Source organism: Exiguobacterium sp. KRL4, from assembly GCF_001870785.1.
Lineage (GTDB): Bacteria > Bacillota > Bacilli > Exiguobacteriales > Exiguobacteriaceae > Exiguobacterium_A.
Genome location: NZ_MOLV01000002.1, coordinates 1 through 57,671 on the forward strand (window position 1 = coordinate 1; position 57,671 = coordinate 57,671).

Annotated in this window: 59 protein-coding genes and 1 pseudogene (1 of these 60 running past the window's edge); 40 read left to right on the top strand and 20 right to left on the bottom strand. The window is 47.5% G+C overall.

The features are described 5' to 3' along the window. Both BLD48_RS01310 and BLD48_RS01315 read right to left on the bottom strand, forming a co-directional pair. Positions 1-277 (bottom strand): annotated as a pseudogene (locus BLD48_RS01310) (hypothetical protein); the annotation flags it as partial. 392 nt (positions 278-669) lie between these two features. Further along, the gene (locus tag BLD48_RS01315; protein ID WP_071498634.1) at positions 670-1,482 is read right to left on the bottom strand and encodes an SDR family NAD(P)-dependent oxidoreductase; all 813 of its coding nucleotides are present in this window, start codon (positions 1,480-1,482) and stop codon (positions 670-672) included. Positions 1,483-1,638: 156 nt separating this feature from the next. Here BLD48_RS01315 and BLD48_RS01320 point away from each other — a divergent pair, with 156 nt between their 5' ends. Continuing rightward, positions 1,639-3,099 (top strand): MDR family MFS transporter, encoded by a 1,461-nt coding sequence (locus tag BLD48_RS01320; protein ID WP_071498635.1) that lies wholly within the window; start codon positions 1,639-1,641, stop codon positions 3,097-3,099. Between the two features lie 54 nt (positions 3,100-3,153). On the opposite strand, the gene BLD48_RS01325 is transcribed toward BLD48_RS01320, so the two are convergent. Then, positions 3,154-4,026 carry a DMT family transporter gene (locus BLD48_RS01325; protein WP_236629900.1) on the bottom strand — a complete coding sequence of 291 codons (873 nt, stop codon included), beginning with the start codon at positions 4,024-4,026 and terminating at the stop codon, positions 3,154-3,156. 64 nt (positions 4,027-4,090) lie between these two features. On the opposite strand from BLD48_RS01325, the gene BLD48_RS01330 reads away from it, so the two are divergent. The 5 genes from BLD48_RS01330 (at position 4,091) to BLD48_RS01350 (ending at position 11,388) form a co-directional block, all read left to right on the top strand. Beyond that, a complete protein-coding gene (locus BLD48_RS01330) occupies positions 4,091-6,208 on the top strand; it encodes a DNA topoisomerase III (RefSeq protein ID WP_071498637.1) in 2,118 nt (705 codons plus the stop codon). Continuing rightward, positions 6,208-6,624, top strand: a complete 417-nt coding sequence (locus BLD48_RS01335) for a hypothetical protein (protein ID WP_071498638.1) — start codon at positions 6,208-6,210, stop codon at positions 6,622-6,624. The genes BLD48_RS01330 and BLD48_RS01335 overlap by 1 nt, the downstream gene beginning before the upstream one ends. 70 nt (positions 6,625-6,694) lie before the next feature. Continuing rightward, entirely contained in the window at positions 6,695-7,240 is a 546-nt protein-coding gene (locus BLD48_RS01340; protein WP_071498639.1) for a hypothetical protein, read from the top strand. 234 nt (positions 7,241-7,474) lie between these two features. After that, complete coding sequence (locus BLD48_RS01345; protein ID WP_071498640.1) at positions 7,475-10,060, top strand: HAMP domain-containing sensor histidine kinase; 2,586 nt, start codon at positions 7,475-7,477, stop codon at positions 10,058-10,060. Positions 10,061-10,251: 191 nt separating this feature from the next. After that, positions 10,252-11,388 carry an MFS transporter gene (locus BLD48_RS01350; protein ID WP_236629901.1) on the top strand — a complete coding sequence of 379 codons (1,137 nt, stop codon included), beginning with the start codon at positions 10,252-10,254 and terminating at the stop codon, positions 11,386-11,388. A gap of 352 nt (positions 11,389-11,740) precedes the next feature. On the opposite strand, the gene BLD48_RS01355 is transcribed toward BLD48_RS01350, so the two are convergent. The 9 genes from BLD48_RS01355 to BLD48_RS01395 form a co-directional block, all read right to left on the bottom strand. Beyond that, the gene (locus BLD48_RS01355; protein ID WP_071498641.1) at positions 11,741-12,919 is read right to left on the bottom strand and encodes an MFS transporter; all 1,179 of its coding nucleotides are present in this window, start codon (positions 12,917-12,919) and stop codon (positions 11,741-11,743) included. A gap of 142 nt (positions 12,920-13,061) precedes the next feature. Beyond that, positions 13,062-14,192 carry an ABC transporter permease gene (locus tag BLD48_RS01360; protein WP_071498642.1) on the bottom strand — a complete coding sequence of 377 codons (1,131 nt, stop codon included), beginning with the start codon at positions 14,190-14,192 and terminating at the stop codon, positions 13,062-13,064. After that, a complete protein-coding gene (locus BLD48_RS01365) occupies positions 14,192-14,893 on the bottom strand; it encodes an ABC transporter ATP-binding protein (protein WP_071498643.1) in 702 nt (233 codons plus the stop codon). Before BLD48_RS01365 ends, BLD48_RS01360 begins: the two co-directional genes overlap by 1 nt. A gap of 15 nt (positions 14,894-14,908) precedes the next feature. Beyond that, positions 14,909-15,505: an MFS transporter gene (locus BLD48_RS01370; RefSeq protein ID WP_071498644.1), complete on the bottom strand. Its 597-nt coding sequence runs from the start codon at positions 15,503-15,505 to the stop codon at positions 14,909-14,911. 10 nt (positions 15,506-15,515) lie between these two features. Then, positions 15,516-16,943 (bottom strand): FAD-binding oxidoreductase, encoded by a 1,428-nt coding sequence (locus BLD48_RS01375; RefSeq protein ID WP_071498645.1) that lies wholly within the window; start codon positions 16,941-16,943, stop codon positions 15,516-15,518. An 8-nt stretch (positions 16,944-16,951) separates the two neighbouring features. Then, entirely contained in the window at positions 16,952-17,563 is a 612-nt protein-coding gene (locus BLD48_RS01380) for an ABC transporter permease subunit (RefSeq protein ID WP_236629902.1), read from the bottom strand. Positions 17,564-17,577: 14 nt separating this feature from the next. After that, on the bottom strand, positions 17,578-18,453 hold the full coding sequence (locus BLD48_RS16150) for an ABC transporter permease subunit (RefSeq protein ID WP_236629903.1): 876 nt from the start codon (positions 18,451-18,453) through the stop codon (positions 17,578-17,580). 23 nt (positions 18,454-18,476) lie between these two features. After that, positions 18,477-19,625, bottom strand: coding sequence for a DUF58 domain-containing protein (locus BLD48_RS01390; RefSeq protein ID WP_236629904.1), 1,149 nt, complete (start codon positions 19,623-19,625; stop codon positions 18,477-18,479). Then, positions 19,549-20,472 (bottom strand): AAA family ATPase, encoded by a 924-nt coding sequence (locus BLD48_RS01395; protein ID WP_071498647.1) that lies wholly within the window; start codon positions 20,470-20,472, stop codon positions 19,549-19,551. The genes BLD48_RS01390 and BLD48_RS01395 overlap by 77 nt, the downstream gene beginning before the upstream one ends. A 223-nt stretch (positions 20,473-20,695) precedes the next feature. Here BLD48_RS01395 and BLD48_RS01400 point away from each other — a divergent pair, with 223 nt between their 5' ends. Next, the gene (locus BLD48_RS01400) at positions 20,696-21,310 is read left to right on the top strand and encodes an NAD(P)-dependent oxidoreductase (protein ID WP_071498648.1); all 615 of its coding nucleotides are present in this window, start codon (positions 20,696-20,698) and stop codon (positions 21,308-21,310) included. A 63-nt stretch (positions 21,311-21,373) separates the two neighbouring features. Here the strand turns inward: BLD48_RS01400 and amyS are convergent, their stop codons facing one another. Beyond that, positions 21,374-22,915 carry an alpha-amylase gene (gene amyS, locus BLD48_RS01405; protein ID WP_071498649.1) on the bottom strand — a complete coding sequence of 514 codons (1,542 nt, stop codon included), beginning with the start codon at positions 22,913-22,915 and terminating at the stop codon, positions 21,374-21,376. A gap of 333 nt (positions 22,916-23,248) precedes the next feature. Here amyS and BLD48_RS01410 point away from each other — a divergent pair, with 333 nt between their 5' ends. Continuing rightward, positions 23,249-24,070: an endonuclease I family protein gene (locus tag BLD48_RS01410; protein WP_071498650.1), complete on the top strand. Its 822-nt coding sequence runs from the start codon at positions 23,249-23,251 to the stop codon at positions 24,068-24,070. Positions 24,071-24,257: 187 nt separating this feature from the next. Further along, positions 24,258-24,842, top strand: a complete 585-nt coding sequence (locus tag BLD48_RS01415) for a YdcF family protein (protein ID WP_071498651.1) — start codon at positions 24,258-24,260, stop codon at positions 24,840-24,842. 37 nt (positions 24,843-24,879) lie between these two features. Here BLD48_RS01415 and BLD48_RS01420 read toward each other — a convergent pair whose 3' ends face one another. Both BLD48_RS01420 and ytzI read right to left on the bottom strand, forming a co-directional pair. Then, positions 24,880-25,407 carry a hypothetical protein gene (locus BLD48_RS01420; RefSeq protein WP_071498652.1) on the bottom strand — a complete coding sequence of 176 codons (528 nt, stop codon included), beginning with the start codon at positions 25,405-25,407 and terminating at the stop codon, positions 24,880-24,882. A gap of 133 nt (positions 25,408-25,540) precedes the next feature. Next, on the bottom strand, positions 25,541-25,711 hold the full coding sequence (gene ytzI, locus BLD48_RS16155; protein WP_014969957.1) for a YtzI protein: 171 nt from the start codon (positions 25,709-25,711) through the stop codon (positions 25,541-25,543). Between the two features lie 125 nt (positions 25,712-25,836). Here ytzI and BLD48_RS01425 point away from each other — a divergent pair, with 125 nt between their 5' ends. Continuing rightward, on the top strand, positions 25,837-26,940 hold the full coding sequence (locus BLD48_RS01425) for a PP2C family protein-serine/threonine phosphatase (protein ID WP_071498653.1): 1,104 nt from the start codon (positions 25,837-25,839) through the stop codon (positions 26,938-26,940). Positions 26,941-27,050: 110 nt separating this feature from the next. On the opposite strand, the gene BLD48_RS01430 is transcribed toward BLD48_RS01425, so the two are convergent. Beyond that, the gene (locus BLD48_RS01430; protein WP_026828838.1) at positions 27,051-27,986 is read right to left on the bottom strand and encodes a magnesium transporter CorA family protein; all 936 of its coding nucleotides are present in this window, start codon (positions 27,984-27,986) and stop codon (positions 27,051-27,053) included. A 120-nt stretch (positions 27,987-28,106) separates the two neighbouring features. Between BLD48_RS01430 and BLD48_RS01435 the strand changes: the two genes are divergently transcribed. Continuing rightward, positions 28,107-28,472, top strand: a complete 366-nt coding sequence (locus tag BLD48_RS01435; RefSeq protein ID WP_071498654.1) for an Hpt domain-containing protein — start codon at positions 28,107-28,109, stop codon at positions 28,470-28,472. Positions 28,473-28,582: 110 nt separating this feature from the next. Here BLD48_RS01435 and BLD48_RS01440 read toward each other — a convergent pair whose 3' ends face one another. Further along, on the bottom strand, positions 28,583-29,461 hold the full coding sequence (locus BLD48_RS01440) for a chemotaxis protein CheV (RefSeq protein ID WP_071498655.1): 879 nt from the start codon (positions 29,459-29,461) through the stop codon (positions 28,583-28,585). Positions 29,462-29,676: 215 nt separating this feature from the next. Here BLD48_RS01440 and BLD48_RS01445 point away from each other — a divergent pair, with 215 nt between their 5' ends. From BLD48_RS01445 to BLD48_RS01495, 11 genes are all read left to right on the top strand, one after another. After that, positions 29,677-31,116, top strand: a complete 1,440-nt coding sequence (locus BLD48_RS01445; RefSeq protein ID WP_071498656.1) for an NADP-dependent glyceraldehyde-3-phosphate dehydrogenase — start codon at positions 29,677-29,679, stop codon at positions 31,114-31,116. A 238-nt stretch (positions 31,117-31,354) separates the two neighbouring features. Beyond that, positions 31,355-32,329, top strand: coding sequence for an MBL fold metallo-hydrolase (locus tag BLD48_RS01450; RefSeq protein WP_071498657.1), 975 nt, complete (start codon positions 31,355-31,357; stop codon positions 32,327-32,329). Further along, positions 32,326-33,084 (top strand): SDR family NAD(P)-dependent oxidoreductase, encoded by a 759-nt coding sequence (locus tag BLD48_RS01455; RefSeq protein ID WP_071498658.1) that lies wholly within the window; start codon positions 32,326-32,328, stop codon positions 33,082-33,084. Before BLD48_RS01450 ends, BLD48_RS01455 begins: the two co-directional genes overlap by 4 nt. A gap of 15 nt (positions 33,085-33,099) precedes the next feature. Beyond that, positions 33,100-34,293 (top strand): ABC transporter substrate-binding protein, encoded by a 1,194-nt coding sequence (locus BLD48_RS01460; protein WP_071498659.1) that lies wholly within the window; start codon positions 33,100-33,102, stop codon positions 34,291-34,293. Next, positions 34,280-35,044, top strand: a complete 765-nt coding sequence (locus BLD48_RS01465) for an ABC transporter permease family protein (RefSeq protein WP_071498660.1) — start codon at positions 34,280-34,282, stop codon at positions 35,042-35,044. The genes BLD48_RS01460 and BLD48_RS01465 overlap by 14 nt, the downstream gene beginning before the upstream one ends. Continuing rightward, entirely contained in the window at positions 35,041-35,787 is a 747-nt protein-coding gene (locus BLD48_RS01470) for an ABC transporter permease subunit (RefSeq protein WP_071498745.1), read from the top strand. The genes BLD48_RS01465 and BLD48_RS01470 overlap by 4 nt, the downstream gene beginning before the upstream one ends. Next, on the top strand, positions 35,759-36,649 hold the full coding sequence (locus BLD48_RS01475; protein WP_071498661.1) for an ABC transporter ATP-binding protein: 891 nt from the start codon (positions 35,759-35,761) through the stop codon (positions 36,647-36,649). Before BLD48_RS01470 ends, BLD48_RS01475 begins: the two co-directional genes overlap by 29 nt. A 1-nt stretch (position 36,650) precedes the next feature. Next, positions 36,651-37,232, top strand: coding sequence for a CDP-alcohol phosphatidyltransferase family protein (locus BLD48_RS01480; RefSeq protein ID WP_071498662.1), 582 nt, complete (start codon positions 36,651-36,653; stop codon positions 37,230-37,232). Continuing rightward, positions 37,229-37,822, top strand: coding sequence for an NUDIX hydrolase (locus BLD48_RS01485; protein WP_071498663.1), 594 nt, complete (start codon positions 37,229-37,231; stop codon positions 37,820-37,822). The genes BLD48_RS01480 and BLD48_RS01485 overlap by 4 nt, the downstream gene beginning before the upstream one ends. A 135-nt stretch (positions 37,823-37,957) precedes the next feature. Continuing rightward, entirely contained in the window at positions 37,958-38,494 is a 537-nt protein-coding gene (locus BLD48_RS01490) for a PadR family transcriptional regulator (RefSeq protein WP_071498664.1), read from the top strand. Between the two features lie 133 nt (positions 38,495-38,627). Continuing rightward, on the top strand, positions 38,628-39,251 hold the full coding sequence (locus BLD48_RS01495) for a hypothetical protein (protein ID WP_071498665.1): 624 nt from the start codon (positions 38,628-38,630) through the stop codon (positions 39,249-39,251). An 81-nt stretch (positions 39,252-39,332) separates the two neighbouring features. Here the strand turns inward: BLD48_RS01495 and BLD48_RS01500 are convergent, their stop codons facing one another. Both BLD48_RS01500 and BLD48_RS01505 read right to left on the bottom strand, forming a co-directional pair. After that, the gene (locus tag BLD48_RS01500; protein WP_071498666.1) at positions 39,333-39,989 is read right to left on the bottom strand and encodes a type 1 glutamine amidotransferase domain-containing protein; all 657 of its coding nucleotides are present in this window, start codon (positions 39,987-39,989) and stop codon (positions 39,333-39,335) included. Positions 39,990-40,057: 68 nt separating this feature from the next. Continuing rightward, a complete protein-coding gene (locus BLD48_RS01505; protein ID WP_071498667.1) occupies positions 40,058-40,912 on the bottom strand; it encodes an aldo/keto reductase in 855 nt (284 codons plus the stop codon). Positions 40,913-41,097: 185 nt separating this feature from the next. Between BLD48_RS01505 and BLD48_RS01510 the strand changes: the two genes are divergently transcribed. From BLD48_RS01510 to BLD48_RS01555, 10 genes are all read left to right on the top strand, one after another. Then, positions 41,098-41,634 (top strand): NUDIX hydrolase, encoded by a 537-nt coding sequence (locus BLD48_RS01510; RefSeq protein WP_071498668.1) that lies wholly within the window; start codon positions 41,098-41,100, stop codon positions 41,632-41,634. 96 nt (positions 41,635-41,730) lie between these two features. Continuing rightward, positions 41,731-42,213, top strand: a complete 483-nt coding sequence (gene fur, locus BLD48_RS01515) for a ferric iron uptake transcriptional regulator (protein ID WP_014969978.1) — start codon at positions 41,731-41,733, stop codon at positions 42,211-42,213. Between the two features lie 125 nt (positions 42,214-42,338). After that, positions 42,339-43,223, top strand: a complete 885-nt coding sequence (gene xerD / locus BLD48_RS01520) for a site-specific tyrosine recombinase XerD (protein ID WP_071498669.1) — start codon at positions 42,339-42,341, stop codon at positions 43,221-43,223. 123 nt (positions 43,224-43,346) lie between these two features. Next, a complete protein-coding gene (gene deoB / locus BLD48_RS01525; protein ID WP_071498670.1) occupies positions 43,347-44,519 on the top strand; it encodes a phosphopentomutase in 1,173 nt (390 codons plus the stop codon). Positions 44,520-44,538: 19 nt separating this feature from the next. After that, positions 44,539-45,351: a purine-nucleoside phosphorylase gene (locus BLD48_RS01530; RefSeq protein ID WP_071498671.1), complete on the top strand. Its 813-nt coding sequence runs from the start codon at positions 44,539-44,541 to the stop codon at positions 45,349-45,351. 30 nt (positions 45,352-45,381) lie between these two features. Further along, positions 45,382-46,683 (top strand): pyrimidine-nucleoside phosphorylase, encoded by a 1,302-nt coding sequence (locus BLD48_RS01535; RefSeq protein WP_071498672.1) that lies wholly within the window; start codon positions 45,382-45,384, stop codon positions 46,681-46,683. A gap of 86 nt (positions 46,684-46,769) precedes the next feature. Beyond that, a complete protein-coding gene (locus BLD48_RS01540) occupies positions 46,770-47,774 on the top strand; it encodes a S66 family peptidase (protein ID WP_071498673.1) in 1,005 nt (334 codons plus the stop codon). A gap of 107 nt (positions 47,775-47,881) precedes the next feature. Further along, the gene (locus BLD48_RS01545; RefSeq protein WP_014969984.1) at positions 47,882-48,319 is read left to right on the top strand and encodes a peptidylprolyl isomerase; all 438 of its coding nucleotides are present in this window, start codon (positions 47,882-47,884) and stop codon (positions 48,317-48,319) included. Between the two features lie 97 nt (positions 48,320-48,416). Further along, positions 48,417-48,950, top strand: coding sequence for a type 1 glutamine amidotransferase domain-containing protein (locus BLD48_RS01550; protein ID WP_071498674.1), 534 nt, complete (start codon positions 48,417-48,419; stop codon positions 48,948-48,950). Positions 48,951-49,233: 283 nt separating this feature from the next. Next, a complete protein-coding gene (locus BLD48_RS01555; protein WP_071498675.1) occupies positions 49,234-49,581 on the top strand; it encodes a GNAT family N-acetyltransferase in 348 nt (115 codons plus the stop codon). Between the two features lie 32 nt (positions 49,582-49,613). On the opposite strand, the gene BLD48_RS01560 is transcribed toward BLD48_RS01555, so the two are convergent. Next, a complete protein-coding gene (locus tag BLD48_RS01560) occupies positions 49,614-50,078 on the bottom strand; it encodes a DUF309 domain-containing protein (RefSeq protein ID WP_071498676.1) in 465 nt (154 codons plus the stop codon). Between the two features lie 94 nt (positions 50,079-50,172). Here BLD48_RS01560 and BLD48_RS01565 point away from each other — a divergent pair, with 94 nt between their 5' ends. From BLD48_RS01565 to BLD48_RS01600, 8 genes are all read left to right on the top strand, one after another. After that, the gene (locus BLD48_RS01565; protein WP_071498677.1) at positions 50,173-50,928 is read left to right on the top strand and encodes a segregation/condensation protein A; all 756 of its coding nucleotides are present in this window, start codon (positions 50,173-50,175) and stop codon (positions 50,926-50,928) included. Further along, complete coding sequence (gene scpB, locus BLD48_RS01570) at positions 50,918-51,490, top strand: SMC-Scp complex subunit ScpB (RefSeq protein WP_014969989.1); 573 nt, start codon at positions 50,918-50,920, stop codon at positions 51,488-51,490. Before BLD48_RS01565 ends, scpB begins: the two co-directional genes overlap by 11 nt. Next, a complete protein-coding gene (locus BLD48_RS01575; protein WP_014969990.1) occupies positions 51,490-52,251 on the top strand; it encodes a pseudouridine synthase in 762 nt (253 codons plus the stop codon). The genes scpB and BLD48_RS01575 overlap by 1 nt, the downstream gene beginning before the upstream one ends. Positions 52,252-52,377: 126 nt before the next feature. Further along, the gene (locus tag BLD48_RS01580; protein ID WP_014969991.1) at positions 52,378-52,968 is read left to right on the top strand and encodes a redoxin domain-containing protein; all 591 of its coding nucleotides are present in this window, start codon (positions 52,378-52,380) and stop codon (positions 52,966-52,968) included. A 21-nt stretch (positions 52,969-52,989) separates the two neighbouring features. Continuing rightward, on the top strand, positions 52,990-54,531 hold the full coding sequence (gene resB / locus BLD48_RS01585) for a cytochrome c biogenesis protein ResB (RefSeq protein ID WP_236629905.1): 1,542 nt from the start codon (positions 52,990-52,992) through the stop codon (positions 54,529-54,531). Next, on the top strand, positions 54,528-55,694 hold the full coding sequence (gene ccsB / locus BLD48_RS01590; RefSeq protein ID WP_026831112.1) for a c-type cytochrome biogenesis protein CcsB: 1,167 nt from the start codon (positions 54,528-54,530) through the stop codon (positions 55,692-55,694). Before resB ends, ccsB begins: the two co-directional genes overlap by 4 nt. Positions 55,695-55,880: 186 nt before the next feature. Then, on the top strand, positions 55,881-56,597 hold the full coding sequence (locus tag BLD48_RS01595; protein ID WP_014969994.1) for a response regulator transcription factor: 717 nt from the start codon (positions 55,881-55,883) through the stop codon (positions 56,595-56,597). Positions 56,598-56,599: 2 nt separating this feature from the next. Beyond that, positions 56,600-57,671 carry the 5' portion of an ATP-binding protein gene (locus tag BLD48_RS01600; RefSeq protein WP_071498746.1) on the top strand. 656 nt of this gene lie beyond the right edge of the window, so 1,072 of the gene's 1,728 nt are visible here — the first part of the coding sequence; its start codon is at positions 56,600-56,602; its stop codon lies beyond the right edge, outside the window.

Consider the following 57,671-nt stretch of genomic DNA (forward strand, 5'->3'; position numbering starts at 1 on the left):
GTTGAAGAAATAATACGGCAGCTTTGGTAAATTTTTTGTCGATTGCGGCACGACTAATCTCGATGTCTTGATTCACGGCGCACTTCGTGCTCAATTCTTGAAGACTAGAGTCTATCAGATTTCCATGAATCCCGAAGAGTAAAGATAAAAAGTCATTGGCATCGAATTTTCGTTTCCGCTGTACAAAACCTGTCTCCTTCGCCATCTGATCGATTTTAGCCGGCTCTAGAAACGTAAATAATTGGTCGAGGAAATCGAATTTCGCTCGGGCTAACATATAAAAAAACTCCTCTCGTAGGCGGTAATATTCCTTACCATTTTTCGAGAGAAGTTAGTCATTTTCTTAAGTTGACATCTATGGGAAGGTAAGCCGCGGCAGCCCACATTCCATACGGTCATGCCGGGTCTTACCTATTCCTGCCGGAAGCGCCAATCGCGCTTCCTTTCCCCATAGGAGTGGAGGATGAACGTTTCCGTCCTCCATCAATCAAATGGCCGATGATTCCACCTTTTCACGGGATCATCGGCCATTTCTATGCAAATTCTTATTGTTCGCGAAGGAAAAGGGAGGTGGATTTCCGGTGTTTGATCCGGAAATCCACCTCCCTTCATTCATTTTAATCGAGAGACGTCCTCACTTTTGAGTCAGCCCCGTTTTTTGAGTAGGTGTCAGCTTGAAAAAGCGGCTTCTTCTTCCGGCGTTTCTTGTTGTTGCTGATCCGGATTTTGAATTCGCCCGGTCACTTCCGTCAATAGGCGACGGGGGAGGAATTTAGCGAATGTAACCATCGCCCGGTTACTCGCTCCAGGTACGACCACACGTTTCCCTTTGAGGGTGCCGCGGTAGCCGGCGAAGGCAACAAGATGCGACGGCATACTTTTGAACGGTAACGTAATCTGGGCGCGATCAAAGAAGTTCGTATCGGTTGGTCCGGGGCAGAGACATGTGACCGTGACACCAGAACCATCCAGTTCCGAAGCAAGCGCTTCTGAAAATGACAAGACATAGGCTTTTGTCGCGTAATAGACACTCATGTAAGGACCTGGCATGAAGGCAGCGACAGAAGCGACGTTCAAGATGCGACCAAACCCACGATCAATCATGCCCGGGACTAACCGCTTCGTCAGTTCCGTCAAGGCGACGACGTTGACGTGAATCGAATTGATGTCTTCCGATGGATCAATTTCCGCAAAACGACCTGACGTCGCAAATCCAGCATTGTTGAATAATAAATCAATTGTCAGTTCATGTTCTTCCAGGTAACTGAGGACTCGTGAGACACTGTCCGGTTGTGAGAGATCTGCCGCAAACGTATACGCTTTGATTTGATAGCGTTTTTCAAGGACATGTTTTAATTCTGTTAATTTTTTTTCGTTTCGGGCGATCAAGACACAATCAAAACCATCGCGTGCCGCCAAGACCGCCAAGTCAAGACCGATTCCACCTGAAGCACCTGTAATCAAAGCTGTTTTTCGTAACATATTAAATCCTCCATTCGATTGATAACTGATTCTCTAATCTGTATCTTTCCCTATTGTTCCCTTGATTCCTGCTCGATAAGCATCTCCTTTTGGAAGTCATGTCATTCACTGTATGATAAGGTCAGTGAAACAATCACAGAAAGTGAGGGGAACAGCTTGAGAAAAAATGTCACGATTGCCTTATTATTAGCTACGTTTTTAGCAGCCATTGAAGGAACGATCGTCGCGACGGCGACACCTGTCATGGCAAGTGAACTAAATGGAGCAAAACTCGTCAGTTGGATTTTCGCCGGATTTTTACTGTTCATGGCGGTCTCGACCCCGATTTATGGGAAGATGGCCGATTTATACGGCAGAAAACGAGTCTTGCTGTTTGGAATTGGCGTTTTTACAGTCGCATCGCTCGCGTGTGGTCTGGCCCAGACGATGGAAACCTTGATTCTATTCCGCGCCGCGCAAGGGATCGGAGCCGGTGCTGTCTTGCCGATTGCGATGACGATCATCGGAGATTTGTATACATACGAAGAACGGGGGAAAATCCAAGGAATCTTAAGTGCGGTTTGGGGAATTTCCGGTGTCGCAGGTCCACTGGTCGGTGGTTTTTTAGTCGAGACATTATCCTGGCGCTATATTTTTTTACTGAACGTGCCGTTCGCCCTGATTTCATTTGTCATGATTGTGGTCTTTTATAAAGAAACGGTCACGGAAACGTCGCGAAAGATCGATTATCGGGGAGCCGTCTTGTTTGCGACCGGTATGAGTGCCCTGTTGTATGGATTATTATCCGGTAGTGAATCGGAAAACTTTTTCCGCCCCCTCATTTTAATCAGTTTTGCCGTAAGTGCCGGACTTCTATTTTGGTTTTACCGGGTTGAAAAAAAGGCGACGGATCCCTTGCTGCCACCAGCCGTCATTCGCCATCCGGTGATTCTGGTCATCAATTTGGCAGTGTTCTTTTCCGCTTGGGTTCTCGTATCGATGTCAGCGTACATTCCGATTTTTGCTCAAGGGGTGTTAGGAAAAAGTCCAACCGAAGCAGGATTCATGTTGATGCCGTTATCCTTATTCTGGACGATTACGGCCATCATCGGCGGACGGACGATTGGGATCGCCTCACCACGTTACCGGACGATGACCGGAATGGGCTTGTTGGTCATCGGGATGCTGATTCTAATCTCAATCAGTCGAGAGTCGAGTGATGTGTTCATTTATCTGGCAGTTTCCCTGATCGGCATTGGATTTGGTTTGGCACAACCGGTCTTCATGGTCGTCTTGCAGACATCAGTCGATTGGTCACTTCGCGGATCTGCGACTGCCGTCAACTCCTTTTTGAGTACGACGGGTCAAACCCTTGGCGTTGCCTTGTTTGGTACGTTGTTTAACCTCTCGATCATCCAGGCTTTTTCCGATTCACCACTCTTGGCAGGATATGCAATCGATCCCTTTTTCCAGTCCGGAACAGCGGGTAAGTACGGAACGGATGTTCAGGTGGCAGCAGAACAGGCGTTAGCAAACGGATTACACCTCGTGTTCATCGGAGGACTCGTCTGCGCGGTTCTTGCCTTTTTGATGACGTTCCGGCTGCCGAAAGTGCGTCCGGAAGATCCGACCAATTAAAAACACCAACGAGATGTCCTTTTTTAAAAGGGCGTCTCGCTGGCGTGAGTCTGTTCATTCAGAAGTCGTGGCAGCGTTTTGTTTGGCAAATTGTTCGCGGATGTCTTGTTCATTTCGACGGAGGAATAACCCGATGCCAATCAGTAATAAAGAAGCACCGGTGATTTGGACCCAGGTCAACGATTCTTGGAACAGGAAATACCCGAAAATCATCCCCCAGACGGCTTCACCGAGAATCGTGATGCTGACGATGCTGGCACTGACCCGTGATAACGCCCAGTTGAACAGGTTATGGCCAAGTAACGTCGGAAAGACGGCCAGCAAAATATAAATACGCCAATCGATTTGGAACGCAGCGACCAAATTGACGGATTGAATGAGCGAGAACAGTAACAGGACGACTGAAGCGACGGCGTAGACACCAAACGAATATGTATTGGTCGAGACACTTGTCCGGACGTGTTGTCCAAGCAACCAGTAACCGGCGACAAGGATCGTCGCAAGTAACGCCAGTCCATCTCCAATCAAGGCCCGAGGACCAACTGCGATATCACCATAGGCGACAAGTCCACCACCTAGTAGGGCGACACCTACAAAAAATAGAGCCTTCCGCGAAGGATGTTGTTTGAAGAAAATCGCGTTGCCGATTAAGACAAAAATCGGGCTGGCGGTCACGAAGAGCGTCGAGCTGGCAACTGTCGTATAATCAAGGGACAGAAACCAGAGCCAAAAGTGACCCGCTAAGAGAATTCCGCTTAAAATCATATGCCGGATCGTCGTTGAACTGAGGCTCAGTAATTCTTTTAAGTGGATCAACGGTAACAGGAGTAATGTCGAAAACAACATCCTGAAAAAAGCGACGGCTTCAATCGGCGTTTCGGCCCACTTGACGAAAATGGCCGATGTTGAGATAAAAAAGAGTGCCATGAATAAAGTGAAATAGGGCATGAGAACCTCCACGTGTCTGAAGTAAGGGAATGAGGGTGAAACCATGCAATTAATCATTGCGGAAAAACCAAAACAAGCTGAAAAACTCGCAGTACCATATCCATCCGTCAAACGGGACGGATACATCGAAATCAAGCCGTGCGAACGTTTTCCGGCGGGGGCAAAACTCGCATATGCCGTCGGACACTTGTGCGAATTACAAGAGCCGGCGCATTATGACGCCAAATGGAAACGGTGGAACTACGATCATCTCCCGATCATTCCGGAACGGTTTGATTACCGGTTGTCCCGTGGAAAAAGTAAGGCGTTTCAAGTCATCAAAAAATTACTGAATGAACGAACGACAACTTCCATCATTATAGCATCGGATGCCGAACGAGAGGGAGAGGCAATTGTCCGATTGATTCTCCGGCTTGCGAATAACGCCAAACCGATTCAACGCCTTTGGATTTCCAGTCTGACACCGCAAGCCGTCGATCATGGTTTTGCGAATTTACTAGACGGAAAAGAAACAGAAAACTTATTCCATGAAGCGATGAGCCGTGCCTGTGCCGACTGGTTGATCGGGATGAATGCGTCGCGTGCCTATACGACGCTTCTGAAGAAAAAAGGGATTGCCGATGTTTTTTCTTTAGGACGCGTCCAGACGCCGACCTTAGCATTGATCGTCGAGCGGGAAAAACAGATTGAAAGCTTCCGACCGGAAACCTTTTTTGAAGTCGAAGCGGATTTCACGCGTTACAAAGGGAAGTACATCAATGTTAAAAAGCAGACAAAGATTACAGACCGCGAGTTGGCAGAGAACATCGTAGCACGGACAAAGGGAACGGCAGTCGTCGCGACGATTGATAAAACGGAACAAGTGGAAAAACCGCCGTTTTGGTTCAGTTTATCGCTGTTGCAAACAGAAGCCAGCCGACGTTTTGGCTTAGGAGCGAAAGAGACACTCGATATCGCACAAAAACTCTATATTCGAGGGTGGATCAGCTATCCGCGAACCGATTCATCATTTGTCTCAAAAGACGAAGCGAGTCAATTTAAGGCGATTTTAAAACGCCTGCTCAAGCAACCGGAATATACAGAATTGACGGATATCGTGACGCAAAACATCGTGAACAACAAACGGTATGTCAATTCAGCGAAGGTCAGTGATCACTACGCAATCATCCCGACGGAAGAAGCGGGCGCAGTTGCCAAGTTATCGGGACGTGATGCACAAGTCTATGACTTGATTGTCCGGCGATTTTTAGCAGCATTTGCACCAGATGCCCGTTCTGAGAAAACGGAGATCATCACGGAACGGGAACAGGACCGGTTCATCACAAAAGGCAGCCGGTCGCTTGAACTCGGATTCAAACAAGTCTTGAAAATCGAAGCAAAAGAGCTGGATTTACCGTCAGTCGAAATCGGGCAACAGATGCCGATCAAAAGTGCCAAACTGTTAGAAAAACAAACGGAACCACCAAAACGCTACACGGAAGGAACGTTGATTCTTGGCATGAAGACGGCCGGGAAAGTTCTCGAAAACGAACTCCAAGCCATCATGAAGGAAATCGAAGGACTCGGAACGGAAGCGACACGAGCTGGCATCATTGATGGATTGAAGCGCCGCGATTACATTCAGGTCAAGAAAAAAGAAATCCATCCGACGGCAAAAGGACGGGTTTTGATTGAAGCCGTCAGCGGAAGTATCCTTGCGTCCCCGGAGATGACGGCAAAATGGGAAAGTCGACTCGACCAAATCGGCAAAGGCGAGGCCTCCGCCGCCCAGTTCGTCGAACAAGCGAAAAAATTATCGCAACACCTGGTCCAAGACGCGAAAACACGTGTCGAGCAGCTCGAAGTCGACCCGAGTCAAGTCCCAGCCAAACGCGCACGGGGCGCGACGAATCGTCCGGTCGGCATCTGTCCCGTCTGTCAGGCGGAACTGCTTGATCGTGGGAAATTTTACGGCTGTAGTGCCTATCAGAAAAACAACTGTGGATTTACGTTACCGAAGACGATTCTTGGGGCTCGTCTGACACAAACAGAATTAAAAAAGGTATTGGCCAATGAGAAAACAAAACCACTTGAGATGAAAAAGAACGGACGGACGTTCCGAGCGATGTTATATCTGGAACAGAATCAGCTGAAGTTCGAGTTCGTGAAGGGAGAAGCTTAATGTATTACGATTTGATGGAAAATAAAACGTTTATCCCGATGTTTGAACGCTTTTTGAAGGAAGGGACACGACTGACCGTCTGGTTTCCGAACGACGTGACGGTCGGACCGGCGGATGAGTTGATCGGAGAAGCCGAAGAATTGTTTGGGGTGACGGCGGAAGTCATCGATGATCCGCAATCGTATGGAAAAACGTTGTTATTACCTTACTTGACGGAAGGTGAGACACGAGATGATGATTTTGTGCGCTATGAAACAGTTATGACGGAAGAAGTCAAAGCCATTTTACGGGAGCTGACGTTGCCGATGATGACTGAAGGTGATTTTGCCGTTCTCTATTCCTATCAGATTGATATGCCGAATGGTTCGTTGTTTGTCGAAGATTGGTTTAATGCGGAAGTTTCATTGGAAAACTGACAATAAACGGGAACCTGAGCTGTTTGATTTGCGTAAGTAAGTTAATCAAATCAAACAGGAGGGAACTCGAATGAGGGAATTTGGAATCCATACACTTGCATCATTAACAACTGAAATCGACGACATGACCTTCGAAGAAGGCGGAGATAGTTTTTTTACCGGAATGCCGGTTTTCATGGTTATCTTCTTTGTTCTTATTATTTCTGTCATTGTCATTTCACTGATTTCAGCCGCCTCTAAAGGGATTTCGACGAACGGAATCACCCAAAAACTCCGACATCATGCATCACAGCTCGTGACACCATCTGAATCAGGAGCACAAGACTACTTGACATACATGCGCTCCTTGTCGGTGTTTCCGATCGATAAGACGAATTTGGAGCCGGTTCGACTGGCGAAAGGAATTTTGGCACTGATTCAACAGACGGATCTAATCGAAGAAATAACAAAACAAGACATTCTGGCGCAATATACACGGCTAGGTCTGCTTGAAGGCGATCCATTAGCAGATGAGCAGACGGTCCGTCGTCATTCGAGCGTACACCACGATCAGCATCAGATACATATGAATCAGCATCACACGGATCATCCAAATTCCAATCATTCGAATTTTTAAATCGTAGTCCACTCCGTTCATCGGAGTGGGCTTTCTATATGAAATCCACTCATTAGAGAAACAAAACACCGCTTTTCTGACATCTGTTTGTAACATACAACCGTTTAGATTAAAGTTAGATTAAAAGCGGTCTTTTTTGAGCATATTTAGTGGAATTCAATAAAAAAGCTTTAAAATAGAGTATTAGAAACGAAAAAATTGTGTGTTAAGGACACGATAGAGGGGGATCAATAGATGAAATCATGGCTTAATCGTACGATTGGACGCCAAATTATGTTCGCCTTCTATATGATTATTCTGACACTCGTGCTGACCTCAGCCGGAGTTTATTTTTATACGAAAAACCAAGTGCAGAATTCGCGTCAGGAACTGTTGACGTTGAACGATCATCGAACACGAGCGACGAACTTATATGAATCCTGGCAGATTCTCCAATATGAAATGCGTGGATTCGTTCTGTTAGGTGATGAGGCGATGCTTAAAGAAATCGAACGAAAAAAAGACGCCATCAATCGCCAGACGACATGGTTCGAGAAAAATGCGCGTTTTAAGGAAGAAGAACAATATGCGACGGATGCGCGAGCACTTTATAGTGCTTACACGGAACGCGTCATGCCTAGCCTGACGAATTATGTCGCGGCTAAAAAAGACGGTGACATCACAGAACCGTTCTTACAGATGGCGACGCTTGGAAAAGTCACACAAGCCCCAATGCTTGATCCGGACCGGAAGTTCAACATCCAAACGAAAAGTGCAACGGATATGAGCTCGAGCATCGTTGATATGGAAACGGTCTTTACGGAGTATCGTAACTCGCTGAATCAGCAAGAGTTGGCGGCACAAGAAAAACTGGGGAAACAAGTGAATGCTTCACAAATTCTTGGATTCATCAATTTAGCTGTTCTTGTCCTCATCATTGCGTTACTAGTTCGTCCGTTTGTTGCGAGACTGACCCGTCAATTACGTCAGTTGAATCGAGAGAGTAGCCGCTTGGCACAAGGCGAAGATGCGACGCCGATTGAAGTCTTGCATGCAGAAGATGAGATTGGTGAACTGACGACGACCTTTAACCAAATGGCGTCGGCGATTTCCGCACAGAAGATGCAACTCGTCTCAAGTAATGACGAACTGCAAAGCCAACAAGAAGAACTGGTCGCACAACAAGAAGAATTGCAAACCCAACAAGAAGAACTGGAAGAAGCTCTCGATATCACGTTACGAAATGAAACGCATTTACGTTACCGGAACGAATTGACGGAAACCCTCGCGTCACGCGAGACATTGACGGCCTATCCGGCCATCATCGAGAAGTTGATCACGATCACGGATGCCGAGTTAGGGGCAATCGTCTTCCTCGAAGAAGACCGCTATACGGATATCGTCTCTTACGGGATGACCGTCGATCAGGAACGTAAACTCTTGACGTCCTCGATGTCTTTGCTCGAGCGGGCACGGATGCATAAGCGGGCTGTCCGATCGACGAAACAGGTCACAAGTAATCATCCGCTGCCGTATCCGTACAGCATGTATGAAACGGTGGTTCCGGTCATGGACCCGGCAACGAATACGATGATTGCGAGTATCTATCTCGTTCGTTATCGTGATCAATTTAATGATGACCAGACCGACGAAATCTGGTCGTTCTCGCGTCAATTGGCATTATCCTTATTACGGATGCGTGTCTTTGACGAAATCGAACGTGAACGTGAGAAAACCTCGAAGCTGTTGCACTCGATCCGTGAAGCGGTCATTTATATCGAAGGCGGAAAAATCTTTGCCAATAAACCGTTGTTGGCGTTGTTCCACCACCCGGCACATGATCAGTTCAACGACGACGGTTTGATGACGCTTGATGTCAAAATCGAAGAGTTGGCCGTCCAAGTCGACCAACATGAAGCGTTTTTGGATTATATGGATCGTGTGTGCAGTCATGAGATACCGACTGAAGGATTGTCGTTATCACTCAATAAAGAAGAACGGTTCGTCCAGGTCTATGCGGAAGGCATTCATTACGGTGGTCGATTCCGCGGAACGATGCTCGTCTTACGGGATGTGACGATAGAGACGGGAATCGATCGGATGAAGTCAGAATTCGTATCGACGGTCTCCCATGAACTGCGGACACCACTCGCCTCGATCTTTGGCTACACGGAATTGATGCTTGCGAAAGATTTGCCGGCGGATCGACAACAACGTTACTTGACGACGATTCATACCGAGACACAACGTCTGACGAGTCTCGTTAATGATTTCCTCGACGTTCAGCGGATGGAATCGAGCCAACAGCAGTATCATTTCAAGGCGCTTGACCTTGCGACCTTGATTCAGGAAGTGGCTGAATTCCAAGCCGGTTCAGCGACGCATCACGAGTTGAGTCTCGAGACGGGCGATGCACCGGTGCGACGGGTCGAAGCGGACGAAGCGAAGATGCGACAACTGTTTGGAAATCTAATCAACAACGCCATCAAGTATTCACCGGATGGCGGACAAGTTGAGTTAAGACTTGAAGAATTAGACGATCGGTTACGCATTACGGTTACGGACGAAGGTATCGGCATTCCGCGTCAAGCGTTACCGGAACTGTTCGGCAAGTTTTACCGGGTCGATAATTCCGACAGCCGGAAAATCGGCGGGACTGGTCTTGGCTTGGCGATTTGTCAAGAAATCGTCCGGGCGCATGAAGGGTTGATTCACGTGGAATCGACGGAAGGAACGGGTTCGGTCTTTACTGTCGAACTGCCATTCGTTCAAGAAGATGTATTGCTTCAAGAAATCATTGAGGCACCAACCGCTTCCGACAGCCATCTTCGTAAACGATAAATAGTGTTCCAAGTGTTGATGCGTACAGCAAAGACAGTGGGTTCCCCGGAACCCGCTGTCTTTTGTTTTGGACAACGAAAGTGGATTGTAACGCGATTGAAACGGGAAAATGATTCATAAGAACTCACTTACTCTGATCAGAAAAGGGGCTGTTTTCGATGAACCTTGTCCGTCCTCCTTGTTAAGTCGGGTTGCGTCGGAATATCCGGATTCTTTACCTGATTCGTTTTGCGACAGCTTGTATTCCGGCCTATGTCATCGAGCGATTGTTTTGGGAGCAACGCGGGATGACGATTCAAGATGTCATCTATGCGGAAATCGTCTTTGCGTTGACGCTGGTCGTGTTGGAAATTCCGTTTGGTCTGATGGTCGACCGGTTTGGTCGTAAGATGGGGATGATCATCGGCACATCGTTTGAGTGCCTCTCGTTTCTTGTTCTGCTTCATGCCTTTAGTCTGTCGTCCTTTTTATTCGCGATGGTACTTGCGGGAATCGGAACAGCTGCCATCAGCGGGACGGAAGACGCGTTGTTGTACGAGTCGATGCAACAGACCGGAGCAGGCGATCGGTTCGAGCAGACGGTCGGGCAAATGAACGCGGTTGGTCTCGGGACGGCAGGCGGGGCCGCTCTGATGGGGGCGTGGCTCGCGCAATCGTTTGATTTGATTACCCATTATTATATTTCCTTCTGTTTTTTAGTCTGTGCGGTGTTGGCGAGTTGTCTTTTGTCGGACACACACAGTGCACGGCCATCGACCGAACGAACGAATGATAGTGGATGGAACCGTCTATTGAAAATCCCGTCGTTTCTCCGCATCGTCTCGTTCACAGTCATGTTTGGTACGACGATCACCTTTTTGGATGAGTTTTGGCAACTGTATGTCCGGGATCAGGGGATTGCAGTTTCATGGTTTGGTATCATTCTGATCAGCTTAATGATGGCTCAGGGTATCGGTAATCTGTTGCCGAAACCAACACGTCCGTCTACCGTTCTTTGTTATCTGTTACTGCTGTATATGAGTGGAATCATTCTGCTCGCCGTAATGGACGGCAGCTGGTCGGTGTTGGTGCTAATCGGTATTTTTTTGATATATGGGTGGTCGGAGCCTGTTTTGACGACGTTGTTGCAGGACTGTTTGCCGGATGAACGTCGGGCGACCGGAAGTTCGGCGGTCTCGTTCGCCGAGAGTCTCGCGACGATGGCGGTGGGCCTCGGTTTCGGTCACATCAGCCAGGCGATCGGATTAAACGGGGCGTATTTTTACCTCGGTCTGACCGGTCTGTTGCTGGGACTTGGAATGATGTTTGTCTTGCGGATAAGGGGTTGATAATCCAATTCGGATTTTAGAAGGCTTACTTTTTCCTGAAAGAGTTGCGTGTAGCGAGTAATTCTTGTTGAACAAAATGGGGCTGATTCAAAAAAGTATTACTCGTCTTTTCACGCCCTTTCCTCAGGCGAGACACAAGCCAGTTTTCCTGCCTCATTCAGGCAGAAAATCGGGTCTTGTTTGTCTCTGACAGCGCAAAATGCGCTTTTTCCTGTAGGAGTTGCGTGAAGCGAGTAATTCTTTTTTTACGAGATGAGGGTGGCAGACTTATAATCTGCCACCCTCAATCTGTATAGAGATTGACTTTTAAGTCAGCCCAATTTTCATGGATCGTATTCAAAACATGGATTAATTACGAAACGTGGCGTTCCGCGGAGGCGGGGACGCACTGTTGAAGCCGCCGTGCCGCAGGAAGCATTAACAGCGCGATGACGGCGGCAAGCCAGTACACGATTTCGATGTTCAAGCGGTCCGCAAGCAGACCAAACAGTAAACTGCCGAGACAAAAACTGAGGGTATAGACGGTTTGCTGCATGCTGTACACATAAGGTAACCGGGCGATGGGTGTAGCTTCCTGCAACCGCGTGTTCATGTCAATGGCCCGTAATTGACTGGCTGCTCCTTGTACGATACAGGCAACGATGGCAAACACGACATGCGGTGCCGAAGCGAAGAGGATCGTCGCACCAATCGATAACACGACACTGCTCAGCAACAAAGGTGTCCGCTTCATGCGACGGAGCATATAGTAACTGCCGCCGATCATGCTGAGCAGGTAAAAGGCATTGAGAATGCCCCACCAGCTGCCGGATAATGCGAGATGCGTATCGATATAAACAAGAAACAACGCTGAGATCCAGGCGGTGCTCGCAAACGCATCGATGCCAAGTAACGTCGTATTGAGACGGGCAGCCGGATGCGTGCGGGTATATCGAAAACTGGATTGGAATGTCGGCGATTCGTCCGAATCTTCGACCGGATCAGCCAGTTGACGCACTTGACGATGAAACAACGTTGTCCAAAGGGTCGCTCCGATAAACAAGCCGAAGGAAATCATCAAAACAAGATGCGGCGAACCAACACTGACGAAAATGGCTCCAAGCGGCCACATCACGAGTTGGACGACTTGATTGGTTCCTTGGACCAAACTGTTTGCTTTTTGTAAATCATCGGTGATCCGAGGCAGGAAGGCACTCTCGATGGGACGTGCAAAACCATCGAGGAACGCAATCCAAACGACGCACACGAGAAGAGAAGCAAGGGGAAGATCGAGAAAAACGATCAGTCCCAGTGTGACGGTTTTAATAAGTTGGCTAAACAACAGCAAGGATGCATGTCGAAAACGTCGTGCAAGAGAAGCAAAGAAAAATCCGCTCATGGTCATGCCTGCTGTCACGGCAATCGGAAACAAGGCAGCTGTACTGGCTTGACCCGTTTGTTGGTAAAGGGTAGCGATGAGCGCGACGATGTAGAGCGCATCTCCCGCATTCGCTACCCACTGGCTGACCAGTAAAGTTGTAAATCGGTTCATCTAAAAAACCTCCACATCGTTCGTATTTAGTTGGTGGATGGATCAATAGATGGATTTACATCGGTCGCCCTCATTTTGTTTTTTTTTGATTGTATAAGGAAGATAATGGATTGTCAACGTTATCATTGATGCTATCGGGGTTTTAGACCGGTCGTTGTTTTTTCAACGCCCGCATATTGAGCAAAACGAACAAAGTCATGAAACCAGTCAAAACGATTAAATCAATCCAAATATCCGTGAAACCAGCGCCTCGGATCATGATGTTTTGCAAGGCGTCTGCGGCGTAGGTCAACGGCATCAAACGATTGATGACTTCCACCCAAGTCGGAGCATCGGTCAAATCAAAAAGTCCACTGAAAAAAATCTGCGGAACGATGGCGAGCGGGATGAACTGAATCAGTTGAAATTCCGTCCGGGAAAAACTCGACAACAGTAAACCGAGTGATAAGGCAACGCTGGCCGTCAAAAGATTTACGAACAAGAGCAGGAAATAGTTTCCTTCCTGCGTCACGTTCAGAACGTTGACGATAAACAATTGAATGAGGATCGTCTGAATGGTCACGAACAAGAAAAATCCGACGAAATAACCGAAGACGATGCTCGACCGTTTAAGGGGAGTCGCAAGCGTTCGTTCAAGTGTTCCGCTGGAGCGTTCCCGCAAAAAGCTGACACCGGCAATGATAAAGACAAACAAGAAGATGAAGAATCCCATCAAGGCGGGCGCGATTTGATCAAACAATTCCGCATCCGGACTACCGTACAAAAACTGGATGTCCGGTTTAGCGGTCGGAGGCACGACAGGGGACGGAGCGTCGAACGTCTGGTTCGTCAACTCGGTGAGTCGCTGTTGCAACTGCTTGACGGTCTCCGAAAGTTTTGTGTTCGTCGCGGTTGCCTGTTGTCCCTGAATCGTGATCAACGTCTCTTGAATGACTTGGAGTGCCGCGGCATTTTTCGAGACATCGCCACCTTCTATCAAAATCTCCGGTTGACCATTCTGATAGGTGATCAAGGCTTCAATCCGTTGATCATTGATCGCGTCCATGCCTTCGGCTTCCGTTTTAAAAGACTGTGTCTCGGTTTTGGAAGCTAATGTGTCTGCAAAGGCAGACGGTACATCAACCGTTCCGATTGTCACGTCGTCGGAACTCGATCCGAGAATCGTCGACAGTAAAAAGAGGACGAACAACGGAGCAAGGAACATCATCGCAATCGTTCGTTTGTCCCGAAAAATTTGGGAGATGACACGTTCAGCTACCGTCAGAATTTGCATCATACTCGCTCCTTTTGAATGAAAGCTTCATCGATGGAACCAAAACGTTGAATCAAGTCATCGGGGGTCCCGGCTTCGATTAGACGACCATGTTGGATCAATAATAACCGATCGCAACGCTCCGCTTCATCCATGACATGTGTCGTGACGAGTACCGTTACACCGGACTGGCGCAGTTGTTCAAACTCATGCCAAAATGTTTTCTTAAGCGCGGGATCAATCCCGACCGTCGGTTCATCGAGCAACAGAAGACTCGGTTCGTGGATCAAGGCGATGGCCAGACTGAGCCGCCGTTTCATTCCACCGGAAAATTGATGGATCGGACGATCGGCATCTTTCTTCAAATCGACGAATTCAAGGACGGTTTCGATGCGCGCTCGAAGACGTGCTTTTTTTAAACCGTATAGTTTTCCGAAATACCGCAGATTTCCGCGCGCCGTTAAGTCTTCGTAAAGCGCATCCGACTGCGCCATGTAGCCGATATTCTCCGCTTGGGCGAGCGAGGGTTGTTTTGTGCCGAGAACCATGATCGTCCCGGTCGTTGGTTGTTGCAGACCAATCAACGACTTGATTAAAGTCGTTTTTCCGGAACCGCTCGGACCAATTAAACCGACAATTTCACCTTGACCAATTGAAAACTGGACATCGCTCAAAACCGTGCGTTTCCCGAACGTTTGGGAGTAATGGGTTACGTCAATCATACGATCACATCCCTTCTACTTCTTTATACCCGCTTCGACACCCGATGATGAATCTTCCGCATGTTTTTTTCCTGAACGTGGACGGTCCCACAGTAAACGCAACGTTACATAAAAATAGACGGCAGAGATGATGTAAAACAGACTGCCGATCGTTAAAAAATCAATCAGATAACCGGCAGCGATGATTCCAAGTGCCGACCATAAGGATGTCTTGAAATGATAGCGGCCGATTGTCCGGCCAATCGTCATCAAGGCAAGTTCCTGCCGGGCCAGGATTGTTTTTTCCGTGTTCTTTTGCAGCGCACCAAGTATCCCCATGATGATTTGAATCAGGTAGACGTGGCTGATGGACGTCACAATCGGTACGTACAATAAAACCAGTGCCATGCCAAACGTGTGGGTGACAAGCAACGACCGGTCTCCGAACCGGTCACTCAGACGACCGATTCCGAGGTAAGCGAACGCTGAAGTCAGTGTGAAGAGACCGTAGGCAAGACCAAACTGAGCATAGGAATCGCCAATTTGCCGGACAAGCAATAAATAAAACGGAAAAATGATACTGCTGCTCATTAAAATCATGCTTTGAATACGAACAAAAAGTGAATAGTTCATCATCGTCTCCTTACTTAAAATAGTCGAGATAAAATTGGTTCATGAAAAGGCCATCAGGATCCTGCTGTTGTTTGGCTTCTTTAAAAGTAGCAGCATTCGGATACGCGTCATGGAACTGCTTGCGTGTTGCGAACGGATAGTACGGCAGGTAGTAACTGCCCTGATGTGCGAGTGTCGCATCAATCAACTTTTGGACAATCCGTTTCGTTTCGTTGATCGATACCGGATCCGTTTCCGTATTGATCAGCCAGACGAGGGCAAACATATCCTGTTTCGCATAGGACAAGGCAGCTGTTTCATCCTGCTCAACATACCGGATCGTGATATTCAAGACATTCAGTTCCTCGGCTGTCAAAATCGACCGCAATTGATCGATGTAGGAAACAAACGAATCAACCGGCACGAAGTATTCCTGGAGTAATTCGGTTCGACCCGGACTCGTATATTCCATAAACGCACTGTCGGAACGCATGACATTGTTACGGGATTCGAACGTTCCGCTCTGCTTCAGGAAATACGATTTTTGAAATGACCAGAGCTGATTTTTTCCGAAGTCGCTGTACCGGGAGATGCCGAGTAAAGCTTTCGGCAAAGCGATGATGGTTTCTTGCTTGAGCGGTTCCTCTTCAATCGGAGTTGTCCGCTCTGTTTTACGATAGTTCGTGACATACATGTCTTTGAAAAATCCGTCCGGCGCGACAGAAATACGTCCGATGTGCATACGGACGTCATCGTCACCGAGGACATGTTGCCGGAAATAAGCCGGATAATCCTGATAATTCAAGGCGACCGTCTGCTCGGCGTACCATTCATCGTTTGTCAGTTTCAAAGTAACGTCCAAAATGATACCGAAGAGACCATATCCGCCGGGGACCAGGCGGAATAAATCCGCATGTTGCGTCCGGCTGACGTTGACGACGGAACCATCCGCTTGCAACAGCCGAAACGAATCGACCGTATCAAGCAGGGAACCGTAACGGATATCCCGGCCGTGGACATTGACGCTGAGTGCGCCGCCGACTGTAAAGATATTTTGCGATTGCATGACTTGAATCGCCAGTCCATCCGGCTGAATCCGGTCTTGAATTTCAGCCCAGGTGATGCCGCTTTGGACGGTGATCCGTTTCGTTCCGGGAGTATAATCTAGAATCTGATCGTACTTGGTCATATCAAGGACTGTCGTGTCCGGCAGGTATGTCTGCCCGCCTTGACTGTGTTGCATACCGGCAATCGACACCGTCTCCTGGCGTTGTTTTGCTTGCTCAATCCAGGACTTCAGGTCATCCGTCGAAGTTGCCGACCGAATCTGTTTGACACGGGTCGGGAGTAAGTTTGACTGATCGGAACTGGTCAGGACAGGGTGTTGATAAGACCAAATGGAAAAATTAAAAACCGCCATATAAAGAACAATGACGGCACCAATGATTATTCGCTTCATACATCCTCCTAGGATTTGATTGAAATGTCGACCGGATCAAACGGGTGAGACAAATGGGCTGTCGCTGCTTCCGCTTCAGCGAGGGATGGAGTTGAACTACTTATTTGTTGGCGGCGCAAGCGGTAAGCACGCTCGAGGCGGCTGGTCAGTAAATTGGCAAAGAACACGAGCAAAGCTAAAGCAATCGCCGGAACTAAAAACAGATGGTTGATCCACGAAACGGCTGAGAATTGCAGGAAATAGTAGCCGAACTGGGACTCCCATTCAAAAATGATTGGGGCCGCGCCACCTTCGAATAAGACGAGTGTTCCGCCAAAAAACAAGCCGAACAACGAGAGGTGGATCAGGACCATTAAGGTCTGAACGAACTGTTGCATGAAGACAATCGTTAACGTCGGCAACAGATGCGGCCAAATATGTACCCGAAACTGATGTCCAGGACGTCCGCCGAGTGTGCGGGCGACAAGCATAAATTCTTGTGCAAGCAACTGCCGGGTCTCACCGATTAAGTACAGAACGAGTGCCGGTAAACCGAGTACCGTCAAGACACTGACTTCGAGGAAAACACGCGAGAACGCGGACGGAATCGAGGCGGAATCAATAAATAGGAAAGCCGGCATTGAACTACCTCCACCTACGCTTCGCTAAGAGGTGGAGGATGCCATAGCATAATTGCACTATGGCTTCGCCCTGAACGTTTAGAAGTGGGAGTATTCTCGTCTAATTTTGATAAAACAAGCAGTATCGAAAAATCCTGATTGATTAAGATAAAACGAAACAGTCCCTGGACGTTAAAAGTATACTCGATGACGACCAGACTCGAAAGAATCGTAATGATGTTTGTCCGGAAAAACAGATAAAAACGATAAAACAGATTCGGCATCAAATGTTGCCAAAACAGACGGGATGATTGGATGCCCTTGGCACGGGCCAGCTCCAGGTAGCTAGCGCTCTGTTCTTCCTGAATCCGGCCGGTCAACCATTTGATGAAGAAAAAGACGGTCGTCAAGGATAATGTCAAAATCGGCAGGAACCGGATCGAATCGCTAAATCCCCCAGCAACCTCGATTTGATCAAATCCGGTCGTCTTGAATAAAATGACGATGATGAATTGTGAAAAAATGATCCAAAATAAATCAGGAATCATTTCCAGGAGTCGGGCAGTTTGCGTCAAGACGGAACGGATTTTTGCTCCGGCCCGGTAAAATAAAAACGCATAAAGTAAAGCCGCAATCGATGAACAAAGCAGAGCGCTGCTGAAGATGACGAGCGTCTCCTGAATGAACGGCTGAAGATCCGGAAGTAACAGTCTGTTTTCTCCGGCCGTTGCATTGTAATACGTTAATGGATGTGAAGACGTCAACAGACTGAGCTGTTGTTGCACTGCGTTGAAATACTTCGGGAAATCCGGTCGCATCTGAACAATCAGATGTGGTAAAGCACTGATGACGACCAGAACAAAGAAGGCGAACACGAGTTGAGTGGTTTTACGGATGAGAAATGACGGCATATTGTCCCTCCTGCAAGTACGGTTTAACCGATAGCTTGAATATGATCATTACCAATTTGAATCAATTGGCTATTTCGGTGTTTTCGACGTGTGACGTACCGTTCGAATTGACCGGTTGGAATATAAGTGTCCCGCGTCGACAGGGTCGATAACGTCAACAGGATTTGTTTCAGTTGAGGCTGCCCTTCCTGAAGCTTTAAATGGGTCATCCGGTTGTTTGTGTCGAGATGGTTTAAAAACAGTTCAACTTTACAGCCTTCTTTAATCAGCTCACTTGCGAGAAACGCTGTCTGATCAATGAACGTCTCAAAGTTCGTATGCAGTCCGTAACCGCTTGGTCCGGACAGATTCAAGGCGAGGCTGAACGTATCCTGATTGCTCGTCTCAAAGACCTTGGTCTGCAGACGGCCGGTCTTGGCTGTCGCATACCAGTCGATTTCTTTCGACGGCTCAGCCGTATACGGTTTTGCCCCCAGTTGAACGAGCTTATTTTTCAGTGGAGAGTACCGGTCGGCACGATCCCCGATCCGAAGCCGATGCAACAGGAGTGGTGTCGCCTGTGCCGTCAGCGAAGGTAAGACCGTGAAATGAGGAAATGCATCAAAGGTAAACAGATACACGCCCATCCGCCAAGGCAGCCGGATGGTCAGGGTGAGTTCGTCAAAATGCGCCGGTCCCCGCCGCATCGCCTGAATCGGGATTTCAATTTGTTCGTCCGATCCGATGACGGCATGATACGTATGCGGGTGGAGCGGATCCATGTCAGGGAAAATGAGACCGTTATCCGTGTGCAGCCGAAGGGTGGTCTTCAGTCCTAATTTTTCAAGGGCTTCAAGACCGAACAGCTGTAAACGCAACGCAGTCGACTCCTGATTAAACATCAGCGGTTCGTAATGTTTCCATTCCAAGGCAACGTCGCGCTTCAATTGTTTTTCAGTCTGCCCGACAACGTAGTGAACGGTGGCGATTGCTGCGAATAAAAAACCGAGTAAGAACAATCCCGGGATGAATAAGAAAACGAACGTCAAAATGACATAAACGGAAAAGAGCCGGCGTTCGAGCCAAAATGGAACCGAACGTTCGATGTGCATGACATCACCCCATTTCAACCGGGACCGGAATGTCATCAAGCAGATGCAGTAATAAATCGGCTTTCGTCGTTTTGATGCCACCTTCAAGCGTTAACGTTAAACGATGGGACAAGACATGTTTCGCCAAGTATTTTATGTCTTCCGGAATGATGAAATCGCGTCCGTTGAGGAAGGCATAACTTTGTGATGCCCGAAGTAAAGCAATCGCACCACGGGGACTGACGCCGACTTCGACGAGAGCATGGTGACGGGTTGCCCGGACGATCGACAGTAAATAATCGAGTACATCCTGAGACGCATGAACGCGCCGTGCTTCTTCCTGCCATGTAATCAAGTCGCCGCCTGTCGCGATACCGATGGCTTGTTTCCGGACGTTCGCCAATACTTCGTTCAACAGTTGGCGTTCATGTTCAAGATCCGGATAGCCGACTTCAATCGCCACCATAAAGCGGTCGAGCTGGGCATCCGGAAGCGGGAAGGTTCCAGCAGATTCAATCGGATTCTGCGTGGCAATGACAAAAAACGGAGCCGGCATCTGATACGTTGTCCCGCCGATTGAGACTTGGCGTTCTTCCATCGCTTCAAGCAAAGCAGACTGGGTACGTGGGACAGCCCGGTTGATTTCGTCAATCAGGACGACATTCGCAAACAGAGGACCACGTTTGTTCTCAAATTCCTGTGTTTTCATGTTAAAGAAGTCGGAACCGATGACGTCAGACGGGAGAAGATCCGCCGTGAACTGAATCCGGGAAAAGGCACTGTCGAAACTGTTGGCAAGGGCTTTAGCGAGCATCGTCTTCCCAGTACCCGGTACATCTTCAAGTAGGATGTGACCTTCGGCAATCAATGCCGTCAAACATAAATCGATGACATCAGACTTTCCGAGATAAATCGTATTGAGCTGGTCTTTTAATTGTTGTAGTTTCAATATGTACGCCTCCGTCTAGTGGAATGAACTTCAAACAGCCATTTTGAAAAGGATTTAAGAAATAAAACAACTTAAGGAAAAAATATCCAATAATATTAACTGAATTTTAGCACAAATAGAAAACAAGAAGAAACTATTTTCTGATTCACAGTAAAATGCCGGACGATTACTGACCGAAAGGGAAGGGTACATGAGTAAAAGAACAGATAAGGGAGGCCGTTTTATGAAACTGATTATTTTCGGAGCAACCGGACAAACCGGGCAGGAGTTGGTCAAACAGGCAATCGCCCACGGACATACGGTGACGGCGTTCGTCCGTAATCCAGATAAACTCGAGTTGACGGATGAGAAATTGCAGATGATTGAAGGAGACGTACTTAACCAAGACGCAGTGAATCAAGCGATGCAGGGACAAGAGGCAGTATTGACGGCCCTCGGGACCGAGAGTCTGGCATACAGCGGATTTTTAGAACGGAGTCTTTTGCGAATCGTTAACGCGATGAAGGTGAACGGGGTCGAACGGATCGGCTACGTCGCTTCCGCAGGAGTCGATCAGGAATTACCGGGCGCACAAGGATTGCTGGCCCAACAAATCCTGAAGAATCCACTAAAGGATCACCGGCAAGCCATCGAATTGTTGAAACAGGCCGATGTCGCGTATACGGTCGCGCGACCGCTTCGTCTGATGAATGGTCCGTTGACCGGCTTATATCGCCAAACGGACAGCGGTGTTCCGGAGCAGGCAAAACAAATCAACCGGGCGGATGTCGCTCACTTTTTACTGGAAGCAATCGAACAGGACGAACATGTCCGAAGCAGCATCGGACTCGCCGAATAAAAAGAAACCGGTTGTTCAGCGGACGGAAGAAGTCCTGTGAACAACCGGTTTCTTTGTATGAACTTATTGCTGACGGTAGACAGAAACCGAGCCACCGTTGACGAAGAATTGACCGTAACCATCCTGATTGATCGTGACGGAAGCGGTGTTGTTGCCGGTGATGTCCGTCCAGACTTCACCTTTGTTTTGTGTTCCTACATACATCCACTTACTGCCCCCCGGTCCATCGGATAAAATCGTTGCAAGACCTGATTTCGCCCGGTCCGTTACACCTTCACGTGTCCAGCCGATGACATCGGCATTGTCGAGATAATCGTTTTGTTTTCCGAAGGCAAAGTCTTTCCGTGCTTTTAAGAGTGGATCGATTTTAGAGCCAAGAGCGGGGATCTCACGATTCGATGTCCCTTTTGTTCCATAATAGTCTCCGTAAAAGACAGACGGATATCCTTGTTCACGCGTTAAGATCATCGCGTAAGCAAGTGGTTTGAACCAAGATTGCACCGTCGACTCAAGTGATTGACCCGGCTGGGAATCATGATTTTCAACCAGCGTGACGGCTTGGACCGGATTACTTTTAACGAGCGTTCCGTCAAAGATCGTCCGCATGTCATAGTAGCCGCCGCCTTTACTCGCTTGTTCAAATTTATAGTGAAGCGGAGCATCGAAGACCGATTGTTGATAGTTCGTCCGGCTCAAATAGTTTTGTAAGGTGCCAAGATCGTTCTGCCAGTATTCAGCGACCGTGAATAATGGTTTTCCGGTCGTCTGACGAACGTTTGCGAGCCAGTCTGCGAGATATCCGTGTTTGATATGTTTGACGGCATCGAGACGGAATCCGTCGAGTCCGAGTTCATTGACGTACCATTTACCCCAGTTCTTCATTTCCTGCTGAACTTCCGGATGATCGAAATCGATATCGGCATACATTAAATAGTCGTAATTTCCATTTTCAGTCGAGACATCCGTATCCCAGGCTTTTCCGGTCCCACGGAACTTATAGATGGCACTTTTCGAGCGAGATTGATCCCAGTCCGTTCCGTCAAAGTGATACCATTTCCATTTAAAGTTCGAATACGTATTGTTTCGTGCCGCAAAATCAAAGCCCGTCCAGGCCTGTATCTGGTAATCGCCGGACACTTCCTGATTTCGGTTGCCGCCGTTGACCTCGACTGCTGTCACCGATTCCGTGAAATCCGCTCCGCCTTTATGATTCATGACAACATCCCCGTAGACATCGATGCCGGCTGTATGTAGTTGGCTGATGGCTGTTTTCAGTTGGGCTTTCGTTCCGTATTTCGTCCGGACCGTTCCTTTTTGATTGAACTCTCCTAAATCATACAAATCATAGGCACCATAACCGACATCATTTTGTGTCGTCCCTTTGTAAGCGGGTGGAATCCAGACGGACGTGATTCCTAACTGATCTAGTTTGGTCGTATCCGTGTTCAAGCGATTCCAATGGTTGCCATCATTCGGCAGGTACCATTCAAAGTATTGCATCATCGTCCCGTTATCCGCTGTTGCACCTACTGCAATCGGTTGCACAAGTGGCGCTAAAAAAGTGGCGGTCACGAGTGTTGCGACAATCAAGCGTTTTTGTTTCATGAAAAGACCTCCTGTAAGTTTATGAAAGCGTTTGCATATTTAGTATAGCAAGTCAAAACAATTGCTGTATCATCCGCTTCGCTTATTTGTGAATGTCTTATTTTCGTGACTTTTGGACCTAGAATATTTTTTGGGAGGAACAATTGTCAGTCTATTGATTGGATATGAAAAAAAAAACAGGACCTTCCGACTCTTGAACAATAAGGTGAATTCTGATTCAGTTTGACAATGTGAATTTTAAGGTCTTTTGTCCAGCTTCTCAGAACGGAAATGAGGTGTGAAAATGAGGAGGTAAGACAGCACGTACATATGTAACCAAGGGGGAAACACAGTATGAATTGGAAGTCGAAAATCAGTGGTGCACTCGTCGCGGCACTTGCACTTGGGTCAATTTCGTTTACACCAGTCATCGCTAAAACAGCACCAACTCAAATCGTTGCCGGACCTCAGCAGGTCACGTCACAATCCACGATCGATGCGTACTATCTACCAGCGTCCGGTAAAAGTGGAGCAACGTTAAAAGCAGCATTACACGATATCATCGACAATCATACACAAGTGTCATACGATACGGTCTGGACGGCACTGAAAGAAACGGATCAAGATCCGAATAATGCGAATAACGTCATCGAACTCTATACCGGTAAATCGATTGCCAAGAGCAGTAACGGCGGGAACGTCGGTCAATGGAACCGCGAGCACGTCTGGGCAAAGTCGCACGGTGATTTTGGAACAAGTAACGGACCAGGGACAGACCTGCACCATCTCCGGGCTGAGGATGTCGTCGTCAACAGTGCACGGGGAAATCTTGACTTTGATAACGGTGGAACGAAGTATGCCGGTTGTGACTGTTACCGCGACGGCGATTCATGGGAGCCACCGACACGTGTCAAAGGAGATATCGCCCGCATGATCTTCTATATGGCAGTCCGGTATGAGGGTGGCGGTGAAATTGATTTAGAAGCATCAGAAAACGTCAGCAACGGTACGAACCCACTTCATGGTAAGTTGTCAACGCTAAAAGCGTGGAACAAGTTAGACCCGGTCGATGCGACTGAAATCAGACGGAACGACATTATCTTTGAGAAATGGCAAAAAAACCGGAATCCATTCATTGATCATCCGGAGTACGTGACAGCAATTTGGGGAAATTGATGTGACATAAAGCAGTATGAGGTACATTCCGACTTGCATCGGGTGTGCCTCTTTTGTCGCTGAAAAAGACAGGGACGGGGAGCATGATATGGAAAAACCGGTGAAACCTTTATCTTAAGCAGACGTAATGAAAGAAGTAACAAAACCTACGTTTAAATGGAGAATCACTGAGAGGGACATAATTACTATGAAACCAATAAAACATACTGTACGACGTTTTTATAAGATTGGACTGGGTATCATCACGATGCTTGTCATCTTTTGGTTTAGTATCGGACTGTTCGTCGCAAAGGGCGAACGACCGTTAGCAAACGGAAAGTTTCCCTACGTAATTGTACTGGGAGCCGGTGTCAAAGGAGAAACACCATCCTTGATCTTAAAGTATCGAATTGAGGCAGCAGCCCGGTACGGGAAACAGTTTCCGGAAACGACTTTCATTTTAAGTGGCGGACAAGGAAAAGGGGAGGCGATCACGGAGGCGGAAGCGATGCGTCGAGGTATGCGGGCAGCAGGCATTGCTGCGGATCGATTATTACTTGAAGATCAATCGACATCAACTACTGAAAATCTGGCGTTCTCGAAACGGCTTTTACCGGACAGCGAAAATCAGGTTTCGATTGTTACATCAGACTTTCACCTGTACAGAGCACGAAAAGAGGCGGAGCAGTTGAACCTACGGTCAGACGCGATTCCGGCTGAAACGCCACTTTCCGGTGTATTACGGTACGGGATGCGCGAGCGTGTCGCAATCATCGTGAAGTATTTTCAATGAAAAAACACCTTCACGCATTCGTGAAGGTGTCATCTGCTTATTTGTTCTGTTGTGAACCGTTTGATGAATCATTTTTTTGTTGATGCTCAGCTGGGGCTTCTTCTTTCCCGAGCGCCACGTCTTTGGCTTCGACCACTTTATTGCTGATCGAATTGAGATCACCTTTTGCTTCGTTCACCGTGTCTTTTACAGACGAAGCATCGGTTTTCACCGTTTCAAGTTCCGTGTTGACTTTGTCGTAAACGTTTTGAACGTCTGATGCGACTTCTTGAATGATGCTTGACGCACTTTTCACTTGGTTGATGACTTGTGATGCTTTACCTGACGGATCTTCTTTGATGGAAGACGCCAATGTCGACACCGAATCTTTTGCCCCACGAAGACTCTGTTTCGTATTTTGACGACTAGATGAGCTCAGTAATGTCAGGAGACCACCGACGACCGCTCCCAGTAACATTCCTGTAAGTAAGCTGACTTGACGACCAGATGAAGTTTCCTGATCGAACTGGCGATTTGGATGTTCAGCGTGCACGGCATGTGGATCGTTTGGTAAGTTTGGTTGCATGAATAGACACTCCCTTAAGATATTATTTGACCATGATATTGATATACCCTTATCTGACAAGTGGAAACATGCATTTTTAATACAACAAAAAAGACCATCCGATGATATGATGGTCTGAGACGGTCCAATAGTCTTACGGTCGAGGCTCGTCTTTGTGTTTTTCAGTCAGTTTACGGTTGATTTCATCGTAGTCGATTTCGATGTCATCTTTATTTCCTTTATAGCCGTAACCCTTTGAAATCACGAGAATTGAAGCGACCAAGACGAAAACGATGATTAGAATGGAGACGACATACAGCCACATGATCCATTCCCCCTTTCATTCTTCTTTTAGTATGACGGAAAAAGAGCCGTCCGTCTAAACGAAAATGTAAATTATGTGCTAAACTATTTTAAAATGAATATGTTGATGGAACGAGGTGAGACGACATGAGTATATTAGTCGTAGATGACGAATTTACGAATTTGATGATTTTGGAACGGTTGCTTGAGAATGAAGGATATGATGTGGTCAAAGCGATGAGTGGTGAAGAAGCGATGGAGTTAATGGAAGATCCGTTGTTCATCGAAACGCTTGACGTCGTATTACTGGATGTCGAGATGCCGGGAATCAGTGGAATCGACGCGACGCGTCTGATTCGTAAACGGTTTGGGTTAGACGAACTGCCGATTGTCATCGTGTCAGGACGATCGAATGAAGAGGATATTGCCGATGGACTGGACGCTGGGGCATCCGACTATACGACAAAACCGATTCGAAAAACAGAATTGCTTGCGCGTGTCCGCAACGCGATGTCGCTCAAACAAGCGATTGATGCGCGGAAACGGTATGAAAAAGTCTTGCAGGAAGACTTTGACTTGGCACAAAAATTACAACAAAGTGTTTTAAGTGCCAATATCGAGGACGAAGACATCCGGATCATGGCAACGTACATTCCCTCTAAGAAATTAGCGGGAGACATGTATGCCTGGTACCGGATTTCACCACAAAAATACGGCATCATCTTGTTTGACGTGATGGGGCATGGTGTGTCGTCTGCCCTGATCACGATGGGAATGAGCTCGATTTTATTTGAACTCGTTCACCGGATTGGTGATCCGGCAAAGGTGCTCGAGGAATTAAACAAACAAATGAGCCGCCTGTTTCCGGGAGATGAAACAGAGATTTATTTTACAGCCGTCTATCTGTATATCGAACTAGACAAGATGAAGCTCAGTTATGCCAACGCCGGACATCCACCAGGATTGTTGCGGATGGGGAATCAAATCATTGCCCTTGAAAATACGGGACTGCCGGTCGGGATGTTTGAGGATTCCGAATATACAAGCCATACGATTGATCTTGTTTCGCCTGGGTGTGTCTACTTGTATACCGATGGGTTCATGGAGTTGTACAGCAAAGGGATTGATGAAGGAATCAATGCGATTCGTGAATTGATTCATGAGCAAGGACCGGGCATTCACCAACTGATTCAACCGGATCAAAGCGATGATGCCGACGACTTATGTCTCGTTACCATTGAAATCAATTGAACAACAAAAAACCACGCACCTCTGCGAGACGTTTAGATTAAAAAAGATGGCACATCTTTTTCCGCTAACGTACGTAAAAGTGGGTGGTTTTTTGTTTTAATGGAGTTTTTCTAGAAAAATCGACGACGCCATAAAATAAAGGCAGCTAAGCCAGAGAAGAAAATCATCATCCCGAAGACAATCCAGAAGCCGATGACTTCGCCTTCCCAGGGGACGTGGACATTCATGCCGAACATCCCGGAAATCATCGTCGGAATCGAAATGACAATCGTGATCGACGCGAGAAACTTCATGACGAAGTTGACATTGTTTGAGATGACAGAACCAAATGTGTCCATCGTCGAACTGATGATATCTTTATAGATTTGGGCCATCTCCATCGCCTGACGGTGTTCGACGAAAACATCTTCGAGCAAGTCTTCATCATCTTCATGTTTTTCGAGACTGGGTGTTTTGATGATGCGATCGAGAACCCCATCGTTCGATTTTAAGGATGTCATGAAATAGACAAGTGATTTTTGTAAGTTCATCAGTTGGAAGATTTCTTGATTTCGCATCGAACGTTGTAATTCTTCTTCGAGTTCATCCATCCGGCGGTCGATTTGCCGCAGGAAACGAAGATAGGACGAACTGACTTTATATAAGATCTGGAAGACGAATCGCGAACGGTAATTTGTCCGGAAAGCGCGGAGCTTTCCGCTTGAGAACAATGTCAATACATCGAGCTGTTGCGAACAGACGGTGATGAAATGTCTCGAAGTTACGATGATACCAAGTGGGATCGTATTGTAACGCCGTCCGGACGATTCTTCTTCAATATAGGGTACATCGACGATCATCAATAACCCTTCATCATCTTTCTCGAAACGAGGTTTTTCCTCGACATCCAGAGGATCATAAATGAAATCCTCAGGAATTTTTGTAGCAGCGATGACTTGGTCAGCTTCGTCTTTTGTCGGATTGACAAGATGAATCCAAGAACCTTTCGTGAATTCTTGAATCTCGTTGACTGCCCCCGTCACATCACTTCGATAAATCGTCAACATTGTCTATCCCTCCTGCTCTTCACTTTTTCATTATAGAAATACTTTAGAGGACGTGTAAATGATTCTCAGATTTTTTTTTGAAACAATTAATGATAAAATACAGATGAGGGAGGGAAAAAGATGCCTTTTTTTAATGAAAAGAAGTTAGATGAACTACGTTTGATTGCCGGTGGCGATGACGTATTTTTACAGAAAATTGGTGAGACGTACATTGCTCAGTTCGACCGGAAGTTTCCGGAACTCAAGGATGCGGTCGAAGCAGAAGATGCGGTACAGACTGAGAAATTAGCTCACTTACTTAAAGGTGCCTCCTATTCCGTAGCGGCGGATGACTTAGCAGATGATTTTGAACTTCTAGAGCGTGAGGCGGAAACGGGTTCGGTTACGAATGCCCCGGAAGTCTTGATTCGGATTGAAGAATGTATGGTCGGTTTCAGAAAAAGTTGGTTAGATGTGTTTCTTGGTAAAAATACGGATTTCGTCTGAGGTGAAAGATTAGATACCGTTGACACGACTTCTGTCGCAATCATGCCTCTATTAAAAATATCCGTCTCCTGAAAATCAGGGGACGGATATTTGTGTACGACAATAACGATTCAGAGCACGTATGTATCGACCGTTTCGATCAATCGACCGATTTCCGGTTTCGTGATTTGAGCGTTGACACCAACGGATTCTCCTTTATGTCGAAGGTCGTTAGAGATCAATGAGGAGAAGACGACGATTGGCAAATCGGTATAACGATCATCTTCACGCAGGCGTTTCGTCAAGTGAAGACCGTCCATTTTTGGCATCTCGATGTCCGTGATCAACAGATCACAATCGCTTCCCGCTTCAAAGGCATCAAAGGCATCTTTTCCGTTGATGAACCATTTCAAACTATCGTAACCAGCTTCTTCGAGTGTTTCGATGATGAGTGTCCGTAACATTTCCGAGTCTTCTGCAATCCAAATCGTTTTATTCGACCGGTTCCGGGGCGAAACACGGCGGCCTTCTTCGCGGGCGAAGATGTCTTTACGTGAAAGTTCAAGCGCGATTTTTTCATAATCAAGTAAGATGATCATCTTGTCACCGGTCTTGACGACACCGTTCGTCAAACCTTCAATCCCCCGTGCGAGTTCATTTGGTGTATCGATCTGTTCCCACGAAATACGCCGGATTTCAGTCACGGCATCAACACGTAAGACACTTTTCTCACCATTGAACTCACAGATGATCAACCGGTCATCGGTTGTTTCATCGTGGGCAACTCCGATGACAGTCGGTAAATCGATGACGGTCATCACTTCTCCCCGTAGTTCGATTAATCCTTTGACGGCGTCGGGTGTCCCGGGTAACGGAGTCATCGGTAACGGGACGATGATTTCGCGGACTTTCATGACATTGATTCCAAATGTGTAGGGACCACAATGGAAAATGACGATTTCTAATTCGTTTGTTCCAGCTTCTAATAAAATATCGTGTTGATTGTACACGTTATCGAGCTCCTTTCAATCCTACACTGCACTTCTGACTAGTTATCGGCAGATAGCGTAAAAAATTACATACGAAAAAGAATAAAAAAATTCTTGTAATCGCTTTCATTTTATGTTAAGCAAAAAGTTTGGCATTTGTCTGACCAATTGATTACAATAAACTATGCAGCCACACACTGAAGTGAGAGAGAAAAAATAAATGGAGGTCGAGTGGAATGACTACAGCAACAACATACACATACTTATTAGATGGGCAATGGCATGAAAGTGAATCCAATGAAACAATTGAGATTTCTTCTCCCTATAAAGAAGACGTAGTAGGCCGTGTTCAGGCAATGACAAAATCAGAAGTAGACCGTGCAATAGCTTCTGCTAAAACAGCACAAGTTGCGTGGGCGAAGGTGCCCGCCAATAAACGTGCGGAATTACTGCATGCTTGGGCAACGGAGCTCGAAAAACGTGCGGAAGAAATCGGCGAAGTCATCATGCGTGAAGTCGGTAAAGGACTTGCGGACGGAATCAAGGAAGTGAAACGGACGGCAGAAATCATTCGTTATACAGCGGAAGAGGGTCTTCGGTTTGACGGTCAGATGATGCAAGGAGATTCGTTCCCAGGCGGAAGTGCAAACAAAATTGCCATCATCAAAAAAGTGCCACTCGGTGTCGTCCTTGCGATTTCACCATTTAACTATCCGGTCAATCTAGCGGCAGCGAAACTCGCACCCGCCTTGATGACAGGGAACGCTGTTGTCTTTAAACCGGCGACACAAGGTTCGATCAGTGGCATCTTGATGGTCGAAGCGCTCGTTGCGGCAGGCCTTCCGGCTGGTCTCGTCAATCTTGTGACTGGACGTGGTTCTGTCATCGGGGATTATTTAACGGCACACGCGGGCATTGATATGATCACCTTTACAGGTGGTACAGGAACAGGACAACATCTATCGCGTCAATCGGCGATGATTCCACTTGTCCTTGAACTGGGTGGTAAAGATCCGGCGCTCGTCTTAGAAGATGCGAACCTTTCCCTCGCAGCGGATCACATCATCAGCGGTGCCTTTTCATACTCCGGTCAACGGTGTACGGCAATCAAACGGGTATTCGTCCTCGATCAACAAGCGGACGCACTCGTCGAAGAATTAACAGCCCGCATCGCGAAATTGACAGTCGGTTCACCGGAAGATGAAAGTGTTGTCGTGCCTTTGATCGATACGAAATCTGCGGACTTTGTTGAAGGTCTGATCACAGATGCGACGGAAAAAGGGGCAACACTCGTCACAGGTGGTAAACGAACAGCCAACTTGATTGAGCCAACGTTGTTTGATCATGTGACACGCGACATGCGGATCGCATGGGAAGAACCATTCGGACCTGTCTTACCGGTCATTCGTGTCAACTCGGTCGAAGAGATGATCGCCCATGCAAACGAATCGGAATATGGTCTTCAAGCAAGCGTCTTCACAGAAAACATCGATGCGGCGTTCCATGTCGCGGATGCGCTCGAAACAGGTTCAGTTCAAATCAATGGACGGACGGAACGTGGTCCCGATCACTTCCCGTTCATCGGTGTAAAATCATCGGGTCTCGGCGTACAAGGTGTCGGACGAAGTCTTGCTTCGATGACACGTGATAAATTAACGGTTCTCAATTTAAAATAAACGACTTTTTACGGAAGCGACCTTTCAATCTGCGGAAAGGTCGCTTTTTTTTTGCATCCAACTGTCATCTAAAGGCGTATGCTTTTTAACTAATATGAGATAGCGTTATCCCACTTCTAGGCGTAGCGTAGGTGGGGGAATTCATTAGTTCGTCTTGCGGACGTAGACAAAGTTTGCCGCTGCCGCTTCTTTCTCTCTATAATGAAGGAAACCATATAGAGAAAAGAGGGGCTTATCGATGCAACGAGAAGATGAAATCTTCACCTTACCGATTCCGACGCCGTTTCCTGTCGGAGACGTCAACTGTTATGTGTTACGAACGGAAACAGAAACGATCTTGATTGACTGTGGTCCGGATACGGAACAAGCATGGCAAGCTATGCAGCATGGGCTTCGTAATATCGGGCTAACGGTTTCGATGCTCGATAAAGTAATCGTGACCCATCACCACGCGGACCATGCAGGACTCGCCTACCGGTTTTCTGAGCAGGGCATTCCGGTTTATGGACATGCCCGGTTACGCCCCTACTTAGAACAAGATCAATCCTTTTTGAGTCAAGGCGATGCGTTTTTACAGCGGCTCGCCCTCTCGTTTGGTGTACCGGAAGAAATTCGAGCCCTTTTGCCGAGTTATGTATCGGCCTTGAAATGGCTTGGGAAAGGGCAACTCGATCACCTTTTACAGGAAGGCGATTCGATTTCCGCATCCGGCCGGTACCGGGTGATCGAACTACCGGGTCATGCCAGCGACCAAATCGGAATTCTTAGCCAATCGGGTGTTTTATTTGCGGCGGATCATCTGTTAGCGCGAGTCGAACCGAATCCGTTACTGGAACAACCGCAACCAGGAGATACGTCGGATACGAAACGACCGGTCCTCGCCTATATGCGTTCCCTTCGTAAACTCCAAGGGGAACAGATTCAGATGGCCTATACAGGTCATGGAGAAGCCATCCGTGACGTTTCCTCTTTGATTGAAGAACGACTTTTACAACGAAAAGCACGCGGCGAACAATTATTGAAACATATCACAGAGGAGCAAACGCTGTTTGAGCTCGCACAACTGACATATGGCAACCGGTTAAAAAAATCCTTCCCGCTCGTCATGAGTGAGATGAAGGCGCGACTCGATTATCTGGTCGCGAGTGGACAAATCACAGTCATCAAACGTGACAGTGTCTTGCGCTATACGAGGAAGGGGGCGTTGACATGAATCTCATCAATAAAACGGTTGTTTTGACTGGTGCGTCAAGTGGTCTTGGAGAAGCGCTCGCCCGGGAACTAAATCGCCACGGTGCGCTCTTGATCTTAGTCGCACGACGGGAAGATCGGTTACGTCAAGTAGCGGAGCACTTACATGCTGAATATCTAGTCTACGACTTAGAACATTCACCGGAGCATCTGATAGACCAGATTGAAGAACGATATGGCATGATTGATATATTAATCAACAATGCGGGGTTCGGAGAGTTTAGTTTTTTGGAAGACACGACGATTGAGACGATTGAATCAATGAACCGGGTCAACGTCCTCAGTCCAATCCGCTTAACCAAAGCCTGTTTACGTCTGCTTCGTCCGCAGGGGATGATCATCAACGTGGCCAGTCAAGCGGGAAAGTTACCGACACCGAAGTCGACAATTTATTGTATGACCAAAGCGGCCTTGTATCAGTTTTCCAATGCGTTACGTCTCGAACTGAAGCCAAAAGGCATTCATGTGATGACCGTCAATCCGGGACCAATCGCAACGGAATTCTTCATTCGTGCTGATTTGAGCCGGAAATATGAAAAAAATGTCGCGAACATCGTCTTGTCAAAGGACAAGTTGGCACAAACGATCGTCCGCGCGATCGTCAAGGGAAAACGGGAAGTCAATGCGCCGTTGTGGATGGAAGGTTCTGCTAAGGCCTATGCCGTATTTCCAAGAGTGATCGAATGGTTCGGGAAGTCAGGATTTGATAAAAAATAAAGGGGATTTTTACGGATGATGAAACCAATGATTGGAATAGCAGCGATGGGCATGCTTCTTGCGGGATGTGCTTCTCCGGCAACGCCGGTACAGGAAAAAGTGCTGGGTTCTTCCTACACGTCGATTGAAAAAGATGCGAACGCGACAACCGTTCGGATGTATATGTGGGGAGGCGATGAGGGCATCAATGCCTATATCGATGATTATGTGACACCGAAGTTAAAAAAAGAGCATCAGATTACGTTGGAACGTGTCCCGATCGAAACGGCGGATCTCATTCAAAAGCTCCGGGCTGAAAAAAAGGCAGGTAAAAAGACCGGTGTCATTGATGTCGTCTGGATCAACGGCGATAATTTCCGGAATGCTAAAAAAAATGGTTTGTTGTATGGTGAGATCACCAAAGTCTTACCGAACATGAAATATGTAGACCCGCAAGCACAGGGTTCGGACAGCGGGACAGCGACAGACGAGCTGGAAGCCGCGTGGGGGAAAGTCCAGTATACGTTCCACTACGATCAGGCAAGTGTCGCGAATCCGCCAAAAGATCTACAGGCGTTAAAAAGCTGGGTCAAACAAAACCCAGGAAAGTTCACTTATCCGGAAGTGACGGACTTCACGGGGAATGCGTTTGTCCGTCACGTCATGTATGGTGTCGAGTCGAAAGAAACGTTAAAGAATCCGAAAGCCGACTTCAAGAAAACCTGGGCTTATCTGAATGAATTGAAGCCTTATTTATGGAAAGAAGGCAAGACGTATCCGAAGACATTGGCACAACTCGATCAGTTGTATGCGAAAGGAACCGTCTCGTTTACGATGGGCTTCAACGAACGTCGGGCAGAACAAGAAGTGAAATCAGGAACGTTCCCGAAAGAGACACGTCCGTTGATTTTAACCGACGGATCGATTGCATCGACTCATTTTTTATCGGTTCCGTTTAATGCCCCGAATCCCAATGGAGCACTCGTCACGATCAATACGTTGTTATCAGCTGAAGCACAGTTGAAGAAATTTGATGCGACTTATTGGGGCGACGGAACAAGTCTCGATCTCGCGACCTTAAGTTCTGACGAGCAAATGTCTTTCGAAAATGTCCCAGCCGCGGATTCGACACCTAAACCAACCGAATTCAAAGGGAAAGTCCGGGCAGAACTGGATCCGGAACTGTTTGATGTCATTCGGAAGGAATGGCCGGAACGTGTGGCGAGGTAACGCCTGGCCCGCAACGCTGTTGATTGCCGGTATGGTCGGCTACGGTTTGTTCGTCAGTCTGTCGATGACGACATGGACGGATTATCGTCAGCTGTTGTCCGATTCCGTGTTTTTAGAAAGTATCGGACTCAGCTTATATGTCGCCGTCAGCAGTACCAGCTTGTCGGTAATGATTGGTGCATTGCTGGCCGCATTTTTTGCCAAACAAACGGGCTGGGCAGCGCAACTACTGGCAATTCCTTTATTCATCCCGCACCTCGGTGCTGCCTATTTGTCGCTGCTCTATTTAAGTGACCTGCCTGTCATCGGTCCGCATGAAGGGAATCACTTCAGCATCATCTTGACGTATCTTTATAAAGAAATCCCGTTTGTCTTCTTTTATCTGTTACCGGTCTATCGGCGTCTCGATCATCGGTATGAAGAACTTGGCTTGATGTTAGGTTTATCCCGTCTGCGGCGTTTTTGGCATGGGAAAGGTGTTTTTTTACTGTTTCCTGTCCTTGAAGCGGCGTTTATCGTCTTCGCCTTTACGTTGTTTGCCTATGAGGTCCCTGCGTTACTCGGAGTGACGTATCCGAAGATGATCGGAGTCTACGCGTTTGATTTATATACGCAAGGTGATTTATCAAGCCAACCGACGGCTTTTGCGATCAGTGTCGTCTTGACCGGGATGTTGTTTGTCTTGTTACTGCTATTTACGCGGTTAATCCGACCGTTGACAGACCGAATCAGTAAGGGGCGATCAGAATGAAACCGATATTCGTAAAAGGGCTTGTGGGTCTTGTTGTCCTCCTGCCTTTGATTGGGATCCTACCGTCGACGTTCGCATTTAATCCGCGTCTGCTCGATACGCTGACGACGACGATCACGATGATTGTCGCGGTGACGTTACTCAATCATCTGATTGGTTATGGAGCGGGCAAAGCGATTGCTTTTAAAACAGGACGAACGACTCGACTGATGGAATTACTGATCAGCTTACCGCTCTTTTTGCCGGTCTTGTTGCTGTCGTTTGGATTGTATCTGACGTGGATCCGGCTAGGACTCGCCGATCAATTCCTCGGTGTTTTGCTTGTGTTGTTATTGCCGACACTTCCGTATACGATCCGGATTTACACAAATGGATTTCAGACGTTAGGCGAGCAGATGATGGAACAGATGGTCTTAATTGAGCCGAATCGCTTCAAACGGTTCTTTTTTTTGACGGGACCGATGATGCGTTCTTCTTTACAATCGGTCACGTTACTTGTGACGGTGATTGCCTTGAGCCAATATGCACTCGTCACCTTGATTGGTGGGGGTGTCGTCCGGATGATTGCGCTCGAAGCGTTTCCGCTCTATAGCGGGAATTCGTTGGGGGCCGCAAAAGAAGCGACGATTTGGTTGATTGCCTTACCTTTTTGGATTTATTTTGTTCAACTCATTCTTTTTTTTATATGGGTTCAACTAGTTCGGAGGCTGTTAGATGGACGTTACGATTCAGCACGTAAATAAAACATTTGGTCAAACAAAAGTGTTACATGAGATTGATTTAACGATTCCATCGGGTCGTTGTGTAGCACTCATCGGTCCTAGTGGAAGTGGAAAAACGACATTATTGCGATTGATTGCCGGACTGGAGAAGGTCTCGAGTGGATCGATCCATTTCGGAGCGACTGAGGTGACGCGGGTCGCACCGAACCAGCGGGGGGTGACGATGCTGTTTCAGCGTCCGTTATTGTTTCCTCATCTGACGGTCGGACAAAACGTCCGTCTTGGTATGCAAGCTGGTCACAAGCAGGAGGTAGAGCAGTGGTTAGACCGGGTCGGGTTAACCGGACGAGCGGACGCCTTTGTCCATGAATTGTCCGGTGGTGAACAGCAACGGGCGAGCTTAGCCCGTGCGTTAGCAAGTCAGCCGAATTTCTTACTGCTCGACGAACCGTTCTCAAGTCTCGATTTACCACGGCGACGTGAACTGCGGACATTGATCCGACGTTTGACAGAAGCACAGGGCGTCACGACCTTGTTTGTGACACATGACCGGGAAGAAGCGATGGCAATGGCGGATTATGTCTATGTCATGGAACAGGGGCACATCATCGACCAAGGAAAACCGGTTCAACTGGCGGAAAAAAGTCCGTTTTTTGGAGACGGTGTTCACTTGAACGGAGAATGGTATCCATTGTCGGAAGTAAAGTTAGTCTTAAGACCGACGAATGACTTGCAAGAACGTGTTACGATTACGAAAGAGCTGATCCAGTATGGCGTTCGTTTTTATGAAGTCGAACGCGACACGGAAGAACGTCTTGTCGTCCAGACGACGGAGACGTTCGAGGAAACGATGACAGCTTATATCGTCAGGAAGGAGGGGTAGTATGTTAGATACACGGGCCAGAAAAGTCGTCCAGCCCCTTTTTGAGCAAATTGCGACAGTATTGAAGAAGATGGGACTTTCGGCGAATCAAGTGACCATCATTTCAGGAATCATTGGCGCCTCGACAGGTTTTTTTGTTTATAACGATATGATGGCAATTGCAATCTTATTATTATGGATTTCCGGGATGCTTGACGTCGTGGATGGAACGATGGCACGGCGTGAAAAAACGACACCGATCGGGACGATCCTTGATTTAGTCCTTGATCGCATCGTCGAATTGTCCGTTTTGATCGGGATTGCCCTTCGTTTTCCGGAAACACAGGTCGTCATCCTGTTTTTGATTGCTTCGTTTGTAATCGGTATGACGATGTTTCTTGCCATCGGTGCAGTCAGTGACAATTATGGATTTAAATCGTTCCAATACCAACCGGGTCTTGTCGAACGGACGGAAGGATTCCTTTTTCTTACCGCGATGTTACTGTTTCCGAGTGCCATCATTTGGATTGCGATCGTCTTCCTGATTGCTGAACTGTATACGGTCGGAGAACGGTTTTATCAAGCTTCGAAGGTATTACGATGAGTGAATCGGAACAACTGATGGTGGTCGATATATCGGGTCGTCCGCTTTACCGGGCTACCCGACAAACGGTGCACACCGAAGGGTTGTGGCACGAGACGTTTCACTGTTTTGTCATCGATCTTGAAAAGGGACATGTTCTTTTACAGCAACGGGCAAAACAGAAAAAAGATTTTCCAGAGTTACTCGATATCACGGCAGCAGGACATCTGCTGGCAGGCGAGACACCGGCAGAGGGGGTCCGAGAACTCAAAGAAGAGATCGGTCTTGTCCGGGCGTTCGAAGACTTGTATCCGATCGGCGTCTTTTTGGAAGAGTTGATGTTCCCTGATTTGCTGGATCGTGAACGTGTTCACTTGTTCATCACGGATTCACCGGAGCCGTTGCATCGTTATGTCTTGCAGACGACGGAGGTCAGTCGATTGGTAGCTTTTTCTTTTTCTGAATTCGCCCGACTAACGGAAGACGGGACGGACGAATTGGTCACGGTCGGTCAAGAAATCATCCGCCGGGATCAATTTGTGCCCCATCCGGTGAGTTACTGGAGAAAAGTCAACGAAGGGATTCGCGCCTACCGTGCACGAAAAACTTAACAGGAGGGCTGCGACGCAAATCGATGCGGCAGTCCTTTTTTCTTTTTTGAGGCAAAGCTAGGCAGAAAGTAGCATATTGGTCTATTCTTTGAGATAATTAACAATATATACATTTGATGAAAGAAGGTGCAGCCAGTGGCGTTACGATTTGCATTGCTCGGACTGCTAACTCAAGGAGAAGCGACCGGATATGATTTAAGTACGACGTTCAAAAAACAGATGACTCATTTTTGGACGGCGCATCATACACAAATTTACCGCGAATTACTGAAAATGGAAGAAGATCAACTCGTGACGAGCGTTTACATCGTGCAGGAAGACCTACCGGATAAAAAGGTATATTCCATCACGAAAGACGGACAAACGGCCCTCGTCGCCTGGCTTCGGGCACCGAGTGAATTCAAACCGAAAATGAAAGATGAAAATTTGATGCGGGTGTCCTTGTTGCATCTCTTACCACCGGATGAGGCGATTTTGTATCTAGCGGAGTCCAAACGGCACCATCAGTTTGCCGTCGATATGATGCAAATTTGGCGGAAAGACCATCTGGAAAACGGGGCGACCCTGGGTGAAACATTGACGAGTGAATACGGGTTACGGATGATGTTGAATTATCTCGACTGGTGTGACTGGGCGATGGAAGAAATCAAAAAAAGTCAGACGAATGTCTAAGCAATGGATCGATTGGATCAATCCGCCTGTTCGAACAGGGGATTGATTTTTTTGCGTCGTCAACATCGCATTCGAAGGAGACGTTGTGGTACAGTAAATGAATTGTACTGGCATTAAAGGAGGCATACAGAACGTGAGTGTATTTACAGATTATGAAGAGTGGCTGGATGAAGTGACGGATGAGATGATTGAACATCAAGTGCATTATGCCGTTGCGGAATTAAAATTAGGTGGAGAAATCAGTGACTATTATGAAGAGTCCGGACTGATTGACCGGTTCGTCACGCAGCAGATGGTTTGGTTATCGTTTGAAGAGATGGAGCAGATCTTAGACGAAGCAGGAGATCTTGATCTTGAGATCGTAGCGGACGAAGCGGAATCAGATGTGCAACGGTCACAAGTCAAACAAATTCTGAAGCAGTCGATCAAACAGCAGCTGGTGCTGAAGTCGCAACCGTTCGTCGCGATTCGTCTCGAACAATTGCGTCAGGAGCATCCGTCTGTCAAAGATCAGTTTGAAGAAGTACAGTCGGCGTATGAGCAAGTCGACCATCTCTTGAAGTCGGGTCCGGAACCGACGATTATTGCGAAACGGTGGTACCGGCGGGAACGGCTTGTTCCCCGTGCCTTCACCCCGGCAGAACAAACGAGTTTGGAGCAGCAACATCTCCACCTGACACCGCAATATGAAACGCAAAAACAGAAGTTAGAGGAACTGAGTCGTGAAATCGCAGCGTATGAGCGGGTTTTGTCGTAAATCGGACCTTTCGGCATGACAAAACAAAAATCCCCTTTTCGATGCGGACATCGGAAAGGGGATTTGACTTTCGGTATGTGTTTAGACAGTTGCAAGTTTAGCAAGAACGAGTTTAGCGACAGCTTCGCTGGATGCAGGGTTTTGACCCGTGATGACATTGCCGTCGATGACAGCAAATTCTTTTCCAGCATCTGATGTCAGGAAGGTTGCGCCTTCACCACGTAACGTCGTTTCGAGCAAGAACGGAACTTTGTCTTCGAGACCTGTTGATTTTTCTTCTTCGTCTGTGAAGCCGTTGATTTGGCGACCTGAGACAAATGGTTTTCCGTCGATCGTGACATGCGCAAAAGCAGCTGGTCCGTGACAGACTGAAGCGACGATGCCGTCTTTTTTGACCATCGCTTCGATTGCACCAGCGACAAGCGGATTGTTCGGGAAATCGACGACCGCTCCGTGACCGCCTGGGAAGTAGACCGCATCAAACGACGCTGGATCAACATCGGCAAGTGGTGTCGTATCGTGAAGTGCACGGCGTGCATCTTGGAATTTCGGTAAGATTTCTTTGACCATCGAAGCTTTATCGATTGGCACGTCGCCACCTTTGACTGAAACGACCGTCACGTCATGACCTGCTTCGTGGAACAAGTTAAACGGGGCAGCAAACTCCTCGAACCATAATCCTGTTTTGTGACCATTCATTTCGTCAGCACTTGTTGAAACGATTAAAATTTTTGACATGATAAAAACTCCTCCTCTGTAATAACGTTACAAAGAAGAAGTTTCCCTTGTCTGAAAAATTTCAAACCTTAGCGATGGTCCGTGTAGGTGTGGACGGGGATGAGAGACAGGACGTGAGCAATCTGTTCGGCCGTCAACGGTTCCCGCATGGCCTGAAGGTTGGATTGTAATTGGGACACGCTGGATGCGCCGGGCAAGACGATTTCTGCTTGTTGGTCGATCGCTTGAAGAGCCATCGCCGGAAGCGGATAATCCTGTAGTGTCGCGAGAATCTGTTCAAGCTGCTCCTTGTCATACTGTTCGAAACGTTCGACCGACTGCAGACGAGACAAACTTTCCGTCGTCAAGAGACCTTTTGCGAGTGGTCCCCGGGCAACAAGCTTGATATTGCGTTCTTGAAGACGAGGCAATAATTCTTCAATCCGGCGATCGAGCAGGGAGTATGGTGTCATCAAATAACTAAAGTCACTGTTGTCGAGCCAGTAGTTGATGACGTTCGGACGAAGCGAGGATAATCCGTATTCCTTGATCCGTCCTTCTTGCTGAAGATCCTTCATCGCACGAATCGAAGCATCGAGATCGTCATCCATCGTTCCGCCGTGGACGTAATAGAGATCGAGATACGGTGTCTCGAGTCGGTTCAGACTTTCGAAACAAGCTTGCTTCAAGTAGTCGTAACTTGGGTCCCATGTCCACCCGGTTCCCGTGTCATTCATCCGGTTCCCGCCTTTTGAAGCGAGGAACAGCCGGCTTCGATCTTCAGGCGAAAATGTTTGCCCGATCAGTGATTCGACGGCACCATTTGCATAAACATCCGCTGTGTCGAAATGAATGATTCCTTCGTCGAGCGCAGTCCGGAGAATTTCAGTGGCTTCCTCTTGACCCCGTTTTAAAATCGTCATCGTACCTAATCCAAGTGTCATATCAATCCCTCTTTTCTTTCAACTAATGCTACTGTGTATCAGTTTAGCATATTTGTGTAGGGATGTTCCGGAGTGGATTTGCACGAACAGGTCATCTTCTGGCAAAATGAAACAGACTTGCATCAAGAATCCGAAAACAGGCATACTGATAAAAAGATGAAATTTGATTAGAAGAGGTGTCTATGATGGAAGAAAAAACAGTAGAGCGAGAAATCATTTACGAGGGAAAAGTATTTAACGTCGAAAAACATGTCGTCAGTTTACCAAACGGCAACACGTCGATCCGGGAACTGGTCTATCATAACGGGGCCGTCGCCATCATCGCTTTTGATGAAAAAGGTGATTTGTTGGTTGTCGAGCAGTACCGGAAAGCATTTGAACAATTATCGATTGAAATTCCGGCAGGGAAACTTGAAAAAGACGAAGATCCAATTGCTTGCGCTGGACGGGAACTAAAGGAAGAAACGGGTTATACAGCGAATGAATTGACACATGTCTTTGATTTTTATGGTGCCCCCGGCTTTTGCAGTGAACGGGTACATATCTATGAAGCAACCGGTTTGACGGCAGGACAACGTCAGCTCGATGCCGATGAGTTTTTAGAGAACCGGACATTAACGCTAGAACAAGCACTTGAATTAGTGGAGAATGGGACGATTGTCGATGCCAAAACGATCATGGCGATTCAGCATTGGCAGATCCGTACATTAAAATCATTCTAAATTAAATGATTTTCAGTTGATAATCATTTTAATTTGAAAAAGGACTGATTATCAGCTATGATAAAACCATCAGTTTCGACCAAAGGGGGCGCTATGATGGAAAGTCGTGTGGAACGCATAAAAAAACAGCTGAGCGGTAAAGGATATAAGCTGACTCCCCAACGTGAAGCGACCGTACGGATCTTACTTGAACATGAGTCGGACCACCTCAGTGCGGAGAATGTCTTTTTATTGGTCAAAGAAAAAAACTCAGACATTGGACTGGCAACGGTTTACCGGACGCTTGAGCTATTGACGGAGCTAGAAGTCGTCGATAAAGTCAATTTCGGAGACGGCGTATCTCGATTTGATTTACGGCAAGAGGGCGCGAGTCATTCGCATCACCATCTCGTCTGTATCGAATGTGGATCCGTCGAAGAAATCTTAGATGATATGTTAGAAGACGTTGAAAAAGAAATCGTCTCCCGTTTCCAGTTTAAGATCAAGGATCACCGGTTGACGTTTCATGGTGTGTGCCGGGTCTGCCAAGAGCGTCACGCACGGGAAGCACTTGAACAATCACAAACACAAACCGTCTGACTGTCCTCGACAAATTGAGGACGGTTTTTCTTTTTGAAAAATATAGGTCAGACCTCTTCACAACGGTTTACACCTTTGATATGATGGGAAAGTAAGCGATTTCTTAATGATAGAGGATGAGTTCAGTGAGGGAACAACTGGAGACATTTATCGACTATTTAGTGATTGAACGGCAGATGTCGGCGAATACGGCAGCTGCGTATCGAAATGATTTGAACCAGTACTTGACGACATTGGAGCGGGAAGGGATGTCTTCTGCGGAAGACGTCACACGGCACCATATCGTCCTTCACATCGAATCTCTGTTAGACGCACAAAAGTCGCGCTCGACCGTTCGACGATCAACGAGTTCGATTCGGTCGTTCCATCAGTTTTTAGTGGAACGGCAAATCGTCCGACACGATCCGTCACGGCATTTAGATTTACCGAAACCGGATAAAAAACTGCCGGTCGTCTGGAGTCAAACGGATATCGTCCGTCTGCTCGATTCAGTCGTCGGAAATGATCCGCTCGTCCGTCGTGATGCGGCGATGCTTGAGTTGCTGTACGGCACCGGCATGCGTGTCAGTGAACTGTTACAACTGACGCTAAATGATTTGCAGCTCGAACTGGGTTACTTATCTTGTCTTGGAAAAGGGAATAAAACACGGATCATCCCGATTAGTCAGACGGCGATTGACAGTGTCACGACCTATCTCGAGTTAGCGCGGAATAGTTTGGGGGGACAACAGACCGACTATGTCTTCCTGAACAGCCGGGGCGATCGTTTATCGCGACAAGGCTTTTGGAAGATGATTAAACGTCGTGCCAAAGAAGCGGGGATTGAAAAAGAAATCACCCCCCATGTCTTGCGTCATTCGTTTGCGACCCATCTCCTTGAGAACGGGGCCGATTTACGGGTCGTTCAGGAAATGCTCGGTCACGCGGATTTGTCGACGACCCAGATGTATACGCATGTCAATAAAGCAAGACTTCACGAGGTCTATAAGAACCATCATCCACGCGCGTGATGGTTCTGCGTTAAAAAGGTCTGACTTCAGACAAATAGATGGTTTGGTCTAGACTGTTTACGGGAAAATTGTAACGGGATTTGTCTTGTTTAGTAAGAATTATGGATTAGGAGGAATTTTAACATGGCTCAATCATTTAAACGGATCTTTTTAGTCGTCATGGATTCAGTAGGGATCGGCGAAGCGCCGGACGCAGAACAATTTGGTGATGTAGGTGCACACACGCTTGGGCACATTGCGCAAGAGCGTAATGGACTCAATATGCCGCATCTCGCTAAACTCGGTCTGTCGCATATCGAACCGGTTCAAGGTGTATCAGCAGAACACGCACCGCTTGCTTCTTATGGAAAGATGGAAGAAGTGTCGGCCGGAAAAGATACGATGACGGGACACTGGGAAATCATGGGCTTACGGATCGATACACCATTCCGCGTCTTCGAAAAATTCCCGGAAGATTTGATTGGTCGTCTTGAAACGTTTTCTGGTCGCAAAATCATTGGGAACAAACCCGCTTCTGGTACAGAGATTTTGGACGAACTCGGTCAAGAACATGTTGAGACAGGCGCCTTGATCGTCTATACGTCTGCCGATTCCGTTCTCCAAATCGCGGCACACGAAGAAGTTGTACCGCTCGAAGAATTGTACCGGATTTGCGAATATGCACGTGATATCACACGCGATGACCCATATATGCTCGGTCGAATCATTGCCCGCCCGTTTCTCGGCGAACAAGGGGCTTGGGTCCGGACATCCAATCGTCACGACTATGCCTTGAAACCGTTTGACCGGACTGTCATGAACGAACTCGAAACAGCAGGACTCGATGTCATCTCACTCGGGAAAATCGCGGATATCTTTGACGGTGAAGGCGTGACGGACGCCATCCGGACGAAATCAAATATGGATGGAATGGATCAGCTCGTCAACCAACTCGACCGCGACTTTACAGGACTCTGCTTCTTGAACCTCGTCGATTTTGATGCCTTGTTCGGTCACCGCCGTGATCCACAAGGATACGGTCAGGCGCTCGAAGAATTTGATGCCCGTCTGCCGGAAGTCTTTGATCGTCTTCAGGAAGATGATTTGTTGATCATCACAGCGGATCATGGAAATGACCCGGTTCATCCGGGAACGGATCATACACGTGAGTATGTGCCACTCCTTGCCTACCGGAAAAATGGTGTTGCAAATGATTTGGGAATTCGTTCGACGTTTGCGGATCTTGGTGCGACGGTTGCCGATAACTTCAACGTGAAGATGCCGGCACACGGTAAGAGTTTCTTAACAGAACTTTAATTTTAAGGGAGCGATTCAGATGACAGTCAATTGGAATGAAACACGTTCGTATTTAGAAAGCAAGATGCAAGCGAAACCGGAAATCGGTTTGATTCTCGGTTCAGGACTCGGTGTCCTTGCAGATGACATCGAAAATCCGATTGCGATTCCTTACAGCGATATCCCGAACTTCCCCGTGTCGACGGTCGAAGGCCATGCGGGGCAACTGGTCTTCGGAACGCTCGAAGGGAAACAAGTCGTCGCGATGCAAGGACGGTTCCACTTCTACGAAGGCTACTCGATGGAAATGGTTACGTTCCCGGTCCGTGTCATGAAAGCGATTGGTGTCGAAACACTGATCGTCACGAATGCAGCCGGTGCCTGCAACGAAGCATTTGAACCGGGTGATTTGATGTTGATCACGGATCATATCAACTTCTTCGGAACAAACCCGTTGATCGGGAAAAACGTGGATGAGATGGGACCACGTTTCCCGGATATGTCAAAACCGTATGATACAGAGCTGTTGCGTCTTGCGCAAGAAACGGCAGATGAATTAGGCATTCGAGTTCGTCAAGGCGTCTACTTCGGGAACACAGGACCGACATACGAAACACCGGCCGAAGTTAAACTCGCCCGGTTATTAGGTGGAGATGTCGTCGGGATGTCGACGGTTCCGGAAGTCATCGTCGCCCGTCACGCGGATATGCGAGTGCTTGGAATTTCGTGTGTCTCGAACATGGCAGCAGGGATTCTCGATCAACCACTTCATCATGATGAAGTCATGGAAACAACAGAACGTGTCCGAGCGCATTTCTTGTCGCTTGTCCGTGGTTCAATTAAAAAAATGTAAGCACGAATTATCCTAGAGGAGGAATTTATTATGCGTATGGTAGATTTGATTGCAACAAAACGGGACGGCGGCGAGTTATCAACAGCCGATATTAAAGCGATGGTTGAAGGATTCACGAATGGTGACATTCCTGATTATCAAATGTCAGCGATGTCGATGGCGATTTTCTATCAAGGTATGTCGGATCGCGAAATCGCGGATTTGACGATGGCGATGGTCGAATCAGGTGACGTGATTGATTTATCACGGATCCACGGTAAAAAAGTCGACAAACACTCAACAGGCGGCGTTGGCGATAAGATCAGTCTGATCGTCGCACCACTTGTCGCGTCAATCGGGATTCCGGTCGCGAAGATGAGTGGACGTGGTCTTGGTCACACCGGCGGAACAATCGACAAACTCGAAGCATTCCCAGGATTTGATGTGGAGTTGTCGGAAGAAGCATTCGTTTCGCAAGTCAACGACATCAAGATGGCGATCATCGGTCAAACAGGTAACCTGACGCCGGCAGACAAAAAATTGTACGCCTTACGTGACGTGACAGCGACGGTCAACTCAATTCCGTTGATCGCAAGCTCGATCATGTCGAAAAAAATCGCAGCCGGTGCCGACAGTATCGTCCTCGACGTCAAAACGGGTTCTGGTGCTTTCATGAAATCGTTAGATGACGCTAAAGCCCTCGCGACAGAGATGGTCTCGATCGGAAAAAGTGTTAACCGGAAGACGATTGCCGTCATCACGGACATGGATCAGCCGCTCGGAAACGAAATCGGAAATGCAAACGAAGTCAAAGAAGCGATCGAAGTGCTACAAGGGAAAGATGTTCGTGATTTGAAAGTCATCGCTTTGACGATTGCTTCGCATATGGCAGTCCTTGGTGAGTTCTACCCGACGTTTGACGAAGCATATGCCGATCTCGAGACACGTCTCGCGAACGGAGCAGCACTCGACGTCTTCAAGAAGTTCATCGCAGCGCAAGGCGGCGATGCGTCACTCGTCGACGATATGTCAAAAGCACTTGAAACGAAATTCGAAAAAGATTTCGTGGCGTCTAAAGCAGGATACGTCTCGGAAATCATCGCGGATGAAGTCGGTGTCGCAGCCATGATTCTTGGAGCAGGCCGCGCGACGAAGGCAGATGTCATCGATCACGCAGCAAGCGTCACCTTGTTCAAAAAAGTTGGAGACTATGTTGAAGTCGGTGATGTCATCGCGACACTCCGTTCGAACAAAGAAACACTTGATCAAGCGATCGAAAAAATGGATCATGCGTACCATATCAGTGAGACGAAGCCGGAAGCACGTCCACTCGTTCATGCGGTCATCCAATAAGACGTTTTCTGACAACCATTTGGGTTTCTTTCCCAAATGGTTGTTTTTTTGTTATAGTAAAATAAATGACGTAGGGGGGAATACAGATGAAACCAAAAAAACTAACTGTCGGCGATACGATTGCGATCCTCTCACCGGCATCCGCGGTCGCAGCTTACGTACCGCGTCGTCTCCAACGGGGAATCGAGACACTGGAACGGATGGGCTTTCAGGTCCTCGTGATGCCGAACACGACAGCGGTCCACAGTCATACGGCAGGAACGATCGGCGAACGGATCCAGGATTTACATATGGCGTTTCAAAATCCGGATGTCAAAGCGATCATTGCGACGATCGGCGGTTTTAACTCACATCAGTTGCTTGATGAGCTTGATTACGAGTTAATCCGCAATAATCCAAAAATCTTGATGGGCTACAGCGATATTACGGCTCTTCTGTCCGGGATTCATACGAAAACCGGTTTGACGACGTTCGTCGGACCAGCTATTTTACCGCAATTTGGTCAATTGCATGGACTTGACGCGTATACAAAAAAGTGGTTTGAAAAAACATTGATGCAGACCGGACCGATTGGTCAAATCGAATCGTCCGACGAATGGACGGATGAAACCTTACGCTGGGACGTCGCGGACGACCGGGAGCGGACACATGTCGACAATGACGGATACCTCGTCGCACGTGCGGGAAAGGGGACGGGTTCAATCCTCGCCGGAAACCTCGGAACACTGTTATTGCTTGCTGGTACACCGTACATGCCGTCATTTGACGGTGTCGTCCTGATGCTTGAAGACGACGAAAGTGAGACGCCGGAGACGATCGACCGGTACTTCACGCAGCTGCGTCATCTTGGGGCTTATGACAAGATATCAGCCCTTGTCGTCGGCCGTTTTTCCCGCAAAGTCGAGTTTGATCCGGACTTCCCTTTGAAAGACATCATTTTGCGGGCGACACGCGGCTACGATTTCCCGATTGTGCTTGAAGCAGACTTCGGACATACGGATCCGGTCCTGACGTTACCGAACGGGATTCGGGCGACCGTCGAGGCAAATGAAGCGGTTGTCCTCGAAATTCTCGAATCGGCAGTGGAATGAGTAAAAAACCTGCGTTTTGAGTAAAGGTTTGATACACTAGATAACGAAGCCATGATAGATGTCGTGGCGAACACCATTAGCTGAAAAGCGCGAAAGGTTGGTATACGATGCAAAAAACTGGATATATCTTATTAGAAGACGGAAATAAAATTGAGTTTGAATTGTTTAACGACGACGCACCGATCACAACAGAAAACTTTGAGAACCTTGCGAACTCGAACTTCTACGATGGATTGAACTTCCACCGTGTCATCCCGGGCTTCGTCTCACAAGGCGGTTGCCCGATCGGAAACGGAACGGGTGGTTCTGGTAAGACGATTCCGTGTGAAACGTCAACATCATACCCGCACAAACACAAAGCCGGTTCGCTTTCAATGGCGCACGCAGGCCGTAACACAGGATCAAGCCAATTCTTCGTCGTCCACGAGCCACAGCCGCATCTCGACGGTGTGCACACAGTCTTCGGACAAGTGACGTCAGGTCTTGAACATGCTCAAAAAATGAAGCAAGGCGCCGGCATTAAAGAAATTCGCGTCGAAGCGTAAGTCATTCCTCTCCTTCTTTGATGAAAGAAGGGGAGTTTTTTTTCGGTTGATTACGGGAATTCATAAAAAGAATCAAAAAACAAAGGGGCGATCCATAATGCGTCTAGCAGGAAAAAAGATTATCCAGCTTGTCAGTAATGATTTTGAGGATTTAGAACTGTGGTACCCGGTCCACCGGTTACGGGAAGAAGGGGCCGTCGTTGAGATCGTCGGTGAAAAGGCCGATGAAAAATACATCGGAAAATACGGTGTACCAATCGTCTCGGACAAGGCATTTGAAGATATCACACCGTCCGACTATGATGCGATTCTCGTACCGGGAGGCTGGTCACCGGATCTATTGCGCCGGTTTGATTCCGTACTTGCCATGGTCCGCCATTTTGATCAAACGAAACAACCGATTGGTCAGATCTGTCATGCCGGTTGGGTCTTGATTTCAGCAGGTGTCTTAGAAGGAGTCAACGTCACGAGTACACCAGGGATCAAGGATGATATGACGAATGCGGGAGCCGTTTGGCACGATCAAGCCGTTGTCGTGGATGGACATATCGTATCCAGCCGTCGGCCACCCGATTTACCAGATTACATGCGCGAATTCATCACAGTCCTTGAGGCTTCGAAAAAAGCGTAAGCAGCCGTCGAAGAACACGCAAAAGTTGATCTTTAAGCGGAACGTGGGGCGGATTTTTTAATCCAGCCCCTGTTCTTGTCTAGACACGATCACTGACCGGTGGAAATAAGGATATCGCCCGAGGAAATCATCTCAAGCGGACGATGATACGCCGGATTTCATTCTGATTTTTGTATGAATGGACAAAAAAATGAGGTAATTTGACCCGAGAAGGTGTAGAATAAACAAGTCTCAGTCGATCATACTCCTGAGAGTTGTTGAAACTAGGAAGGTGTAGAATCAGATGCTCGTAAAATATAAAAAGTTGAATGAACGGACCGCGATGGGGTTAATCGCTTTTTCGTGTGAAGTGAAGGATCCAAAGTATTTGCTTGAAACGGTTCAAACCTATGAACAAGATGAAAATCAACAGTTGTATCTCTATAAACAAGATGAAGACTTTATCGGAATCATCGGGTTTCAATTAGTGGATGGCCACGCTGAATTGAAACATATCGCCTTGTCCCCTTCCTTCCGGGGAGAACGTATGTCTTACATGTTGCTTGATGCGGCAGAAAAGATGATGCGAATGGAGATTACAGGGGCAACGGAAGAAACCAGTCGGCTTGTTGAAAAGTGGAAAACCCAATAAAAACCGGTCCATGTAGTTTCGGACCGGTTTTTTCATTTCCTTGCCCGTTCAGCCAGAGCCATCTGTCTCGCCGTGATGACATCTTGTCGATCACGTAACACATGCTTATGCAGTAAAAAGGATGGGTCGTGCCGATATTCAATCGGAAGTTCTTTGACACGTCGCGTCAAGTCGTCCGTTAACGGTAACGGCAAGTGCTGATAGTCGGGCTGAGTGAACAGCGGTTGTAACGCAAGTAGACGGTCAACGTCGATGCCGTGACCCGTCAACGCTCCCTTGTGACGCGTGATTTTTTGAAAGGCTTTCGGATAGGTCCGCATGGCACCGGGTAAGTTCCCCCGGCGATGATGGTACCGTGCGACCGCAAGTTGGATCAAGGCGACGAGGGCCTCATCTTGTCGATGACCTGCTTGCCACAGTTCTTCAAGCACTTCATGGCATTCAAAATAGTCCTGTTGCACATTAAATTCAAAAGCGAATTGTTCGATTGGATGCATCGGTGCACCTCCTTTCCTTTTAATATAGCATAGTCGAAGTAGCGTGATGTGTGGTATACTAAGGCGCAAAAAACGTTGATGGGCAGGGAGAATCATGGAATCATACAGTGTAAAGATGGATGCGTTTGAAGGCCCGTTGGATTTGTTGTTACATTTGATTGGTAAACTAGAGATTGACCTGTATGATATTTCAGTATCGATCGTGACGGATCAGTATGTGTCCTATATCCGGGCGATGCAGCATCTGGAACTGGACGTGGCAAGTGAATATCTTGTCATGGCAGCAACGCTCTTGCAATTAAAAAGTAAACAACTGTTACCTGTCGAACAGACAGATTTCGAAGAAGTTCCTGATTTTGAGGAGGATCCGACACGAGAAGGGTTGATTCAGCAACTGATTGAATATAAAGCATACAAGGAAGCGGCACTTGTCCTGAAAGAAAAAGAAGAAGCCCGACTTGAACTTTTTTCAAAACAGCCAGAAGACTTGATGGCGTACCTCGATGCGGACTCACATGATTATAGCGGTAACCTGTCCTTTAGTGACTTGTTGCGTGCTTATGAAAAAATGCGTCAACGTGTCGCCTGGAAGGTACGTCGCTCAAAAACCGTCAAACGGGAAGAGCGGACGCTTGAGCAACAGATGGTTCATGTTTCGGAATATGTCTTCGCGAATGACGGGACGACCTTTTTTGGTTTCTTTACGGAGCAACCGACCGTCGAAGAGTTGGTCGTCAGTTTCTTGGCAGTGCTCGAACTCGTCAAACAACGGGTCGTCGCCTGCGAACAGATGAACGACGACATCTTGCTGCGTGCCTTAGTGAAGGAGGAGAATCAGATTGGCGTATGATCGTATCATTGAAAGTTTATTGTTTGTCGTCGGAGACGATGGCATTGATCCACGTGGTCTGAGTCAAGTCCTTGAAATCAGCGAGGCAGCCGCACGGGAACAGTTACATGCTCTTCAAGCGACGTTTGAAGCTGACGGACGAGTGTTGCAAATCGTCGAATCGGGTGGTGTCTTTAAGATGGTCACCCGAAAAGAGATGTCGCCGTATGTACAGGCGTATGCCGGTTCGCTTGCAGAAGACAGTCTGTCCCGCGCTGCAATGGAGACACTGGTCATCATCGCCTACAAACAGCCGGTCACACGGGCCGATATCGAAGTCATCCGTGGGGTCAAGACGGAACGTGTCATTCATACGTTGAGTGCAAAAGGATTAATTGATGAAGCCGGGCGGGCTAAAGGCGTCGGGCGTGCAAAATTGTATAAGACGACGGATCATTTTTTGGATCACTTCGGACTGAACAGTATCGAAGAGTTGCCACCGCTCGAGTTTGAAGAAACGTTAGAAGCGGATGGAGACCTATTTTTCCGGAATGAGTCGTCACTAGAGGAGAGAATAAATTAATGGAACGTCTACAAAAAATTATTGCCCAAGCTGGTGTCGCATCGCGACGTAAAGCAGAAGAACTGATTACAGAAGGTCGTGTCAAAGTCAACGGGAAAGTCATTACCGAACTGGGTACGAAAGTCGGAGGCCGTGCGGAAGTGGAAGTGGACGGCGTCAAACTGGAACGGGAAGAACACGTCTACTACATGTTGTACAAACCAACAGGTGTCGTCTCGACGGTAGAAGATGACAAAGGACGTAAGACAGTCGTCGATTTGGTTCCGCCTGGACACCGTGTGTTCCCGGTCGGTCGTCTCGATTACAATACAAGTGGTTTGTTACTGTTGACGAACGACGGTGAATTTTCAAACCTCTTGCTTCACCCGAAATACAAAGTCCCGAAACGCTATATCGTTAAAATTAAAGGGGTGCCGGATTATTATCATGTCAAAGGTCTTGAAAAAGGTGTCGTCTTACCGGACGGATTCAAGACAGGCAAGGCACGTGTCGAGATGCGTGACGTCGACAAGAAAAAGAATACAGCGATTTTAGAAATGGTCATCTATGAAGGTCATAACCGTCAAGTCCGGCAAATGGTTGAAACACTTGGAGCGGAAGTCATCAAGCTGAAACGTGAACAGTTTGGTTTCCTGACACTGGCTGGATTGACATCAGGCGACTGGCGTGAACTTTCAAAAAAAGAAGTCAATCAATTGCGTGAGCTGGCGGATCCAGTTGCTCCCCCTACGAAAAGACGTAAGAACACAAAAAAACGTTAATTTGTAAAGCGAGAAGCTCAGCCTACGGGTTGAGTTTTCTTTGTTTGTGACAAAACGATTAACGTATTTCACATTCTGTCAACAATTAAGCGATTTCAAGTACAATATGGGTGGAGGCGGTGCAACATGAAAAAAACGAATCAAAACCCGGATGAGCGGCTAGCAGCCGCAAAGCAAAAGAAGAAAAAACGTTCATTTTGGCGGTTAATGATCATGACGATGGTATTATTCGCCGGTGCGGTCGTCATCATGCAGTTTGTGGACCAGGCGACACGCGATAAGGACGGACGAGTCCTTGCCGGAGATGATGCGCCAGGATTTGCGCTTGTTGATCTGTATGGGGAAAAACAACATACGATGGATGAGTACAAAGGAAAAGGACTGTTGCTTAATTTTTGGGGTACGTTCTGTGAACCATGTAAAAAAGAGATGCCATTGATTAATGACAATTATGACATGATGCAAAAAGCAGGCGTCAATTTTGCTGCGGTCAATGTCGGTGAAACACCGGTCCGTGTGTCAAGTTTCATCAAAGAGATTGGCGGGACGGAGTATCCGATTTTGATGGATACGAACAGTTCGGTCGAAAAAGCGTACGGCATCTACAACTTACCGGTGACGTTCATCATTAATAAAGAAGGTAAAGTCGTCGAGAAGTATGAAGGTGAAATCGATCAGGCAAAACTGGAGGAAATGATTAAAAAAGCAAACGAGTAACGCATCGAGGGGGAATTTATGATGCAGCAGGAATATAAGCAACTGGATATGCGTTATGAGGAAGCCGAGCTTCGTTCGAAACGGAAAAATCAGTCATGGATTGACCGGACATGGACGTTCTTTTCATCCGTCAAGGTCGGGCTTTGGCTGATCGGCTTAATCATCATCGCAAGTGGGGTCGGAACGATCTTCCCGCAAGAGATGTACATTCCACAAGCGATCCCACCGGAAGAATTTTACGGTAAAGAATACGGCACGGCCGGTGATATGTATTATGCGTTAGGGTTCCACAATTTATTCGAATCCTGGTGGTACATTGGACTGATTACGTTATTGTTACTTTCAATCATCATCGTGTCGATCGACCGTTTCTTCCCGCTTTATCGCGCGTTGAAGAAACAACCGGTCATCCAGTCCGACCGTTTTATGGGCGGTCAGCGATTTGGCGCTGAAGCGACTGGGACGGTAAACCAGATTGATGCCATCGAACCGTTATTAAAGAAAAAAGGCTACAAGATTCGTCGGCAAGACGGAGCCCTCTTGGCAGAAAAACAACGATTCGGTCGTTGGGGTCCATACATCAACCATATTGGATTGGTCCTGTTTTTTGGTGGCGCGATGTTACGGATCGTTCCTGGCATGCATGAAGATGAGCTGCTCTGGATTCGTGAAGGGGAGACGTTGCCGATCGAGGCGACGGATAACGAATACTACCTCGAGAACAATGCCTTTAACATCGAATTCTACGATCCGGCAAAAGAGGATGAGAAATTCAGTGAAGCCTTAAAACGAGCCGGCGGAAGTGTTCCGAAAAATTACGATACGCAGATGACGCTCTATGAAAAAGTCGGCATGTCGGACGATTTTAAACCGAAGCTTGAAAAAGTAAAATCGGGTGAAACGGCCGTCAACCAACCATTTGAATTTGGGAATTATCAAGTCTTCCAAGAACAATATGCGGCAGACCCGGAATTCAAGACGATGTCCTTTAACATCGAAAATCAAAAAACGGGCAAAGTTGTCGATACGATCAAAGTCGATTTACGAAACCCGCAAGAAACATACCCATTAAAAGATGGATACGAAGTGGAACTAAAAGACTTCTTACCGGACTTTGTCGTCAAAGACGGAAAACCGACGACGAACTCATCCCGTCCCGTCAATCCGGCATTTGTCTTTACGATTAAATCGCCAGAACATCCAAAAGGCGAACGCAGTCTGATCGGCATCAAACTCAATGTCGGGGGTGATGAAAATCAGTACAAGATGGGCTTTGCCGGAACGGAACTCTCGAATATCTCAGGTGTCCGGATCAAAAAAGATTTGACGTTACCTTTCTTGTTTGCAGGCGGCATGATTTTCATGTTTGGTCTGTTGCTTGGTATGTACTGGCCACACCGTAGAGTCTGGTTAAAAGAAACAAACGGGCAGATCAACATTGCCGGATTTACGAACAAAAACGCACTTGGACTTCAAAAAGAAGTCAATCTCGCCTTGACTGAAGTGGGACTTCCGCAACTGGAAGACCGGCAGAAGTTGCGGGAAGAGGGGGAATCGAAATGAATCTGCTTAGCTTGAGTAGCAACTTATTGCTCGCATCTTTTATCTTATATCTGATCAGTACCGGTTTCTTTGCCGTTGCGACGAGCGGTAAGAAGGGACCAACACGTTCCGGAAAGATCGCTTTTTCACTCGCAATTCTTGGGTTTGCTGCCCAACTGGGTTACTTCTTTACACGCTGGGCGGGAGCGGGTCACGTTCCGGTCTCGAACTTATATGAATATACGACATTCTTCGGCATGATGATGGTCCTTGGTTTCTTGATCGTCTACGGGATTTATCGCAACAACGTCCTTGGACTTGTCGCGATGCCGGTAGCCTTACTCGTCATCGCCTATGCGTCGATGTTCCCGGACGAAGTGCAACCGCTGATTCCAGCCTTACAAAGTGTCTGGCTCAAAATTCACGTCACGACGGCAGCACTCGGAGAAGGAATTCTTGCCGTCAGTTTTGCGACGGGCTTGTTGTATCTGATCCACGCGACGGACTTTAGTAAAGAATCGAAAACACGGACGTGGCTCGAAGTCGTCATGTTTTCACTTGCATGTGTCGTCGGTTATATCGTCGTTGGTCTATTGTTCAACGCACTTGGCACAAACTCGACGATTGAATACGTCGCGAAAAATGGTGCGACGATGCAACATGAGTACACGATGCCGGTCTTGACGGGTCCTGAAAACGGGAAAATCATCTCAGGTTCAGGTGCTGTCGCTGAGTTACCGAACTTCCTCAATGCCAATAAAGTCAATACGGTCTTATGGTCATTGATTGGTGGAGTAGTCTTGTACGCCTTACTCCGGTTCGTCATTTTACGGAAACGTCTCGCAGAAAGCTTAAAGCCGATTGCGCGCAAAATTGATCTTGAGACAGCGGATGAAATCAGTTACCGCGCGATTGCGATCGGATTACCGATTTTCATTCTTGGTGGTTTGATCTTCGCGATGATTTGGGCACAGATGGCATGGAGCCGTTACTGGGGCTGGGATCCAAAAGAAGTATGGGCACTGATTACGATGCTCTTCTACGTCTTTTATCTGCACATGCGCATACAGCGTGGTTGGATTGGCAAAAAATCAGCATGGTTATGTGTCGGCGGATTTGCGGTCATCATGTTTAACCTCGTCTTCGTCAATCTGGTTGTAGCCGGTCTTCACTCTTACGCATAATGGAGTGAGGAAGAAATAGTAGCATCATCCAGGATGGGTGACGGAAGAACATTTCCGTTTCTCATCCTTTTTGGCGGAGTCAATTGGAATTCCAAGGTCGAGGACGCTATTTCTTTTTGTTTCATAGTATACTAGAAGAGTAGTAGGATAGAGCTAGATAGATTAGTTTATGGGAGGAATCAACTGATGTCAGAAGAAGCGCGTATTTTAGTCGTCGATGACGAGGAACGGATTCGACGTTTATTAAAAATGTATCTCGAACGTGAGAATTTTACGATTGAAGAAGCGGATAACGGAGAAACAGCTCTCGAGATGGCGCTTGAGACGGAATATGATGTAATTCTACTTGATTTGATGATGCCGAAGCTTGATGGGATGCAGGTCTGTGAAGAACTACGGAAGACAAAAGCGACACCAATCGTCATGCTGACGGCAAAAGGGGAAGAGACGAACCGCGTCCACGGCTTTGAGATGGGGGCAGACGATTACATCGTCAAACCGTTCAGTCCACGCGAAGTCGTCTTACGGGTCAAGGCCATCTTGCGTCGTGCGAGTGCGACGAAGTTTTTACACACGGACGCGAAAACAAAAGATGTCATCGTCTTCCCACATTTGACGATCGACAATGATGCCCACCGTGTCACGGTCGAGTCCCAAGAAGTGAACTTGACACCAAAAGAGTACGAATTGCTGTATTTCCTTGCGAAACAGACGGATAAAGTCTTTTCACGCGAGCAATTGTTAAAAGAAGTTTGGAATTACGAGTTTTTCGGCGACTTACGGACAGTCGATACCCATGTCAAACGATTACGTGAAAAATTGAACCGCCTGTCACCAAGCGCGGCTCAGATGATTACGACAGTTTGGGGCGTCGGCTATAAGTTCGAGAACCATCCTGCTTGACGATGAAATGGCTACAGAGTGTCGTCATCAAACTATGGGGAACGATTTTATTGCTCGTTTCCGTCGTCTTGATTGCCTTGACGATTTTGTTACTCGAATTCTTTAATTCGTTTCATATCGAACAAGAACGGGGCCATCTGGCGAAACTGGGTCAGCAGGTCGAAACCGTTTTTCAAGCCCACAGTGGTCTGGAGGAAGGTTCGGCGACCGCAATCGAGATTACCGATATCTACGGCGCGACATTGATTGCGACGACTACAGATGAGACGATCGAAACGAATATCTCGGAAGAGAAGGCAACGCGCATCATCAAGGAACTGGAACGGCAGAACTGGAAAGCTGTTGATGGTGAAGAAGGTGAGACGGCGATCGGGAACTATGAGACGTTTGACGGAAAAGCAGCACTGGCTTACCGGGCCCCCTTCATCACCGAAAGTGGCAGCGGGACGATGTATCTGATTGAACAATTGACGAACATCGAACAGGCAAACGAAGGGGCGCGTCAAATCATTCAACTCTGTGTCTTGCTTGCCATCATCGGGACGACAGTTTTCGCCTTTTTCCTGTCGACGCGGATCACGGCACCTTTGCGGACGATTCGCCAAGCGGTCGTCGAAGCCGGCGAAGGGAAATTCGATCAGAGTCTGACGCAGCGTTCGCGTGACGAGATCGGTGATTTGGCGTTAGCCTTCAATGAAATGAGCAGTCAGCTCAATCAATATGTCACGGATCTCGATAAAGAGCGGCATTTGTTATCGTCGATCTTAAAGTGTATGGCGGACGGTGTCCTGACCTTCTCTGACTCGGGCGAGTTGCTCGCGACCAACCCACCGGCAGAAGCATTCCTCGCGGGAGCACCGGTTCCGGATGAACTGATTGAACTGTTTCAGACGGTCATGCGTAAAGAAACGGAGATGACGGTTTCATTCGAACGGGAAGGTCGGTACTACATCATCATCGTCAGTCCGTTGCTTGAGCAGGAAGAACAGATCGGTGCCGTCGCCGTCTTACGTGACATGACGGAAGCGCAGCAGCTTGAGAAGATGCGCGCCGATTTCGTCGCAAACGTCAGTC

Bases quoted from the DNA above. Each gene is read 5' to 3' on its own strand.
- BLD48_RS01315 (WP_071498634.1), bottom strand. From the start codon at position 1,482: ATGTTACGAAAAACAGCTTTGATTACAGGTGCTTCAGGTGGAATCGGT.
- BLD48_RS01325 (WP_236629900.1), bottom strand. From the start codon at position 4,026: ATGGCACTCTTTTTTATCTCAACATCGGCCATTTTCGTCAAGTGGGCC.
- BLD48_RS01330 (WP_071498637.1), top strand. From the start codon at position 4,091: ATGCAATTAATCATTGCGGAAAAACCAAAACAAGCTGAAAAACTCGCA.
- BLD48_RS01335 (WP_071498638.1), top strand. From the start codon at position 6,208: ATGTATTACGATTTGATGGAAAATAAAACGTTTATCCCGATGTTTGAA.
- BLD48_RS01340 (WP_071498639.1), top strand. From the start codon at position 6,695: ATGAGGGAATTTGGAATCCATACACTTGCATCATTAACAACTGAAATC.
- BLD48_RS01345 (WP_071498640.1), top strand. From the start codon at position 7,475: ATGAAATCATGGCTTAATCGTACGATTGGACGCCAAATTATGTTCGCC.
- BLD48_RS01355 (WP_071498641.1), bottom strand. From the start codon at position 12,919: ATGAACCGATTTACAACTTTACTGGTCAGCCAGTGGGTAGCGAATGCG.
- BLD48_RS01360 (WP_071498642.1), bottom strand. From the start codon at position 14,192: ATGCAAATTCTGACGGTAGCTGAACGTGTCATCTCCCAAATTTTTCGG.
- BLD48_RS01365 (WP_071498643.1), bottom strand. From the start codon at position 14,893: ATGATTGACGTAACCCATTACTCCCAAACGTTCGGGAAACGCACGGTT.
- BLD48_RS01370 (WP_071498644.1), bottom strand. From the start codon at position 15,505: ATGAACTATTCACTTTTTGTTCGTATTCAAAGCATGATTTTAATGAGC.
- BLD48_RS01375 (WP_071498645.1), bottom strand. From the start codon at position 16,943: ATGAAGCGAATAATCATTGGTGCCGTCATTGTTCTTTATATGGCGGTT.
- BLD48_RS01380 (WP_236629902.1), bottom strand. From the start codon at position 17,563: ATGCCGGCTTTCCTATTTATTGATTCCGCCTCGATTCCGTCCGCGTTC.
- BLD48_RS16150 (WP_236629903.1), bottom strand. From the start codon at position 18,453: ATGCCGTCATTTCTCATCCGTAAAACCACTCAACTCGTGTTCGCCTTC.
- BLD48_RS01400 (WP_071498648.1), top strand. From the start codon at position 20,696: ATGAAACTGATTATTTTCGGAGCAACCGGACAAACCGGGCAGGAGTTG.
- amyS (WP_071498649.1), bottom strand. From the start codon at position 22,915: ATGAAACAAAAACGCTTGATTGTCGCAACACTCGTGACCGCCACTTTT.
- BLD48_RS01410 (WP_071498650.1), top strand. From the start codon at position 23,249: ATGAATTGGAAGTCGAAAATCAGTGGTGCACTCGTCGCGGCACTTGCA.
- BLD48_RS01415 (WP_071498651.1), top strand. From the start codon at position 24,258: ATGAAACCAATAAAACATACTGTACGACGTTTTTATAAGATTGGACTG.
- BLD48_RS01420 (WP_071498652.1), bottom strand. From the start codon at position 25,407: ATGCAACCAAACTTACCAAACGATCCACATGCCGTGCACGCTGAACAT.
- ytzI (WP_014969957.1), bottom strand. From the start codon at position 25,711: ATGTGGCTGTATGTCGTCTCCATTCTAATCATCGTTTTCGTCTTGGTC.
- BLD48_RS01425 (WP_071498653.1), top strand. From the start codon at position 25,837: ATGAGTATATTAGTCGTAGATGACGAATTTACGAATTTGATGATTTTG.
- BLD48_RS01430 (WP_026828838.1), bottom strand. From the start codon at position 27,986: ATGTTGACGATTTATCGAAGTGATGTGACGGGGGCAGTCAACGAGATT.
- BLD48_RS01435 (WP_071498654.1), top strand. From the start codon at position 28,107: ATGCCTTTTTTTAATGAAAAGAAGTTAGATGAACTACGTTTGATTGCC.
- BLD48_RS01445 (WP_071498656.1), top strand. From the start codon at position 29,677: ATGACTACAGCAACAACATACACATACTTATTAGATGGGCAATGGCAT.
- BLD48_RS01450 (WP_071498657.1), top strand. From the start codon at position 31,355: ATGCAACGAGAAGATGAAATCTTCACCTTACCGATTCCGACGCCGTTT.
- BLD48_RS01455 (WP_071498658.1), top strand. From the start codon at position 32,326: ATGAATCTCATCAATAAAACGGTTGTTTTGACTGGTGCGTCAAGTGGT.
- BLD48_RS01460 (WP_071498659.1), top strand. From the start codon at position 33,100: ATGATGAAACCAATGATTGGAATAGCAGCGATGGGCATGCTTCTTGCG.
- BLD48_RS01470 (WP_071498745.1), top strand. From the start codon at position 35,041: ATGAAACCGATATTCGTAAAAGGGCTTGTGGGTCTTGTTGTCCTCCTG.
- BLD48_RS01475 (WP_071498661.1), top strand. From the start codon at position 35,759: ATGGACGTTACGATTCAGCACGTAAATAAAACATTTGGTCAAACAAAA.
- BLD48_RS01480 (WP_071498662.1), top strand. From the start codon at position 36,651: ATGTTAGATACACGGGCCAGAAAAGTCGTCCAGCCCCTTTTTGAGCAA.
- BLD48_RS01485 (WP_071498663.1), top strand. From the start codon at position 37,229: ATGAGTGAATCGGAACAACTGATGGTGGTCGATATATCGGGTCGTCCG.
- BLD48_RS01500 (WP_071498666.1), bottom strand. From the start codon at position 39,989: ATGTCAAAAATTTTAATCGTTTCAACAAGTGCTGACGAAATGAATGGT.
- BLD48_RS01505 (WP_071498667.1), bottom strand. From the start codon at position 40,912: ATGACACTTGGATTAGGTACGATGACGATTTTAAAACGGGGTCAAGAG.
- BLD48_RS01510 (WP_071498668.1), top strand. From the start codon at position 41,098: ATGGAAGAAAAAACAGTAGAGCGAGAAATCATTTACGAGGGAAAAGTA.
- fur (WP_014969978.1), top strand. From the start codon at position 41,731: ATGGAAAGTCGTGTGGAACGCATAAAAAAACAGCTGAGCGGTAAAGGA.
- deoB (WP_071498670.1), top strand. From the start codon at position 43,347: ATGGCTCAATCATTTAAACGGATCTTTTTAGTCGTCATGGATTCAGTA.
- BLD48_RS01530 (WP_071498671.1), top strand. From the start codon at position 44,539: ATGACAGTCAATTGGAATGAAACACGTTCGTATTTAGAAAGCAAGATG.
- BLD48_RS01535 (WP_071498672.1), top strand. From the start codon at position 45,382: ATGCGTATGGTAGATTTGATTGCAACAAAACGGGACGGCGGCGAGTTA.
- BLD48_RS01540 (WP_071498673.1), top strand. From the start codon at position 46,770: ATGAAACCAAAAAAACTAACTGTCGGCGATACGATTGCGATCCTCTCA.
- BLD48_RS01545 (WP_014969984.1), top strand. From the start codon at position 47,882: ATGCAAAAAACTGGATATATCTTATTAGAAGACGGAAATAAAATTGAG.
- BLD48_RS01550 (WP_071498674.1), top strand. From the start codon at position 48,417: ATGCGTCTAGCAGGAAAAAAGATTATCCAGCTTGTCAGTAATGATTTT.
- BLD48_RS01555 (WP_071498675.1), top strand. From the start codon at position 49,234: ATGCTCGTAAAATATAAAAAGTTGAATGAACGGACCGCGATGGGGTTA.
- BLD48_RS01560 (WP_071498676.1), bottom strand. From the start codon at position 50,078: ATGCATCCAATCGAACAATTCGCTTTTGAATTTAATGTGCAACAGGAC.
- BLD48_RS01565 (WP_071498677.1), top strand. From the start codon at position 50,173: ATGGAATCATACAGTGTAAAGATGGATGCGTTTGAAGGCCCGTTGGAT.
- BLD48_RS01575 (WP_014969990.1), top strand. From the start codon at position 51,490: ATGGAACGTCTACAAAAAATTATTGCCCAAGCTGGTGTCGCATCGCGA.
- BLD48_RS01580 (WP_014969991.1), top strand. From the start codon at position 52,378: ATGAAAAAAACGAATCAAAACCCGGATGAGCGGCTAGCAGCCGCAAAG.
- resB (WP_236629905.1), top strand. From the start codon at position 52,990: ATGCAGCAGGAATATAAGCAACTGGATATGCGTTATGAGGAAGCCGAG.
- ccsB (WP_026831112.1), top strand. From the start codon at position 54,528: ATGAATCTGCTTAGCTTGAGTAGCAACTTATTGCTCGCATCTTTTATC.
- BLD48_RS01595 (WP_014969994.1), top strand. From the start codon at position 55,881: ATGTCAGAAGAAGCGCGTATTTTAGTCGTCGATGACGAGGAACGGATT.